Below are 55,140 nucleotides of genomic sequence, written 5' to 3'. Positions count from 1 at the left end.
TGCGGCCTGCCGATTTCGGCGGCGCGCCTGCAGGCGGTGCCCCATGCACCGCTTTGTCAGGAATGCGCGGCTGAGGTTTCCCGCGGCGCACGCTGATACCAGGCGGTCAGGCCGCTCCCAAATCCACCTTCAGTCGGGGCAGGAACCGCCCGGGGATCACGCTCGACGCGACGACCCCGTCGTCGACCGCGCCCATGCGGCGGTAAAACGCGGCGGCGCCGGGGTCCGCGTCGATCGTCATGACCGTTGCACCGCGCTTGCGCGCCGCCCCGACGCACCAGCCGAAGAGTTGCCGGCCAATGCCTGCCGCCCGCGCTTCCGGATCGATAAACAGCTTGTCGAGCTCGGCCACCAGGCCGCCCCCGCGGACCTGCGCCACGCCAAGGATGCGCGCGCCATCCATCGCGACCTGCAGATCCGAATCGTTCCAGTCATCGGCCGTGATCGTCAAGGACGGCCGGCACGCCTCGAGGAAAGCGGCGTCATAGCCCCAAACGGCCTTCGAGCGCAGACAGAGGTCGGTGAGCACTGCCGCCTGCTCCGGCTGTGGGGTATGCAGGACTGACATGATGCTCCCTCCCGATCTTGGTCATCCGGTCGTTCATGTGGTCATCGCCGCACCGGCCGACAAGTCTCCGGTCAATCTTCGCAGACACCTCATGCAACTGTTGTAATGCGTTGCAAAAGTTGATGCTTTTACCGCGCCCTTGCTGCTTTTCCACAGTGTTGGCTTGTGGCAGGATGATGGAAACTGGGGCGTGCACCGGGCATGCGCGCCGTAAGAAGTGGAAGTGCGGGGAGAGGGAAGACGTGGAGTTTGCTGGGGTCAAATGGAACTATGACCGTTCGGAACTGATTGCCGACGGCATCGTTCATGGCATCGGCCTGGCTGCCGCCCTGGTTGGCGTGACCGCGCTGATCTTCTACGCTACGCTGTGGAGCACGACGGGTCAGCTTGCTGCCGCCGCCGTCTATGGCGCGGGGCTGCTTGCGACGCTGTCGATCTCCTTTCTCTACAATCTCTACCCGATCTCGCGCACCAAGTGGTTCCTGCGCCGCTTCGACCACTCCTCGATCTTCGTGCTGATCGCAGCCACCTATACGCCCTTCCTGCAGCGTGGCCTGGATGATCCGTTCCTGTTCGTCATGCTGATCGGCATCTGGGCGATCGCCGGCCTTGGCGTCGCGATCAAGTGCTTCTTTCCGGGCCGCTTCGACCGGCTGGCGATCCTGCTTTATCTCGCCATGGGATGGAGCGGCGTGCTCGCGCTCGGCCCGCTCTTGTCGACGCTGACGGCAACGACGCTCGTGCTGATCCTGATCGGCGGCATCATCTATTCTGCCGGCGTGATCTTCCACGTGTGGGAAAAGCTGCGCTTCCAGAACGCCATCTGGCATGGCTTCGTCGTAACGGGAGCGGCGGTGCACTATTCGGCCGTGCTGACCTGCTTCAGCGCCGCGTCCTGAGCCGCGATCAGTTCGGCGCCTCGCCGGCCGCCGCGGCGACCGGTGCCTGCTGACAACCTTCCGATGGCCGCAATGCCTCCGCCATGCGCGAAATCACGCCATCGAAACTGGTGAGCCGGCTCTTGCGGTATTGCAGGCGGAAATAGGCGGCGCTGCCGTCGCAGAGTGCAATTGCGCGCGTGTAGAACACTTCATCGCCGCGCGCGCCTGAGAAGCTCGCCCAGGCGGCCGTCACGCGGGAATAGGAAATCCGCCAGTCGCCCTCCCGCTCGTAACCCATGCGGTCGTTGACGTCGGTTTCGAAGTCGCCGTCCATGAGCGTGCTGCCGAAAACTGAAAGGGTGGCGCCATTGTCGTCGGCATGAAAGCTCGCGCCATCGCCATTGTCGCCCTGGCTTTGCAGCTCGAAACCGGGAGGAATGTCGAGCACATAGCCGAAACGCTGATTGGCGTAGGGAACCCAATCCTCGGCCGCTACCGCGGTCAATGCGGACGGAAGCAGCAAAGCGAGTGCAGTCAGGATGCGTAGCATGCGGACCTCTTCTCGCTTGCTTCATCTGGTATATGTAGCGCCGCCTGCGCCATGGGGCGGTTCCCGGCGGAACAGCATCCCATGCCACTCCTTCCGCGCCTCGCTGTCAATCCTCGGTGAACGTCATCGCATGGCCGTTGAGGCAATAGCGCAGACCCGTCGGCGGCGGACCGTCTGGGAAGACGTGACCGAGATGAGCGTCGCAATCGGCGCAACGGATTTCCGTGCGGACCATGAAGTGGGAGCGGTCCTCGATCTCGCGGATCGCCTGATCGTCGATCGCGGCGAAGTGGCTCGGCCAGCCGCATCCGGAATCGAACTTGGTGTCGGAGCGGAACAACGCCCGGCCGCAGCCGACGCATTCGTAGGTGCCGGTCTGCTTGTTGTTGAGGAATGGACCGGTGAACGGACGCTCGGTGCCCTGCTGTCGCGTGATGCGGTACTGCTCCGGCGAGAGCTGCGCCCGCCACTCGGCATCGGTTTTCACCACTTTCGGCGTCTTTGCGGTCGTCATGAACGTCTCCTGTCGTTGCGGCGACTATATAGGAATGCGCGACCGCACACGCAAACATCGCCAGCGGCTTCGTCGGCGTCCGGTTTCAAGCGATCTCGCGGCGGATCACGGCCGGTCCGGCCCCGAGCCTGCGCTTGCTGTCGTTGTAGAAGGCGATGAATTCGGCCGCCGGCAGCGCCTTGGAAAACAGCCACCCCTGGCCGTACTGCACGCCCCGCTCGAGGAGATAGTCAGCCTGTTCCTGCCGTTCGATCCCCTCGGCGACGATGTAGAGATCAAGCGATTTGGCGATGTCGATGATATGCGGGGTGATCGAACTGGTGGCCGAGTCCGTGCCGATCGTATCGATGAACGATTTGTCGATCTTCAGCGCATCGAGTGGAAGTTCCTGCAGATATTGCAGGCTGGAATAGCCGGTGCCGAAGTCGTCGATTGCCACGGAGTGGCCGCGCCGGCGCGCCTCCTCGATCGTCGCCCGGGCGGATTTCACGTCCATGAAGCCGCGTTCGGTCGCTTCCAGCCAGACCTGCTCCGCAAGCACGCCGGTGTTTTGAAGCGCCGTCTCGATCACCGGAAGGATGCGCCCGGACTTGAGGTCGTCGGCGGCGAGGTTGATCGCTATGTGCAGCGAGCGGTCGGCGACGAGCACGCTCTTCAGCTCGGCGATCGTCGCATAGAGCACCTGATCGGTGATTTCCTCGATCAGCCCGTTCTCCTCGGCAAGCGGGATGAAGAGATCCGGCCGGACCATCTGCCCATCCGGCCGCCGCCAGCGCACCAGGGCCTCCGCACCGACACAGATGCCGGTCGTGAGCTCGATCAGCGGCTGGTAATGCACGATGAACTCGCGCCGCTGCACCGCGATCGAAAGCTCGCCGAGCGGCGACAGGCGACGTCGGGACAGCCAGACGACGAGCCCGACCATCAGCGCCGCGACCAGCGCGCCGCCTGGCAAAAGCAGCAGGCGCTCCCGATCCATGTCGCTGAGAATGGCGATGCTGGGGGCGGTTGCAACGGCGATCCAGTTTGCGTCCCGGGCGGTCGCGAACAGGTCGTCGGCGTTGCTGCCGGTCTTCGGAAGATCGGCGAGCCGTTCCGTCAGCGACGGATCCGGATCGTTCAAGGTGCTGACCAGCACGCCGTTCTTGGTGGCCACGGCAATCCGGGTGCCAGGCTCGGCAATCACGTCGACGAAGCGGACCGGGTTGGTCAGAACGGTGTAGGAGCGATACCGGAATGCCGTCATGGGCGTGCCGGTACTGATTGTCGGATACATCCGCGGGATGACTTCGACGCCGTTGCTCGCGAAGAAATCGGCAGCCGGCGAGCGGGTGAGGCGGCGTGGCGGGTAGCCCCAAGAGGTGCATCTGAGCAGCCCGTTCTCGAAGTAGCCGATATCTTCGATGGCGGTGGTGTTGACGACGAGGGAGCGCAGCGCCGCGATATGTGTCGCCATGCATGGCGGCATATCGAACCGGTCGGCGGCCTTCAGCGCCTTGGACGCTTCCACGAGCGCGGCGTCTGCGCGCATGATGGCATAGTCGGCAAGGCGAGAAAGCCGTGTCTGCTCGCCGCGCACTGCGATCGACCACGAAAGATAATAGGCCGCCAGCATCGGCAGGATCGCGCCGAGTGCAGCCAGGATACTGGCGATGACGACTATGCGAGATCGTTCCAAGCAGGCCTCGCCTGTGATCGTTGGTTGTTCAGTTCATGCTGCTTGCGGCAGAAAGACGGTCGGTGAACCGGAGCCTTGCGGTTCAAAGGTTTCGTCGAAGACAGAGGTTCAGAGCAGCCGTTGGTTTCCGCCGCTTGGCGATCCGGGCTTCGTATTATTTTGAATTGAAGAAGCCTTTACGTACAACTACCACGTCTTATTGTCCCGATTCTAGGACGTTCGGTCCTGCTGCGACAGCAACTGAATATTATGCTAACAGCATTTTAATTGCCGACGACCTCCGCCGCATGAAACGAATGATTCTGATCGTGCCTGGACTGCCGGGCCCGATCCCGGAAGCGACGTAACGGCACATAACGCCGATTTTATCCGGATAAGGCTTGAGACCCCAACATCCTTCTTTTATGTCGGGAGTTCGATCGATTACACGATGAAATAAAAGGAGCAGGCCAGGACGATGGATGTTGCGGCCCTGACATTTCTGGCTCTCGCACTGCCTTTCGTCGCGGCATTGCTCGCGCCGCTTCTCACGCGTCTTCTCGGGCACAATGCGGCCTGGGTCCTTGCCCTGTTTCCCTTGGCGATCGTCTTGCACTTCGCCCGCTTCTGGCCTGAAGTGGCCAAGGGCGAGGTCGTTACGGGCGGTTATGCCTGGATACCGTCGTTCAACGTCAGCTTCTCCTGGTTGATCGACGGGCTGTCTCTGACCTTCGTCCTCTTGATTGCCGGCATCGGCATGCTGATCGTGCTCTATTCCGGTGGCTACCTGAAGGGGCACCCGCAGCAGGGGCGTTTCTTTTCGTTCATCCTGATGTTCATGGGCTCGATGCTCGGGCTCGTCGTCTCCGACAGCTTCCTGATGCTCTTCGTCTTCTGGGAGCTGACCTCGATCACCTCGTTCCTGCTGATCGGCTTCGATCATGCGCGTGAGGCCGCAAGGCGCGCAGCCCTTCAGGCGCTGGTCGTGACCGGGGGCGGCGGCTTGTTCCTGCTCGCCGGGCTCCTGATCATCTGGAACGTCAGCGGCGTCACCCAGCTCTCGCTGCTCGAGGCCTTCGGGCCGGAGATGCGCGAAAGCCCGTTCTATCTGGCCGCACTCATTCTCGTTCTCGGCGGCGCCTTTACCAAATCGGCGCAGTTCCCCTTCCACTTCTGGCTGCCGAACGCGATGGAGGCCCCGACGCCCGTCTCGGCCTATCTGCATTCGGCGACCATGGTGAAGGCCGGCGTCTATCTCCTGATGCGGCTGAACCCGGTGCTCGGCGGCACACCCGAATGGCAGATCCTCTTGCCGCTCTTCGGCGGCGCCACACTCGTCATCGGCGCGGCACTTGCCTGCCGCCAGACCGACCTCAAGCTGATGCTCGCCTATACGACGATGGCGTCCCTCGGCCTGCTGGTCATGCTGACGGGGATTGGGGTACCCCACGCGATCGAAGCGGCCGCGCTCTATCTTGTCGCCCATTCGCTGTTCAAGGGCGCCCTGTTCATGGTCGCAGGCATCATCGACCACGAGACCGGGACGCGTGACGTAACCAGGCTCGGGGGCTTGCGCAGCGCCATGCCGCTCACCTTCGTCATCGCACTTGCGGCGGCGTTCTCGATGGGCGGGCTGTTCCCCTTCTTCGGCTTCATCGCCAAGGAGGAGATCTACTACGCGCTCTCGGGTTTCGACCGCCGCTCCCTGGTCTTTGCCGCGATTGCGATCCTCGGCAATGCGCTGATGTTCGCGGTGGCCTTTGCCGTCGCGCTGAAGCCGTTCGTCGGTGCAAGGGTCCAGACGCCGAAGGCGGCGCACGAGGCCCCGCTGCTGCTCTGGCTCGGACCGGCGCTGCTCGCCGCCAAGGGGCTTTCGGCCGCCTTGCTTTCGGGCTTCACGCACGAGCTGGTGTCGACGCCGATGGCTTCGGCGATTGCGGGCGAACCCCGTGCGGTCACGATTTCGGTCGTACCTCACGTCGGCTTGCCCTTGATGATGTCGATCGCGACCGCAGTCATCGGCATCGGCATTTATCTGAAGCTCGACCGCGTGCGTGCCTTCGTCGCGACGATCCTCGCCGATATCGGCTGGGGTCCCGATCGTGGCTTCGACCAGTTCATCCGCGGGCTCGTTCGCGTCTCCGTCGCGCTGACGCGCCGGCTGCAATCCGGACGCCTCGAAGTCTACATGACGGCCACCTTCATCCTGGTTGCCTTCGTGCTTTTGGTCGTGCCGATCGCCTATGGCGAATTCCCGCGCGCACCGTTCTTCGCGGCCGACGTGCCGCTGCACGAACTTGCGATCATGGCGATCGCCGTCATCGGCCTTGTCGCCGTGGTGCTTGCCGCGGACCGGCTGACGGCCATCGTCTCGCTCGGCATCCAGGGCTTTGCCGTCGCTGTCATCTTCCTGCTCTTTGGCGCGCCGGATCTCGCCTTCACGCAGTTCATGATCGAGACGCTTTCGGTCGTCGTTCTTGCGCTGGTCATGACGCGGCTCCGGCTCTCACCGTCCGATCATCGCCCGCTCGCGCAGAAGCTCCCGGATTTCGCCATCGCGCTCGCCTGCGGGCTCGGCTTCGGCCTGATGCTTTTGAAGGTAACGGGCGTGCCTTTCGACGCGACGCTCACCGACTTCTTCAATCTCTACTCGAAGTCGATCGCCCACGGCGCCAATGTGGTGAACGTCATCATCGTCGATTTCCGCGGTACGGACACGCTGGGCGAGATCGCAGTGGTAATGGTCACGGGTCTTGCGATCCTGTCCCTGGTTCGCTTGAGGGCGGGTTCGCTGCGGCGCGTTGCCGATAACGATCCGGATGCGGAGGAGCGCGCATGAAGTCGGTGATTTTCCGCGCCGTCGCGCCGTTCCTGACGAGCCTGATGGTGCTGTTTTCGATCTTCGTCCTGCTGCGCGGCCACAATGAGCCGGGCGGAGGCTTCATCGGCGGCTTGATCGCGGTGTCGGCGCTGGCGATCTACGGCATCGCCTGCGGCGTCGAGATGGTGCGCCGCGCGATCTACTTCCACCCGATGGCGATTGCCGGCGCCGGCCTCTTCGCGGCGACGGTCGCCGGCCTGATCTCGATCGCCGCCCGCGTACCCTTCATGACCGGTCTCTGGATCTATCCTTCGGTTCTCGGCCTCGAGGTCCCGCTGTCGACGGTGACGCTGTTCGATTGCGGTGTCTATCTCGTGGTCGTCGGCGCGATCAGCTCGATCGCCCTTTCGCTCGAAGAGCGGGGAGGCGAATGATGGAAGCCTGGTTCGCGCTGCTTGTCGGCATCTTCTTCACCGTTGCCGTCTATCTGCTCCTGTCGAAGTACATCATTCGTGTGCTGCTTGGCGTTGCCATCCTCGGCAATGCCGTCAACCTGTTGATCTTTGCCGGCGGCCGGCTGACGCGCGGCGTGCCGCCGGTCATTGCCGGCGACCAGGATGCGATCGTCGGCCCGGCCGCCAACGCCCTGCCGCAGGCGCTGATCCTGACGGCGATCGTCATTTCCTTCTCCTTCTTCGCGTTCCTGCTGGTTCTTGCCTGGCGCGCTTACGAGGCGCTGCAAACCGACAATACCGACGAGATGCGCGTTGCCGAGCCGAAGGACGAGCCGGCCCCGCCGCTTGGATACTGACCGACCCATGGCCGCTACAACCTCCCCCCCCGCAGACCTTTCCGCAGCACTCGTGCTCGAGCCCGTCGCCTCTGCCGACTGGCTGGTAATCCTGCCGGTTGCCTGGTGCCTCGCGATCGGGGCGCTGCTCGTGATGCTGCGCCGCAAGATCGACTGGCATCCGCCGATCGCCGTGCTTGGCCTTGCCGGCCTTGTTGTCATCGACATTCTCCTGCTGCGGCACGTGCTCGCAAGCGGACCGGTGACGATGGTCATGGGGCGCTGGCTGCCGCCCTTCGGCATCGCCTTCACCGTCGATCTCACGGGCGCGCTGTTTGCGCTCACCGCTTCCGTCGTTGCGCTTGCCGGCGGCACCTACTCGCTCGCCGATATCAACGACAGCGGTCGGCGCTACGGCTTCTATCCGTTCCTGATGCTGTTGATGGCCGGCGTTTCCGGTGCGTTCCTGACCGGCGACATCTTCAATCTCTATGTCTGGTTCGAGGTGCTGCTGATCTCGTCCTTCGGCCTGATCGTGCTCGGCTCGGAGCGCGAGCAGATCGACGGCGCGGTGAAGTACGGCTTCCTCAACCTCGTCGCGACCACGCTGTTCCTGATCACGACCGGCTATCTCTATGCGAGCTTCGGTACGCTCAACATGGCAGACATTGCCCGCAAGGCCGAGGGCCTCTCGGGCACGGCACCGCTGATGACGCTGACGGCGCTCTTCGTGCTCGCCTTCGGCATGAAGGCCGCCGCATTTCCGGTGAATTTCTGGCTGCCGGCGTCCTACCATACGCCCCGCGTGGTCGTGTCGGCGCTCTTTGCCGGCCTGCTCACCAAGGTCGGGATCTATGCGCTCATCCGCGTGACCGTCATGCTGCTGCCGGTCGAGCGCGAGGAATTGAGCTTCGTCATCGCTCTTGCCGGTGCGCTGACCATGCTCGTCGGTGTCCTGGGCGCACTGGCGCAATCGGATTTCCGCCGCATGCTCGGTTATCTCGTGGTCTCCGGCATCGGCTCGATCCTTGCCGGCGTTGCTGTCGGCGGTCCCGGCGGCATCGGCGGCGCGATCTTCTATGCGCTGCATTCGATGCTCGTCATGACCGCGCTTTACCTCGCCTCGGGCGTCGCAGCCAGACTCGGCGACAGCTTCTCGCTTTCGTCGCTGGCGGGTCTCTATCGCCGCCACGCCGGTTTTGCGGCGCTGTCGCTCATGCTCGCCTTCGCCGTGTCGGGCCTGCCGCCGTTCTCCGGTTTCTGGCCGAAGGTGATGCTGGTCAAGGCGGCGCTCGATATCGGCGCCTGGTGGCTGGCGGCGGTTCTGCTCCTGACCGGCTTCCTGACGACCATCGTTACCGGGCGCTTCTTCCTGCTCGCCTACTGGCGCGATGTGGCGTCCGGGGAGGGAGGGCCTGCGTCCGCGACGGTCTCGGTGGCGGCGCTTCTGCCTGTTGCCGCATTGACCGTGCTCGCACTGGCGATCGGTCTTTATCCCGAGCCGCTGCTTTCCGTGGTTCAGAACGCCGCTGCAGGCCTTGCCGAACCGTCGGCCTACCTGAACTCGGTCTTCCCGGGAGGAGCGCCGTGACCAAGTTCCTGACCATCAACCTGGTTTTCACGGCGATCTGGGGCGCCATCAGCGCCAGCTTCTCGCCCGCCAACCTGATCCTCGGTTTCGTCGTCGGAGCGTTGTCGCTGTTCTTGATCCGGCGCGAGCTTCAGCCGGTGGCCTACCCGGTTCGCCCGCTCAAGCTTTTCCTGCTGACGGCGCTGTTCTTCAAGGAACTGGCGATCTCGGCGACCAAGGTCGCCCTGCTGGTCATTCAGCCGAAGATGGTGTTGAAGCCCGGCATCTTCGCCTATCCGCTGACGGTCAAGAGCGATTTCGAAATCGCGCTGCTTGCCAATCTCATTACGCTGACGCCCGGAACCCTGTCGGTCGATGTCTCCGACGACCGCCGGACGCTCTATGTCCATGCGCTCGATTGCGCCGATCCGGGTGGCCTCAGGCGCGACATCGCCAATGGATTCGAGCGCCGGATCAAGGAGGCCTTCGAATGAACCTCTCGGCGCAAATCCTCGCCCTTGCCACCGGCTTCGCGATGGTCGTGCTGTCCGCAGCGCTTCTGATGACTGTCTGGCGCATCATTCGCGGCCCGACATTGCCCGACAGGGTGCTTGGTCTCGACATGCTGGTGGCGATCGCCATCGGCCTCATTGCCGTCGTTGCGATCCGCACCGGCTTCAACCTCTATATCGACATCGCCATCGCGCTCGGCCTTGTCGGCTTCCTGGCGACGGTCGCCTTTGCCCGCTTCGTGCTGGCGCGCGGCCTTTCACCGGAGAGGGCGGCTGTCGAAAGGGGCGTGGTCGAGGCCAGGCGCGCGCCGCTGCCGAGGGGCAAATCCGCGCAGCGCAAACGCAAGGGAGGGCGCCGATGAGCCCGGTCCTCGAGATTTCCGTCACCTTGCTGGTCGCCGTCCTGCTGGTCGTCGGTGCGACATTTTCGCTGCTGGCGGCGATCGGTATTATCCGCTTTCCAGATCTTTACACGCGCATGCACGCCGCCTCCAAGGCCGGTACGATCGGATCGGGCCTGTTGCTTTTGGCCGCGGGGGTGCATTCTCTCGACGCCGCCATTTTGATTCGCGCGCTCGCAGGCTTCTTTTTCTTCGTTCTGACTGCGCCGATCTCGGCTCATCTCTTGGCAAAAGCCGCACATCAGGCAGGTTACAGGCTGGCTAAGCTGTCAGTCATAGATCAGCTTCCGCAAAAGGAAGAGCCGCGTCGCGACTGATAGACGACAGTTCTGAAACTGTATTTCAGGACTTTACGATCGAGTGTGGCCATTTTAGCAATTTGGAGATAAAGTTGCTAAGTGTCGTCAAATTTATGTTTGGACTTTTCGCGCATCGATGTTAATCGAGTAAATGTAAAGTGTCGTCGTGGAAAATACTTTGAACTGAAATTCCAGCTTGAGTTGTGAATGTTGGTTGTTGCTTTGAGAGTTCGGTCGTCACCGGTTAATCGGCAACAGGTTTCGTAATCAAAATTCCAGCTCTTGATATCGCCGCAAGCGTTTCTCCTTGCCGCGTTGATGGTCTATCCCAAGGCAGCCAAGGCTTCCTGACGGCGCTTGCAAGCGTTCCTCCCCCGAAACGCCGTTTCGGGTTGTGCTGAAGTCCGATAGGAGAAAGAAATGACTGAAACAGCGCTTGGCGCGAGCCATGAACTTCTGGTTGAGCTGACGGCGGAAATTGTTGCCGCCTACGTCAGCAATCACGTGGTTCCTGTCGCCGAGCTTCCCACGCTGATCGCAGACGTGCATTCGGCGCTGAACAACACGGCGGCTCCCGCGCCGGTCGTTGTCCCCGTTGAAAAGCCGAAGCCGGCCGTCTCGGTCCGCAAGTCCGTTCAGGACGACCAGATCACCTGCCTCGAATGCGGCGGTACCTTCAAGTCGCTGAAGCGCCACCTGATGACCCACCACAATCTGTCGCCGGAAGAATACCGCGAGAAGTGGGACCTGCCGACCGATTACCCGATGGTCGCTCCGGCCTATGCGGAAGCGCGCTCGCGTCTCGCCAAGGAAATGGGCCTCGGCCAGCGCCGCAAGCGTCGCGGCAAATGAGCCCACGCTCCTGCTGAGGTGCGGGCAGCCCCGGTGGTTGCTTGACCGTTGGTGGGGAAATTCAGTCACAATGGCCGGGCCTATGCGCCCGGCCATTGTGTTTCAGCCACCTGATCCACCGGCGCACAAAAGATAGTACGTCGAAGTATCGTGGCCGCCTTCGGCGTCTGAGCAAGATGCGTGGGCACATCGAACGCGGCTCAAAAATATGCATTGATCTCCGAATATGGCGTCGCGTGCTCAAAAAGCGCCTCGGACCGTCCATCGGCGAGGAAGTTCGCCACCAACGTCGACGTCTGCATCCACAACGTCTGGGGTATCCATGATCCGACACTGATGCGAGATACACCGAGGGCGGATAGTTCGCTGGCGGCAGGCAGGCCGGGCCAGGCAATGACGTTCAGCCGCAGTTCGGTGCCTCTTGCGATCTCACGGATCTCGGTCCGATCGGTCACCCCGAGCACGAACAGTCCGTCGGCTCCGGCGTCCCGGTACTGCCGGGCGCGGGCAAGCACCTCCTCCACACGCTCGCTGGCGGGCACAAGCGCTCGCGCGTAAACGTCGGTGCGCGCGTTGACGTAGACCCTGATGCCAAGCCGCTCCGCCGTCTCTCGGGCCTGCTCGATCTTGCGGCAGAGTAGATCCGGCGTGCCCGCGCCATCCTGGACGTTGAACCCGACCGCGCCCGCCTCGATGAAGCGGGCGGTCGTCCGGGCCATCTCCGCCGCATCGTCGGTGTAGCCTGCTTCAATATCGACGCTGAGCGGCACACGGATGACGCGGCCGATTGCTGCAACGCTTGCCAGGTGCTGATCCAGTGGAAGGGCGTCGCCGTCGCGGTAGCCGAGTGACCATGAGACGCCAGCGCTGGTCGTCGCTATGGCACGGGCACCGAGCCGCTCGATCAGGAGCGCGCTGCCGGCGTCCCAGGCATTGGGCAACCGTAGCGGCTCGGATTGGCGATGAAGCGCGTGGAATATTGCGGCGTTGTCGTTGTTGTTCAAGGTGACCTCCATTCGAAGAAGGCCAGTCGTCGCAATTGCGAGACATAAAGATAATAGCTAGAACTTTCAGGAATTCATTCCGGAGGAGAAGTAATGGACGGGCCGTCGCTGCATCTGGTGCAGGCCTTCGTCGCCGTGGTCAAGCACCAGAGCTTCGCAAAGGCGGCGCTCGATCTCGACATGACGCCGTCCTCCGTCAGCCGGCTCATCAAGGCGCTGGAACAACAGATCGGTGTCTTGTTGATCAATCGCACGACGCGAGCAATGTCCCTGACGGATGCTGGGCAGCGCTACTTCAGCGACTGCGCCGCGGCATTGGAACAATTGCATCACGCGCAGCTAAGGGCTCGCAACGAACAGGATCTGCCAACCGGTACGCTCAAGCTCAGCGTATCCGTCTCCTTCGGCCGCAATCACGTCGTGCCATATCTGTCGGCGTTCCTGGCCGCTTACCCGCAACTGCGGCTCGACCTCCTGATGACCGACCGATACGTCGACCTTGTCGCCGAGGGGGTTACGGTGGCAATCCGTATTGGCAACCTCCAGGACTCGAGCTTGATCGCGCGCAAACTTCTCAGCAACCGCCGAATCCTTGTGGCCTCGCCAGCCTATCTCGAAATCCATGGTGAACCCGCGGATATCGACGAACTCAAGCGGCACGAATGCGTCGTGTCGACGGCGAACCATGACGGTGAGGTCTGGCGGTTGTTCGGCCCGACCGGAGAACGGTCCTTTCGGCCGCGCGGCAGGATGCGCGCCGACAACGGAGACGCGGTCCATCAACTCGCTATCGACGGCCAAGGCATCGCTTTTCATTCGGAAGTGACGATGGCCGCATCGATCCGCAGCGGCAAGTTGGTTCAGATACTCCCCCGTTGGGCGGGAAAGGAGACGGGCGTCTATTGCGTTTGTCCATCCCGGCCCATGGGACCGGCGGCGCGCGCGTTGATTGATTTTCTGACCAGCCGCTGGAAGGACGCCGTGATATCGGGCATGGTCGACCATCCAGCGGCGGAAGAGGTTTAGTCGGCGCGCAGGACGCAGACATGGGCAAACGCGTTTGTTTGCACTCTGTCTTTATCCCACACCGATGCCGGGGTTTGGCTCGAGCAGGCGCCGTCGACGACTGCTCCTAGGGGGCGTCTTGACTGCGCGATGCTCTGCAGTGCCTGCGTGTCAGGCCGCGAGGCGCAGCTCCGCCTCGTTCTTGATGCGGCGGATCATCGAGCGCAGGCCGTTGGCGCGCTGGGTCGACAGATGCTCGATCAGGCCGATCTTGCCGAAGGTGTCGATCGCATCGATCCGGGCGATATCGGAAGCGTGCTTGCCGGAGTAGATGGCCAGCACGATGGCGACCAGCCCGCGCACGATATGGGCGTCGGACTCGCCTTCGAAGTTAAGGACCGGGTCCTCGGGATTGCCGCTCGCATTGGTGACGAGCCAGACCTGGCTGGCGCAGCCCTGAACCTTGTTTTCCTGGGTACGCTTGGCTTCGGGCATCTCCGGCAGCGCCTTGCCGAGCTCGATCACATAGCGATAGCGATCCTCCCACTCTTCGAGGAAGGCGAAATCATCGATGATCTGGTCAAGCGTCGTCATGGTCCGGTCCAATCGTCGGAAGATTATAAGCCCGCCCGTTCTTGCGGCGAACAAATTCCTCCCTGTTCCTACCCTTTGCCTTCAGGCGTTTGGGCTTTCAGCCCTCATATAGGCGATGGCAGGGCCGTTGAGAACCGGCAAATGCGCGGGAGAGGCGGCAGCCCCCATCCGGTGGTCAGACCGAAATGCTTGTCGGCACGCTCAGAGAGGCGAATGCGCTTCCACCGGCCCCCTCGATGTTGCCGGTGACGGCCGATAGCGCCTGGCCGGCGGCCCGCGCCTGATCGGCATCGTGCCCGGATCCCTTGGTACGCAATTCCTGCTCCGCCTTGCGCAGGAGTTGCTTCAGTTGTTCGGCGACGGATTTGAGCTCGGCCGCCACTTTCGCCGCCGCATCGGACCCGTCGTCGTCGCCGCCGAACTCGCGATAGGCGCGCTCGGCAAAGCTTGTCGGTCCCGAAGGTGGCTCAGGCTCTCCGTCAGCGGCGGGGGCATCCGTTTGCGCGCCCGCATCCGCTTGCGCGCTGCCCGCATCGGCAAGCACCGTGGCGGCAGCGGCCGACGCGGATGCAACGCCGCTTGCGGCGCCGCCGTCACCACCGGCGCCCGCCAGTTGCTGGGCGGCGGTGCCGAGCTGTTGTGCAAGCTGCTTGGCAAGCCTTGCAAGTGTTTCCGGATCCGATGCGAAGAACCGGAGCATGCGGAGCTGCTCCTTGATTTCGTCGAGCTTTTTCTTGGCAGCGGCAGCCCGGTTCGCAGCACTTTCGTCACCAGCGCCAAGAAGCAGGGCGGTCGAGGCCGGGCGCTTGCTGTCGCTTCCCACGCCGCCGCCGAGGGTAGCACCGGATGCCGCCGGCCGCGCCACGCCAGCGTTCGAGAAAAGCCCATAAATCTGCATCGTCCGCCTCCGCCTGTCCGCGCGGCGGACCTAAGCAGCCGGGGCTTGCGTGTGGCTGTGGCGCCTGAAAATCAGCGGTTGCGGGCAAAAAAGAAAACGCCGCGAGGGGATGGGATCCTCGCGGCGGCCGTAACGGGACGGCAAGTCAGGCAGTGAGTAAGTCAGGAATATGCGGGAGCGGACGCGGCTACTGGATCACGGCGGCCTTGGGGTCGAGGCGCTTTTCCGGAACCGGCGTGCGCTTGAAGACGGGTTCGGCGTCGATGGTGCTGACCTCGTTCGCCGGAGCCGCCACATCCGCCGCCGGCGTGACCGTACCGGTCGTCACCTTGGCATCCGGCGTCGTGGCATCGGTTTCGGCAAACTGTGTGTCGAGGAATTCGTAGGCGATGCGGGCGCCTTCGCGGGCCCGGTGGCCAAGGGCGACGAAGGTTTCGGCACCCTTCTCGCAGACGTCCGGCTTCTGGATGCAGATGGCGCTGATGTACTGGAACGCCTCATTGGCGGCGGAGAAGGTGTCGCCGAGTTCTACTTTCGGGGCGTGTTCGAGTTTCTGCGCGCTCGAAGGGTCGAGGAACGGCAGCAACACCAGCACCAGCGAAAACCAGAATGTCGCCTTGATGAGAAACCACATGTTCTGCCCATCCTTCGTTCGGCTGCCGCGGCCCGCCAGTCTTGTAGCCGGCTTTTGCACCTTCGGCATCCCGCAGCGCCGTGGTATCCCCTGATACCCGTTCACGCCACCTTCTAATCCTTGGAGCCTGCCGGCGTTCTCTTGGTGCCCGGCCCCTTGTTGAGATCGACATTAGGGCGGGAATCACAAGACGCCTTTTCCAAAACGAGCGGCATTTGCTTCAAATTTTAATGAAATGCCGGTGCCCGGCGATTTGCAGCGCATTTGTGTCGCATTTTAGCGTTTGCCGTTAAGGTTCGTGGCAGAGCCGGGCGCGGCAACCCCGAACGCAGCGGGAATCGCGCGCCAAAAGCCGCGCCACAATCGTTAACACGGTGCAGAAAATGCACAGAAATCCGTTGCTTACGCCCCATTAACCACAAGAAATGAAGGTCGCCCGATTTGCCTCAAAACGGGATTTTTCGACCGTTTCGCGCCGTTCCGGGGCGGCCGCGTTTATTCTTTCATTAAGCCGGGGATGCGAGATTCCGACATGTCACGAGGCGGCTTTGAGTCCCGGTCCGAAAGGTCGCGAAAACGATAGCGTCGGCTTCGCAAGAACAACAAATGTAGCAGGGTAAAGCGTGAGCGTATTGCGTAACATGGCTGGCAGATGGGCGTCCCGTGTGGACGAAGTCGCGGCCCTGTGGCTTCCCCGTCGTGAAGCATTGTCGCCGGCCGACCACCGCCATGCGAAGCGGCTGCGTACGCTTGCGGCAGTTTCCTTGACGGCGCTGCCGGTGGTGCCGCTTGCCTTGTCGCTCGCCATGCCCGTGTCCGCCGCTCTTCCGCTCGGCACGGCCCTTTGGGCCTCGGCCTCGCTGCTTGCGGCGGCAGGCGCGATTGTACGTGGCCGGGCGCCGGAAGAGGTGGCCGCGGTAACGGATCCCGTGGTTCCGGATCTGTCGGCCGCCTACGACCTCTTTGCAGGCCTGGTGACCGTGCATGACCTGCGCGGCAATGTGCTTTCCGTCCACGGTCGTGACGCGGCCGAACATCTGACCTTGATGCGCGATCCCGCAGGCCGCGGCTTCATCGAGCAGATCCATGTCTCCGATCGCATCACCTTCCTGAGCGCGATCGACATTCTTCGCCAGGGCGGCGACCGGGCGACGGTCGACATCCGCATCGAGCGCCGCACACTGCCGATCGAAGGCGAGCAGTTCGTCTACATGTCCTGCGAACTGGCGCCGCTGCGCGATGAGGACGGCCGCCTGGTCGCGATCCTCGCCCAGTCGCGCGATGTCTCGCAAGAAACGGGCCTGCGGGCCGAAGCCGCAGCCAGGACGGCCGAGGCCGTATCGGCGAACGATGCCAAGACGCGGTTCCTTGCCGCCGTCAGCCACGAACTGCGCACGCCGCTCAATGCCATCCTCGGCTTCTCGGACGTGCTTGCCGGCGAATACTTCGGCAAGCTCGAAAACGACCGCCAGCGCGAATATGTGGGCCTGATCCACAAGTCCGGCGAGCACCTGCTTTCCGTCGTCAACACCATGCTCGACATGAGCAAGATCGAAGCGGGTCGCTACGAGCTGATGCCCGAACCCTTCGGTGTCGGCGAAGCGGTTGCCGCCTGCGAGGCGATGCTGTCGCATCAGGCTGCGGAAAAGGGCGTCAAGCTCGCAAGCCGCATCACCCGCGGCATCGGCGAAATCAACGCAGACCAGCGCGCCTTCCAGCAGATCCTCATCAACCTGGTCGGCAACGCCGTCAAGTTCACTGATCGGGGCGGCGTCGTCACGATCGATGCGGAGACGGACGGCGCAATGCTGAAGCTCTCCGTCAGCGATACCGGCATCGGCATCGCAGCCGACAAGCTGGCGCTGCTTGGTCAACCTTTTGTCCAGATCCAGAACGACTATACCCGCCGCTACGAAGGCACCGGCCTCGGCCTTTCGCTGGTCAAGGGCCTGGTGGCGCTGCACGGCGGCGAGCTATCCATCCGCAGCCGCGAGGGCGAGGGCACCGTTATCGTCGTCACGCTGCCGCGTGATGGCTCCGGCATCGCCTGTGCGGAGCGTGAGGAAGCGCGCGCGCCGGTGACGGTGGAATTTCCGCCGCGCCTGAAGGATTGTGATGTCGCCCCGGTCGCCGAAGGGGGGCGGCTCGAGGGGAAAGGTTTGAACGAGGAACGGGGATATGGCACCGCGCAAGCGAAAACAGCCTGACCGGAAGAAGGCCGCGCGGCAGACGCCCGGCCTCGCCGTGCGCGGGCTGGTCCTTGCTGGACGGGGGGCTGGGCTTGCCGGCCGTCTGATGGCGCGCCATCCGCTGGTGTCCGGCGGCTCGGCCGCCTTCCTCGTCGTGTTCTCCTTCGTTGCCGCCAATGCCATGTGGTATCAGCACGGCACGCACCCGTCGCCGCTGTTGCGCACCCGCGTCCCGCTCGTCAGCGCCGAAACGGCGCAGCGGATTGCCATCGCCAAGGGCGAGGAGATCGAGCCGCGAAAGGTGACCACCTTCGTCATCGAGCGCGAGGGTGAGGCAAAGGCTGAAAACGTCGAGGACGTGATCGCGTCCGCGGACCTGTCGTCGGAAAAGCCTTCGCCCGAACGGGTCGCAAGCGTGCCGGAACCGGCGCAGTCGAAGCTTGTCTCCGAGATCCAGAAGGAGTTGGGCCGGATCGGCCTTTATGACGGCGCGCCGGACGGACGGAGCGGTCCGCGCACGGCCACGGCGATCCTGAGGTTCGAGGAGCGGGCGGGTCGTACGGGAACCGGCGCGGCGAGCGTCGAGCTGCTGCAGGCCTTGAGGGCCGCACCGGCTGCAAAGGCCGCCGCGGTTCCGGCGGGACGGCCGCTTTCGGAAACGAAGGGCGGGGGCGTGGAGATCGATCCGGTCGCTGCGGCCATCCGCTCGGCAGAAAAGGAAAGCACCTTCGTTCCGCGCGCGGAAATTCCTGTGTCGAGCGAACTGGTGCTGAACATCCAGAAGGGCCTCAGCAACCTCGCCTATGCGGACGTGGCGGTCGACGGTGTCGCCGGAGAGCAGACACGCGCGGCGATCCGCCACTTCGAAAAACACTATCGCTTGCCGCAAACAGGCGAACCCAATGCCCAGGTGCTGAAAAAGCTCAAGGAAATCGGCGCGCTCTGAGACATCCGATGGGCGTCGTCACATATCGTGGCTCAAGCGCCGATTTGCCTCTGTCGGCCCGCCCGTGTATCAGCCTGTCATGCGCCTGAAGTCCCATATCTTCGTCTCATCCCTGCTGCGCCGTGCGTTTTCGCTCGGCGGCTATGCGGCGGTGCTGCGCAAGGGAGCCGAGGAAGCCGGCGCGATCTTCATCCGCCAGCGGACGCGTTTGGGCACCGAGACGCTCTTTGCCCCGGCGCCGCAGAATTTCTTCGCAGACGAGATCGATCTCGGCCGCAAGTTCGAGGTGCGGCTGCATGACAGCGATGCCGATGAGGTCGATGCGGCGCTTGCAAGTGAGATCCGCTTCGATCCGGACTGCTGGGTCGTGGAGATCGAACTGGACGATCGTGGCGATCTGTTCGAAGTCGTTTCGCAGGATGGCGCAAGCCGACCCTGAGCCGTCTTGCGGATCGCGCCGACCTGCTTGACTCTCCACTTGGTGGAGGCCGTAGGACGCGGTTATGGACGATCAAATCTTTTCGATAGGCGAACTTTCGAAGCTGAGCGGCATACCGGTCAGGCGGCTTCGGTTTTACTCGGACAAGGGGCTGCTGCCTCCCTCCACGCGGACGGAAAGCGGCTACCGCATGTATTCCGGGGCCGACCTGGCACGCCTGGATCTCGTTCTCGCCCTGCGTGAAGCCGGCGTGAGCCTCACGGAAATCCGCAAGATCCTGGCCAACCGAACCTCGTTTGCCGACGTTCTGGCCTTGCGGCTTCGAACGCTCGAAACGGAAATCCGGTCAAAGCGCCGGATCGCCACAGCCTTGCGAATGGCTTTGAAACTCCATGAACCCTCCCCAGCGGATCTCAGGAGACTATGGACCGTGACCAAGCTTTCAAAGACGGAATTTCGTGCCGCGCTCGAGCGCTTCTATGATGATGTCGCCGGCGGCGCGCCGATGGATGCGGCGTGGAAGAAGAAGATGATGGATGCCGGTACGCCGGACCTGCCGGAAGACCCGACGGCCGAACAGATCGACGCATGGGCGGAGCTGATGGATATGTTGTCCGACAAGGCCTATGCCGCCGAGATGCGCGCCCACATGTCCGACCTGTGGACCGAGGAGTTCGATCCGGCAGCCTACGCTCAAGCCGCCGAAGCCACCTTCGCGCGGGTGAGGGCGGCTATCGAAAGTGGACATGGTCCACAATCCGCTGTCGGCAGAGAGATTGCCGCCGACTGGCTGGCCCAGTCGGCAATGGCGATGAAGCGTGCTCCGGACCAGGCTTTCCTGGATTGGCAGCTCGAGCAGTACCGCAAGCACCACGCCCGCTCGGCGCGATACCAGGAGTTGATGGCCGTTCTGCAGGGGCAGGCGCCTCAGGCCCCGACTGCTCGCGAATGGAGCTGGATCATCGAGGCGATGAAGCAACTTTTCTAGGGCAGGGCCTTGGCTGCATCAGGCTGAACGTGCGTGACATGCCCGCATAGACGGGCGCATGTGTCAGCCGCGGCGACGACCGAAAAGTCGCTGCGGCTGTGCGTTCACGGATGCCGTTGCCATCTTGCGCGCGCCGACGTGGCGCGCGTCGTTGGCAGTATTGTCGGCAAAATAGGCTTCGTGTCTTGCCGCAGGCGCTGCTTCCTCGGCCTCCGCCTCAAGCCATGCATCGAGCTGCTCGCGGCAGGCTGCGTGGTTCATCGCGCCGATCAAGGCTGCGGCATGGCTCGTTTCGCCGAAGGGTTCGCGAAGATGCGGATAGAGGGCCTGAAGCACGAAACCGGCATCGGCCGCCTCGACATCGAGCGCGACCAGGCTGGTTGCCAGCAGCTGCCCGGAAATGTCGAGCAGGATGCGCTCGACCTGCGCATCCCTGGTGCCGAGCGCTTGGCCAAGGACACGCGAGAACAGGATGATCTCGCCGCTGCGGGCAAAACGCACAAGCAGCGCGGCATGGACGTCGGTCATCGTCGTGGACGATGGCGTCTGTGGAATATTGTGCGGACGGGCGCCGGCGAGCGCCTTGATCTCGCGGCGAAGCGCTTCTTCGCGCGCCGTGCGCAGCGAGGCGGCTTCAGTCTCCGGGTTTGCCTGTTCTGCTGCTGCCGGTTTCACAGCACTGCTGCGGGCGGCCAGCCCTGGCGGGTTGTGATGCTCGACGAGCGCGTCGACGACGAGAGGGGAGAGGTTCGGGCGGCGCGCGATGGCTGCGGCGTGTTCCGGCCCGCGTTCGCGGATGATCGTGATCAGCGTCCGGTCGGCGATCGCCTTCGAGCGGGTGAGAAAGATCGCGGCGATCGCGATCGGCATGCCGCCGATCAGCGCTGCGACGGTTTCCGGAACCTGCTGGCATTGCGAAAGGGCGGCCGCCGCCTGCCGGCGGGCTTCGTTGCTGGAACCGAGGAACAGCGGTTCGAACAGCTCCGCAAACTGCTTCATGTCGGATTTGCGGGGAAAACGCAGGCTTTCGAAACCAGTGACGGTCGCCATCAGGACGACGTCCTTCAAGCGGCCGGTCTGTGGCCTTTCCAACTCACGAAAGCGATCCGTCACGATAATTCCCTGCACGCAAAACATGATCGCCATTGCCGGCGATCCGGAACGGCACACGTCGCAAAAATTAGAAGAAAAGCGTTAGCGCACTGTTAACTATGGATGTTGGAGCTTTATTCAGGCTTGCGGCACACCGAGGGCGCGGTGTGCCGGCAGAGCGCCCCGCCGGGCGCGGCAAATCTCGGGGACATCCGCAGCATTAGCCATAAAAAATCCACATGCGGTCATGAGTTATCGCGGCGACGGTGAAGGGCCCGGACGCCCGCCGACGTTTGGGGCCGAGTGAAGAGGGGCCTCTCCACGGGAGATATGGAACTGTGAAGAAATTTATCGTGCGCGCGGCGGCGGTCTGCGCGCTCCTTTTGGCCCCGGCGATTGCCCAGGCTGCCGAAGGCTTTGCCACCGCGAACGTCAACATGCGCTCCGGTCCGAGCACGCGCTATCCGGCGGTGTCGATGATCCCGGTGGGCGAATCAGTTGAAATCCACGGCTGCCTTGCGGACCTGCCGTGGTGCGACGTGTCGTTCTATGGCGGGCGTGGCTGGGTTGCCGGACGTTATGTCCAGGCCGACTATCGCCGCAATCGGGTCTATGTCGAGCCGCGTTACTATCGCCCGCTCGGAATTCCGACCGTTGTCTTCCAGTTCGACAACTATTGGGACCGCAACTACCGCGGCCGTGATTTCTATCGCGAACGCGATCGCTGGCGCCACGGACCGGATTGGGTCGATGACCGGCGGGATCGCCGGGATTGGGAGCGGCAGCGCGAACGTGAGCGCCGCGACTGGGAACGCGAGCGGCGTAGCGATCAGCGCGACTGGGAACGCCGCCAGCGCGAAGAAGAAAAGTGGCGCGACGACGAATGGCGCCGTCAACGCACGGAGCGCGAGGACCGGCGTGATTGGGAGCGTCGCAGCGACGGCGTGCGCGTTCGACAGGACGACGGCACCGTCTATGAGCGTGCCCGTCCGGCTCCGATGGTTCGTTGCCAGGTCGACGATCCCTACTGCGAGAACTGATCCGGGCACCGTGTTTCGACGCGGCCCTGTCTGACGGAAAGAACGGGCGGCCCTGGTCGCCCGTTTTGCGTTTCGCAGACCGCTTTCAGCGGTCCTTGGCGGAACCAAACGCCAGCCGGCGCGTTGAGCCGGCGCAGACAAGGGAGCGTTGTAATGGTCGAAAAGAAACTGCAGGCGGTGGAAAAAGTTGCCGTGAGTGACGCGGAAGCAGGTGCCCGCGCCGAGGTCGACGCACAGATCGCCGAGTTGCGCGCGGAAATCGCGCGGCTGACGGAGGCGGTCACGGCGATCGGAACGAGCACGAAGGCGGTCGTGCAGGGAGAGGCGGATCTCCTGGCTGAGCGCGTGCGCGAGCGTGTCCGCGAAGAACCGCTCTCGACCCTGGTCGCCGTCGCGGGGGTATCCTTCCTGTTCGGTCTGATGTCCCGGCGCTAGCGGGGAGGCGAAGCTTCGCCGGAATTGCCCCTGTTACCTCGGATACATCGCCGGGACTGGCCGGGAGACATACTGAACGCAGGTTGGGGTTGCAGGGCGTGTATTAGCAATCTGTTAACCAACCTATGGCTCAATCGGAGTGGACCCGTTATGATCGGGCCGCGTCGTGAACCAGAACAGCAACATCCGGGCGACCGGAAGAAGGAGCAAACGAGAAAGGCGCGCCTGTCCAGGAAGATCTGGGAAAATGCGCTGGCCCGAGAACGGGCAGGGTGAAATCTGTACGGTAGTTCATCCGTCTCAAGACTTTGTGGAGACGAGCATGGCAGACGTGATCAGAATCCAGGACCGCAAGGTCCGTATACCACCACACCGGCCTCCGGCCATATCGGGTGGAGCGAAAGTGCTGCTGTTCACCGGCATCCGCTACGAACGCCTCGATCGCGACCCGCAGCCGACCGCGCCGGACGGACGCCGCATCAAGAAGCAGTGAAGCTGCGCTTTTGCGGAAAAGGCGACCGGAACGGTCGTCTCGAGTCTAAGTCCTTGCCCGGCACTTCGGGCTTTCCACCCTTATGCACTGCCGCGTTCGACGCGGCATCCGATGATCGCCGCGCGATGCTTACGCTGCCTTCCTCTCGCTCAAACGGCTGTTCGAAGACCGCGGGGCTGACCTAGCGACGGAACGGCTCGCAGCTTGACTCCGCAAGGAAGTTCCGGACCTGCTCCTCGAAGCTGTCGACCGGCGCCATCGCTCTCAGCACGGCAAAACCATCCTGTTCCTTCATCTCGATCATGATCGATTGCGCCAGCGCCTGCGGCGGAGACTTGCGCAGCTCGACCAGCTGGATCGGCGTTGCGACGACGAGATCGAGCTTGCCGTTGACCGCCGTGTGGTCGTTCATGCTGAAGACCTCGTTCGAATTGCCGTCGAAAACGGCGAGCGACCAGAACGGCACGCTGCCGCTGGCAAGAAAGCGCGCCGGCCCATCTGCGATCGAGAAGCTGCAGACCGCGGTCCTGAGATAGGGATCCTCGTTGGCAAGGCCGGTGGAACCCGGCGTGCTTGTCAGCGCAAAGAAGCTGTCCATCTCCAGGAGCCCGAGGACTCGGGTATAGGCATCACGGCCGGTAAACTGCGGCAGCGCCAGCACGATGATGATGTGCAGCAGGGCGGCGCCGACGAGCCCGAGAACCGTGGCGAAGAGAACGCTACGCATCGCCGCAACCCGTCTTGGTGATAACTGGCATGGCGAGGTCGATCAGGCCGGAGGAGCCCGCCGTCGGCGTATCGAGCAGCGTCAGCACCAGCCGGAACGTGCCCGAGTGGCGCACAGCCAGCCAGTTGTCGGGCTGCGCGTTCGGCGACACATGGATCGTGAAGTTGCTGTTTTCGCCGCGCAGGACCGTCCAGGAATTGAGCGCGGAGGGCAGGTCGGAGCCGGGCCGCAGCGGCAGGCCCTCGGCATTGGCGGCATAGAGCGTCCAGAAGCGCGCCTGCGGCGTCAGCCCCGCGACATCATAGGAGCAGGCCGCCTGGAGCTTTTCGCCCTTGCTGTCGGCCTGGGCGCTGAACATCAGCCCCTCCGCGCCGCCATAGAGCAACTCTCCGGCCCGCGCCCGGTGTGCCTTGGCATAGGGGTCGGCATTGGCCGTCTGCGCTTCGGGAAAGGCGACCCAGGGGCCGATTGCGATCGAGCCGAAGCCGACGGTCGCTTTCAGCGCCCACACTGCCGAGGCGATGCCGCCGCCGAAGGCGATGGCAAGGGTGAGGGCGACGAGGAAGGGGATTCGGAACAAGGGCGACTCTACCGGATATGGTCCTGCGGCGCGGTGCCGTCGGGTTGATCCACTATGTCGCCGAAATCCGCGTCCGGTGCAACGGCGACTGCGCCGCCGGCCTTGAACAGGACAGCGCGACCGCGATACGCCAGGAGAGCGAACACGCCGGAAACGTCAGTTGCTGGCGGCATCGACATTCGCCTGTCCGGAACGCGGTTCTTCAGCCGCGCCGAGAGCCGCGAGCCTGCCGCCGACCTTCTCGGGAGCCTTCAGCGCCGGCGCCTTTTCGAAGGTCTCGCCGATGCTGCGCAGCAGTCGGGTGACGTCGGTCGAAAGCGAGCGCGGCCGCACGAGCGGCGGCAATGCGTTCTCGTCGGGCTTCGCTGTCGCGACCTGAGGTGGCTGTCTTGCCGGCGCCGTCGGCGCGGTGATCCCCGGGATCGGCCGGTGCTCGATGCCCTGTTCGGCATAGTCCATCAGCCGCTTGAAGGTCATCGCCGGCAGCGAGCCGCCGGTCATGTTGTTGGTCGAGGTGTAGTCGTCGTTGCCGAACCAGACGGCGGTCGTATAGTCGCCGGTGAAGCCGACAAACCAGGCGTCGCGATAGGCCTGCGTCGTGCCGGTCTTGCCGCCGACGGCGATGCCGTTGTCGAGCGCGGCCTTGCGCGCCGTGCCGATGATCGGGATCTGCGTCAGCATCGAGTTCATCGACGCATTGGCGGTTTCGGAGAGAATACGCCGGGCCGGCGGTTCGTCGCGCCCGAAGTCGTAGAGGATATCGCCGTCATAGTTGAGGACCTGGCTGATCCCGTGGCGGCGTGACTGCACGCCGCCGGCAGGGAAGACGGCGTAAGCCGTTGCCTGGTCGAGCACGGTCACCTCCGAAGTGCCGAGCGGCATGGTCTTGTCCGTGCGGATCGGCGTCTCGATGCCCATGTCCTTGGCTGTCTGGGCGATCAGGTCCGTTCCGAGCTTGTCCTTGGCGAGGCGCACGGGGATGGTGTTGATCGACTTGGCGATGGCCGTCAGGATGGTGACGCGGCCGGCATAGCTGCGGCCATAGTTCTGCGGCGACCATCCGCGCCAGGTGATCGGGGCGTCGACGACGACCGTTTCCGGCGTCATGCCTTTCTCCATCGCCGCCGCGTAGGTATAGACCTTAAAGGAGGAGCCCGGCTGCCGCAGCGCGCGCGTCGCGCGGTTGAACTGGCTCTCGCCATAATCCCGGCCGCCGACCATGGCGCGCAGGGCGCCGCCATTCTCGATCATCACCAGCGCGCCCTGCTTGACGCGGAAGCTTTCGCCATATTGGCGCAGGCTCGATTCCACCGAGTCCTCGGCGGCGTTCTGCAGGCCCATGTCGATCGTGGTACGCACGATCAGCGAATGCTGCGCGAAGGGGCGGGCAATGCGCTGGACCTCGTCGAAGGCCCAGTCGAGGAAGAAGTCGGGCGCCTTTACCTGGGCGCGGTCGATCACGGTCGCCGGATTGAGGCGAGCGGCGATCACCTGGCCCTCGGTCATCAACCCGCCCTGAACCAGATTGGTCAGCACCTCGTTGGCGCGGCCGCGCGCGGCCGGCAGGTTGACGTGCGGCGCGTAGCGGGCAGGGGCCTTGAAGAGGCCCGCGAGCATGGCCGATTCCGCGAGGCTCACATCGGTGATCGACTTGCCGAAGTAGAATTGCGCGGCTGCTGCCGCGCCGAAAGTGCCGCCGCCCATATAGGCACGGTCGAGATAGAGCCGGAGAATTTCCTTCTTCGACAGATTGCATTCGAGCCAGACGGCAAGGAAGGCTTCCTTGATCTTGCGCTCGATCGTGCGCTCGTTCGACAGGAAGAGGTTCTTGGCGAGCTGCTGCGTCAGGGTGGAGCCGCCCTGCACGACGCCGCCGGCGCGAGCGTTTTCCGTCATCGCGCGGGCAAGGCCGAGAAAGTCGATGCCCCAGTGGTCGAAGAAGCGCCGGTCTTCGGTCGCCAGCACCGCCTTGATCAGGTGGTCCGGCAGTTCGTCGATCGGCACGGAATCTTCGTGGATGATGCCGCGATGGCCGATTTCATTGCCGTAGCGATCGAGGAAGGTGACGGCGAAATCGCTCTGGGCGCGCCAGTTGCCCTTGGTTTCCTCAAAGGCGGGAAGCGCCAGCGCCAACATCAGCACCGCGCCGACGGTGCCCCAATTCATGCCTTCGCCGAGCACCTCGAAGACGGCCTTCTTCCAACCGGTGACGCGGAAACGGCGGAAGAAGATGGTGGTGTCTTCCCACCATTGCGACAGTTTGAAGCCGGCATTCCAGACCGTGGAATCGATAAAGGAGTCGATTCGCAGAAAGATGTGCCGTTTCTTCGGCCGATTATCGTCTTTCCTCGGTTCCCGCACGGTCTCAACGTCCTGAAGGCTCTACGGCATCATGCCGGCGCCGTGTAATATTTGCACGGCGTCAAATTCCAATCTACTTGCATATCGCGCCGCCGGCCTTAAAAAACCGGCAATTTTCTGCGAAATTTCTGTATCGCGAGCGATTTGACGAAAGTGTGATGACGATGGGCGAAATGCCTTTCTGGAAGGCGAAGAGCCTTGAAGACATGACCGATGCCGAGTGGGAAAGCCTCTGCGACGGCTGCGGCCTCTGTTGTCTCAACAAGCTGGAGGATTGGGACACCGGCGAGATCGCCTGGACCTCGATCCGCTGCACGCTTCTCGACGGTGAGAGCTGTCGCTGCAAGGACTATCCCAACCGCCAGGCGACGGTGCCTGATTGCATCCAGCTGACCCCGAAGGCCGTACGCGAAATCACCTGGCTGCCGCCGACCTGCGGTTACCGGCTGGTCGCCGAGGGGCGGGATCTCTACTGGTGGCATCCGCTGATTTCGGGCGATCCGGAGACAGTTCATGCCGCCGGCATTTCGGTCCGTGGCCGCACCGTTGCGGAGGATGGCATCGACGTCGACGACTATGAGGACTATCTGGTCACCTGGCCACTCGAAGTGGGGCAGGAAAACGTGGAGTGACAAGGGGTTAGTCGAGGCGGCGGAATCGTTTTGGCAGTGCGGGAGCCTGCGAGGCCATTCTGCCGCAACGAGCCTTTAATGGCTGCCGCCGTTCTTCTTGACGAGGCTCTTCGGGGCGACGTTGCGCCATGCGGTCTCCATCGACTGCCGCACGAGATCCTCGTCGGCCTGGACGAAATAGAGTGAGGTCCAGCCGCGATCGCCCCAGCCTCCGGGCACCGCGGCACAGACGCCGGGCTCCATTTCCAGAAGCATGCGCTGCTGATCCGGGGTGAACTTGAAAACGGCGCGACCGGCCTCCGGCAGGCTCATGAAAATACGCTTCCCAACGCGGAAATCTCGCGTTCCGAAATGCGCATTTTCCTCCGTTCCAGGCAGGCTCAGCGCGAGTCTTTCGATCTCTTCCGTCAGCATGCAGAAAGAGTAACATGCTTTTGCCGAATGGCAAAAAGGCTGAAAATCACTACAAAAATTGCTAGGGGCGCGCTTTATGCACCGCTCGAAAAGGGCGCTGGCGAGCGCCTGACAGGGCTGCGGTCGTCGTACGCGGTGTGGAACCCAGAAACGCCGCGACCGACGGTGATGATTTCACCGTCGGTTCGCAAAAGAAGGTCGGAAACGCCAGGAACAAGCGATACCCGGCGATGATCTATGAAGCGGCAAGCGTGGAAAGGCAGGGCCGGTGACGCGCGGGCGCGCCACTCAGAAGGGCCTCATTCTGCCGGTGCGACCGGCTTCGGCGTCGCCTGGCTCGCGGCGCGCATCTCACGCCATTCGCTCTCGAAACGGTCGAGCAACGATTGCGGTACTTTGGACTGCTGAGATGCGGGCTGGTTGTTTGCGAGCGTCTGCATGCGATCCTCCCGGGTTCTGTGACGGTTTCGTGATGTATGATTGTCGCGGACAATTTCACATCACAAAGGCTTTGTAAATCAGTGGCTTAAATCATTTAAACGATTGAAAAATCTTTAAATCGATTAATATTTCGTTTATACACAGCACGCCTCGGCCTCTGCCGTCAACAGGTTTAAGTTGTAGGTAATTTTGAAGTAATTTGCTCGCATAGATTGTGGCGACGGGGCCGCTCGTTTCGCAGCGCTCACTTAAGAAGAAGTCGGTGTGCGGGCGTAATCGATGCCGTGCTGACGGATTGCGTCTGCGGGTTCGAAGGGGCGCGCCGGGCGAGCCTTGTTCGGGAAGGGCGATCGGCCTGAATCAGTTTCTGAGGTCTTTGATTTCTGCTGCGAACGACAGCCGTCAAATGATTCAAAAGAATCGGGAAACAGGCTCGCGGCATCGCCGCAGTCGATCGGCAGCGTGCTCTCCGGAGATCAGTGCATCCGGCTCATGGGATCCTAGTGAAACATGCTTAACGAAAGCTGATCGTTCGCCTGCACCGTCTGGCGCTTCTGGGGTTCAGGTCATGCTCCTCGCGTGACCGCGTCGCTAAAACTGTCGCAGGAAGTGGCTATGGCTTGGCAACGGAATGACCCATGCGGGTTTCCTCCAGGGAAGAATCGCCGCAATCTAAGGTCGGATTTCGGGGGAGGTGATGCGTTTCCCGATAGTGGTTGCCGGTCCGAAAGGCCGACATTCATTTGCCATTCAGCCTCGTTCGGTTATTGCTTCTGCCATGATGCTTCCCAAGTCGAAAGTGCGTTCATGTCTTCACCAGTGATCATAGCCGCGCTTGCTGCAGGCCTCGCCGGCTTCAGCCCGCCGGCGATCAGCGTGCCGTCGGATATTGTCGTTCGTGTGTCCGGCGATTGCAGCGCGGCTGCAGCGCAAGTCGTTGCCGACACCGGTGGCGAGTTGCTGTCGGCGCAGCCGACATCCGATGGTCAGTGCGTGATCACCGTGCTCGTTCCCGGCAATGGCGGCAGGCCGAAGAAGGTGACCGTCAAGGTGCCGATGTAGGCTATCCCGGCAGCGCCGCGCGCCGTATCAGGCGTACGAAGGTCGCTGTAGCACTTTGAATGGCTGCGTGTTCTTATCCTTAAATCGGCCAGATTTGGCGAAGCATGCAGCAGGATGGCCGCAAGAGGAAGTAAAGACGGATGCGCATTCTGATTGTCGAGGACGACGCCAACCTGAACCGGCAGCTCGCCGAGGTGCTGAAGGAGGCCGGCTACGTCGTTGACCAGGCCTATGATGGCGAGGAGGGGCACTATCTCGGCGATGCCGAGCCCTATGATGCCGTGATCCTCGACATCGGCCTGCCGGAGATGGACGGCATCACGGTGCTTGAGAAATGGCGCGGCGACGGCAAGACCATGCCGGTACTGATCCTGACGGCGCGTGACCGCTGGAGCGACAAGGTGGCCGGCATCGATGCCGGTGCCGACGACTACGTCGCCAAGCCCTTCCACGTCGAAGAGGTCCTTGCCCGCATTCGCGCCCTGATCCGGCGCGCCGCCGGCCATGCGAGCTCGGAGATTGTCTGCGGCCCCGTTCGCCTCGACACCAAGGGTTCCAAGGCAACGGTCGATGGCGTGGCATTGAAGCTGACGTCGCACGAGTTCCGGCTGCTCTCCTATCTGATGCACCACATGGGGCAGGTCGTTTCGCGCACGGAACTGGTCGAGCATATGTACGATCAGGATTTCGATCGCGATTCCAATACGATCGAAGTCTTCATCGGCCGGCTGCGCAAGAAGATCGGCAACGATCTGATCGAAACGGTGCGCGGTCTCGGATACCGAATGCAAGCGCCGGGCAATGGCAATTAGATCGCTCACAGCCCGCGTTCTGGTAGTTTCGACCGTCTGGGCGGTCGTCTCTCTGGTCGTGATCGGCGTGGTCATTTCCGAACTCTATCGCCAGGGCTCCGAGCGCGGCTTCAAGGATTTGCTGCGGGCGCAGCTTTTCAACGTCGTCAATTCGATCTCCGTCAACGAGAGGACGGTGCTCTCGGGCAGTCCGCAGCTCGGTGATCTCAGGTTTTCCCAACCGCAGACCGGCTGGTACTGGGTCGTCGATCCGATCGGCGAGTTCGACACGCCGCCTTTGATCTCGACCTCGCTCGGCAACGGCAAGCTGCCGATCGCCAGCGTCGACGAGGTGCCGTTCGATACCGGCTATGTCCGCTTCTACACCACCAAGGATCCCTTCGGGAACGAGGTCGAGGTCTCCGAGACCGAGGTCGTTCTCGACATCCAGGGCCATACGGCGCGCTTTCGCGTGGCAGGCAACCGTGACGTGCTCGAGGCCGACATCAACCGCTTCACCCGCAACCTGACCATCGCGCTCTCCATCTTCGGTCTGGGCGGGCTCGGGGTAAACGCGCTCACCATCCTCTTCGGCTTGCGGCCGCTCGATGAGGTCCGGCGCTCGATGGAAAAGATCCGCGCCGGCGAAAGCGAACGGCTGGACGGCGATTTTCCGCGCGAGATCCAGCCGCTCGCCAACGAGGTCAACGCGCTGATCGACAGCAACCGCCGTATCGTCGAGCGTGCCCGCATGCAGGTCGGCAATCTCGCCCATTCGCTGAAGACGCCGATCGCTGTGTTGCTCAACGAGGCCCGGGTGCTCGAGGCATCGCATGGCGAGCTGGTGCGCAGCCAGGTCGATGCGATGCAGACGCAGGTCCAGTCCTATCTGAGCCGCGCCCGGATCGCGGCGCAGCGCGAGTCCGTGCTGGCACGCACGGAAGCGCAGCCGGCGCTCGAACGCCTCGTGCGCGTCATGCGCAAGCTCAATCCGGAAAAGCAGGTCCACCTGTCGATCAACCCGCCGGGACTGGTGCTCGCCATGGAATTGCAGGACGTCGAGGAGACCGTCGGAAACCTGCTCGAAAATGCCGCGCGCCACGCCCGTGGCGAAGTGTGGTTGAACGTCAGGCCCGCGCCGAGCGAGGTTCATGCCAAGGAGCCCGGTCGCCAATGGATCGTTCTCGACGTCGACGACGACGGCCCGGGGCTCAACCCGGATCAGATCGCCGTGGCGATGAAGCGCGGCAAGCGGCTCGACGAAAGCAAGCCCGGTACAGGGCTCGGCCTCTCGATCGTCAGCGAGATCGTCCGGGAGTATCAAGGTAGCATTACCCTGTCGCGGCGTGACGAGGGAGGCTTGCGCGCGGAACTGGTTTTGCCGGCGGCCGTTTAGAGGTGACGAGGAAATGCGTCGTTCTGGCGTCGCCCGCTGCAAATCCATCGTGATTTAGGGGTCACACCCGTGCTTGAAAATGTCACACCTGCAGGGCTCGCCGTTGCCTCGGCAAGCGGGGAATGCCAAAAGAAAATCAAGGACTAGTCGTCATCGAGCTCGAATGGAACGAGCTGAAGAATGCGGCTTCGGATAGGATGATTGAGTGTCGCGGATCATGAGGAACCAGGCAGAAATGACACGGGCTATTGTCGTCAGCGGCAGGATCGTTGTGATCGCTTCGGCCGTAGCGCTTGCCGGATGCGGCACGACGGGCAGCAAGGGCGCGGCCGCCAGCCTCGGCTCGACGGCGACGCGTGGTGCCTCCTCGACCAATTACATCGCGGCGCTCCAGGGGGGCGTGATCGCCCGCCTTACCGATCTGGACATCGGGACGTCCGACCGCCAGCGGGCGCTCGAAGCGGAGTACCGTGCGCTTGAAGCCGCACCCGGCGGCCAGCCGGTGACCTGGGACGGGCGCGGCGTCAACGGCTCGGTCGTTGCCGCGGCCCCCTATCAGGTCGGGTCGCAGAATTGCCGCCAGTACAGCCACACGGTCACCGTCAAGGGCCAGCCGAAGACGGCGCGGGGCGCTGCCTGTCGCAACCCGGACGGCAGCTGGACCCCGCTGACCTGAGGCCTGGCCCCAGGGCGGACGCTCGAACGGCCCGATCCGCCGTTGCGGCGAAACGCCTCAAATCTCCGTCATGAGGGGTTTTCGAGTTGGAATGGCATGGGGCCCATAGTATTGAGCTTCCATGTTGTTCTGGATCCTTGTCGCCACCCTGACGGCGGCTGTCGCTGCCGTGCTCATCCTCCCGCTGCTGCGGGCAGGGGAAGCCCCGTCGTCTCCCCACAGCCATGATATCGAGGTCTATCGCGACCAGCTCGAAGAGCTCAAGCGCGACCAGGACAGCGGCCTGATCGGTGGCGACGACGCCGAGCTTGCGCGCGCCGAAGTGGCGCGCCGACTGCTGGCTGCCGGCGAGAGCGACGGTGAGGCAGCCACATCCGCCGCGCCGCGCCGCGGCGCCGGCCGTCTCGCCCAGGCCTTCGTGCTGCTCTGTCTTCCCGCCGTCGGGCTCTGTCTTTACTTGCTGACCGGCAGCCCGGGCTTGCCGGCGCAGCCGCTTGCCGCACGGCTTGCCGATCCCAACGGCGACATCAACATCCTGATCGCCAAGGCCGAGAACCACCTGGCAGTAAACCCGAACGACGGCGCGGGCTGGGATCTGCTGGCTCCGATCTACATGCGCAACGGCCGCGTCGAGGACGCGGTCGATGCCTATGACCGGGCGATCCGCCTGCTTGGGCCGACGCCGGCCCGCCTTGGCGGCTACGCCGAGGCGCTGGTCGTGCAGTCCGGTGGCCTGGTGACCAGCAAGGCGCAGGATGCGCTCAAGCAGGCGCTCTCCCTCGACCCCAATGATCCGCGCTCGGAGTTCTACCTGGCCCTCGGCCTCAAGCAGGAAGGCAAGAAGGAGGAAGCGCTGACCGCCTTCAACCGGTTGGTCGCGACGTCGCCCGCGGATGCCCCCTGGCTGCCGCTCGTAAGGCAGCATGTGGCCGAACTGGCGGGCCCCGGCGCCGCGAGCGCCGCAGCTCCCGGCAATCCGAGCGCCGATGATGTCGTCGCCGCCCAAAGCATGACCGCCGGTGATCGCCAGGAGATGATCCGGGGCATGGTCGACAGCCTCGAAAGTCGGCTGAAGGAAAATCCGGATAATCTCGAAGGCTGGGCGCGGCTGATCCGCTCCCATGTTGTCCTTGATCAACGAGACAAGGCGCTGGCCGCGCTAAGGGAAGGCCTGAAGACCTTCCCGGCCGATGGCGACGGCGGCAAGCAGCTGCTGGCGCTCGCGCGTGAACTCGGGATCGCCACCGACGGAGCAACGCAATGACGCGCAAACAAAAAAGACTGGCGATCATCGGCGGCGGTGTCGGCTTCCTGGTGCTTGCGGCCTTTCTCGTGATGTTCGCCTTCAGCCAGGCGATCGCCTATTTCTACGTGCCGAGCGACCTCGAAAAGGCAGACGTTCCGCCGGGAACCCGCATCCGCCTCGGCGGTGTCGTCGAAGCCGGCTCCGTCAAGCGCGGCGACGGCAAGACGGTGACCTTCACCGTCACCGATACCCTGAGCGGCGTGCCGGTGACCTATACGGGCATCCTGCCCGACCTGTTTCGCGAAGGGCAGGGCGTGGTGACGGAGGGAACCTTTGTTGCCGGCAGTTCGGTTTTTGTCGCGGATTCGGTCCTCGCCAAGCATGACGAGACCTACATGCCCAAGGATGTCGCCGACCGTTTGAAGGCCCAGGGCGTCGAGCTCAGCGGGAAGGAAACCATCAAGTGATCATCGAGCTCGGACACTACGCCCTGGTTCTGGCGCTGGCGACGGCGGTCATTCAGGCCGCCCTGCCGATCCTCGGCGCGCGGCTCAACGATCGCGGCCTGATGGAGCTGGCCTCGAGCGCAGCCGTTGCCTGCTTTCTGCTGGTCGCATTCGCCTTCGCGGTGCTGACCTTCGCCTATGTCACCTCGGATTTCTCGGTGCGCAACGTCTGGGAAAACTCCCATTCGCTGAAACCGATGATCTACAAGATCTCCGGCGTCTGGGGGAACCATGAAGGCTCGATGCTGCTCTGGCTCTTGATCCTGACGTTCTTCTCGGCACTCGTCGCGTCCTTCGGACGCAACCTGCCCGAAACGCTGAAGGCGAACGTGCTGGCCGTCCAGGCCTGGATCGCGGTGGCCTTCGCCCTGTTCATCCTCCTGACCTCCAATCCCTTCGCGCGCCTTGTCCCGGCGCCGGGTGAGGGCAAGGACCTGAACCCGATCCTGCAGGATGTCGGCCTCGCGATCCACCCGCCGCTGCTCTATCTCGGCTATGTCGGCTTCTCCGTCTGCTTCTCCTTTGCGATCGCCTCGTTGATCGAGGGCCGCATCGATGCCGCCTGGGCGCGCTGGGTTCGCCCCTGGACGCTCGCGGCCTGGACCTTCCTCACAGCCGGCATCTCGATGGGCTCCTACTGGGCCTATTACGAGCTCGGCTGGGGCGGCTGGTGGTTCTGGGATCCGGTCGAAAACGCCTCCTTCATGCCCTGGCTTGCGGGGACTGCACTTTTGCACTCGGCGCTGGTCATGGAAAAGCGCGAGGCGCTGAAGATCTGGACCGTGCTGCTGGCGATCATGACGTTCTCGCTGTCGCTGCTTGGCACCTTCCTCGTGCGTTCGGGCGTCCTGACCTCGGTTCACGCCTTCGCCACCGACCCGACCCGCGGCATCTTCATCCTCGCCATTCTCGTCTTCTTCATCGGCGGCGCCTTCACGCTCTTTGCCCTGCGCGTATCGTACCTGAAAGCCGGCGGCATCTTTGCGCCGATCTCGCGCGAGGGTGCTCTGGTCTTCAACAACCTCATCCTGACGACGGCGACCGCGACGGTGCTGACCGGCACGCTCTATCCGTTGGTGCTCGAAGCGCTGACCGGCGACAAGATTTCCGTCGGTCCGCCCTTCTTCAACATGACCTTCGGCCTGTTGATGCTGCCTCTGCTCTTTGCTGTGCCCTTCGGCCCGCTGCTTGCCTGGAAGCGCGGTGACCTCGCCGGCGTTTCGCAGCGGCTCTTTGCATCCGTTGCCATCGGTCTCGTCTTCGGTGTCGCCTATTATTACTTCATGAACGGCGGGCCGGTTCTGGCGCTCTTCGGCATTGCGCTTGGTGTCTACCTGATCGCCGGCTCGCTGACGGACCTGGCGCTCCGCTCCGGCCTCGGCAAGGTCGCCGGCAACGTCGCCTGGCGGCGTTTTTCCGGCCTGCCGCGTTCGGCCTTCGGGACGGCACTTGCGCATATCGGCCTCGGCATCACCCTGATCGGCATCGTCGCCGTGACGGCCTTCGAGACCGAAACCGTGGTCGAGATGAAGCCCGGCATGACGGTCGAGGCCGGTGGCTACACCTTGCGCTTCGACGGCATGCGCAATGGCAGCGGCCCGAACTACTCCGAGGAATCGGGCCACTTCACCATCAGCCGAGGCGGCGTTGCCCTCACCGAGGTCTGGTCGTCCAAGCGCCTTTATCAGGCGCGCCGCATGCCGACGACCGAAGCCGGCATCCGCACCTTCGGCTTGAGCCAGCTCTATGTCTCGCTCGGCGATCAGATCAGCGAAGGCGGCATCGTCGTGCGCATCTGGTGGAAGCCGATGATCCTCTGCATCTGGGGCGGCACCCTGTTCATGATGGCGGGCGGTTTCGTCTCCTTGAGCGACCGTCGCCTGCGGGTCGGCGCACCCGCCAAGGCCAAGCGGCCGAAGACGGTGCCGGTGGGGGCCGCGGAATGAACCGTCTCCTCCTGGTCCTCCTGCTGTTGCTTGCGCCTGTCGGCGCGGCCCTTGCCGTCAATCCGGACGAGGTACTCTCGGATCCGGCGCTCGAAGCGCGGGCGCGGGCACTGTCGGCGGAGCTGCGCTGCATGGTCTGCCAGAACCAGTCGATCGACGATTCCAACGCCGAGCTTGCCAAGGACCTGCGCGTGCTCGTGCGCGAGCGGCTGGCGAACGGCGACAGCGACGAAGCCGTCATCGATTACGTCGTGTCCCGTTATGGCGAATTTGTGCTGCTGAAGCCGCGCTTCGAGACGAAGACCCTGATCCTGTGGGGCATGCCAGCGACCCTGCTGCTCGTCGGGGCGATCACCCTCATCGTCGCCTCTCGCCGCCGCGCAGCCCAAGCAAAGGGGACGCCGCTCTCCGAGGACGAGAAGGAAAAGCTGAAGAAGCTGCTTCAGCCTTAGCGGAGCGTTTGCCGAACGCCCGTTCGTTCGACCGGTCCCAACAACATCTTGATATCGCTGGAAATCGTTGCCGGCGATAGGCTATGCCGTTCGCGCCGACGCGCGGCCCCCGGCACGCCTTTGGCCAAGCCCCGGCCACCTCTTCACAACATTACCAAAAATTCATTTTCCGGACAGAACTCAGTAAGGTCCCATCCGTTACATCTTTCGTCATCGGCTGTACCTCCAGTCAGCCAAAACGGAGCCAACCTTCCCTGAGGCGGGCTTCGCAACAAGGTTTCTGTGCCGTCTTCGACGGCATCAAGGAAGAGAAAAGGCAAAACGGATGTTTACGACCAAATCCCTGCGTCCCTCCCTCAATACCGTTCTGAAGACCTCGACCGTCGCCGGTCTTGCCGCCGTCATGCTGACCTCGGGTCTGCCGGCAAGCATCTCGCAGTCCCTCGCCGAGCCGGTGAAGGTGGAAGCGCCGTCGGTGCCGAGCTTCGCCAATGTCGTCGACGCGGTTTCGCCCGCGGTCGTTTCGGTGCGCGTCCAGTCGCGCGTCAATCCGGTGTCCGAAGATGGCAACGGCTTCACCTTCGATTTCAACGGTCGTGGTTTCGATGATCTGCCCGACGACCATCCGCTGAAGCGCTTCTTCAAGGAATTCGGCCCGCGGGAAGGCGATCGCGCCGAGCGCGGCGCGCCGGGTCGCCGCGGTCCGCATGGTGAAGGTCGCCTGCGTCCGACCTCCCAGGGGTCCGGCTTCTTCATTTCCGAGGACGGCTACCTCGTCACCAACAACCACGTCGTTTCCGACGGCTCCGCCTTCACGGTGATCCTCAACGACGGTACCGAACTCGACGCCAAGCTGGTCGGCAAGGACAGCCGCACCGATCTTGCCGTGCTCAAGGTCGATGACAAGCGCAAGTTCACCTATGTCGGCTGGGCGGATGACAGCAAGGTCCGGGTCGGTGACTGGGTGGTTGCCGTCGGTAACCCCTTCGGTCTCGGCGGCACCGTGACCTCGGGCATCATCTCCGCCCGCGGCCGTGACATCGGCTCCGGCCCCTATGACGATTACCTGCAGGTCGACGCGGCGGTGAACCGCGGCAACTCGGGTGGCCCCACCTTCAACCTCTCCGGTGAAGTGGTCGGCATCAACACCGCGATCTTCTCGCCGTCGGGCGGCAATGTCGGCATCGCCTTCGCCATTCCTGCAGCGACTGCCAAGGACGTCGTGGCCGACCTGATCAAGGACGGTTCGGTCTCCCGTGGCTGGCTCGGCGTGCAGATCCAGCCGGTGACCAAGGACATCGCCGAGTCGCTCGGCCTGGCTGAAGCGAGCGGTGCGCTGGTTGTCGAGCCGCAGGCCGGTTCGCCCGGCGAAAAGGCCGGCATCAAGAAGGGCGACGTGGTGACCGCGCTCAACGGCGACACGGTCAAGGATCCGCGTGACCTTGCCCGCAAGGTTGCGGCGATCCGCCCGGGCACCACGGTCGATCTGGCGCTGTGGCGCAACGGCAAGGCCGAGACCGTCAAGCTCGAAATCGGCACGCTGCCGAAGGACGACAAGGAGGCCGCCAAGAGCAACGACAGCCAGACGGATGAGGCTCAGCCGTCGAGCGAGCAGGCGCTGGCCGACCTTGGCGTCACGGTCGTCCCGTCCGATGACGGCAAGGGCGTCACCATCGCCTCTGTCGATGAGGACTCCGATGCCGGCGACCGCGGCCTGAAGCAGGGTGAGAAGATCGTCTCGGTGAACAACCAGGAAGTGAAGTCCGCCGACGACATTCTCAAGGTCATCAACACTGCCAAGAAGGACGGCCGTAGCAAGGCGCTCTTCCAGATCGAGGCCGATAACGGCAGCCGCTTCGTGGCCCTTCCGATCGACAAGGGCTGATCGCGGCAGTCAACTGATTGACCGGAGCGCCGCGATTTCTGAGTGATTTCGCGGCGCTCAGCATTTGAAGGGGAGAGTGCGTGGTTTCGTGCCCGCTTTCCGCTCCCACCTGCCGGGTATCGATCGCGATGCGTTTGGGTCGATCCGACCGACGCCACCGCGACGAGGGCACTCGCCAACCCGGTTGTCGAAAAGTCGAAACCGGTTGAGACAGACAGGGGTCCGGGACTATGGTCGCGCATATGAAGATTCTCATCATTGAAGACGATCTGGAGGCAGCGGCCTATCTGGCCAAAGCCTTCCGTGAGGCGGGCATCGTGTCCGATCACGCCAGCGACGGCGAGAGCGGCCTGTTCATGGCCAGCGAGAACAATTACGACGTTCTCGTGGTGGACCGCATGCTGCCGCGTCGCGACGGTCTTTCCGTCATCACCGAACTCAGGCGCAAGGAGATCCACACGCCGGTGCTGATCCTGTCGGCGCTCGGCCAGGTCGACGACAGGGTGACGGGCCTGCGCGCCGGTGGCGACGACTATCTGCCGAAGCCCTATGCCTTCAACGAATTGCTCGCCCGTGTCGAGGTGCTCGGCCGCCGCAAGGGCACGCCCGAGCAGGACATGGTCTACCGTGTCGGCGATCTGGAACTCGACCGCCTGTCGCATTCCGTGCGCCGCCAGGGCAAGGAAATCCCGCTGCAGCCGCGCGAATTCCGCCTGCTCGAATATCTCATGAAGAATGCCGGCCAGGTCGTCACCCGCACGATGCTGCTGGAAAACGTCTGGGACTACCACTTCGACCCGCAGACCAACGTCATCGACGTGCATGTTTCGCGACTGCGCTCGAAGATCGAGAAGGATTTCGACGTGCCGCTGCTGCGCACCGTGCGCGGTGCCGGCTACATGATCAAGGATGACCGGGCGCCCGCATGAGCAAGCTTCGCGTTCTCTTCAGAACGACCGCGGTCCGGCTTTCCGCCCTCTACCTCATCCTCTTTTCGCTCTGCGCTGCCTTTCTCGTCTTCTACGTCACAGGTATGTCGGAGCGGCTGCTGCAGCAGCAGACCCGTGACGCCGTCACCGCCGAGGTGGCGCAGATCGAGCAGGTCTATAGCCGCGCCGGTATGAACGGCCTGTTGCGCTCGCTCGAGCGACGGGCACGCCAGCCGGGCGCCAATCTCTATGTTATCGCGGGGCCGAGTGGCGAGATCCTCGCCGGCAACGTCGCGAGCCTGGAGCCGGGCCTGCTCGACAGCGAAGGCTGGACCGAGCGGCCATTCGCCTATCAGCGCTACACGGACGAGACGAAGAAGGACAGCCATGTGGCGCTCGCCCATGTGCTGGTGCTCGATAACGGTCTGCGCATTCTCGTTGGCCGCGACCTGCAGGAGCCGCAGAAGTTTCGCGCCCTGGTGCGCCAGGCGCTGATGGTGGCGCTCGGCGTCATGGGACTTGGGGCGCTCGTCATCTGGTTCGGGATCGGCCGCAACGCCCTGAAGCGCATCGACCGCATGTCGGAGGCGAGCACCAAGATCATGGCCGGCGATCTCTCGCAGCGCCTGCCGACGAGCGGTTCCGGCGACGAGTTCGACCGGCTGTCGGAATCGCTGAACGCGATGCTCAGCCGCATCGAGAAGCTGAACGAAGGGTTGCGGCAGGTCTCCGACAACATCGCCCACGACCTGAAGACGCCGCTGACGCGGCTGCGCAACAAGGCCGAAGCCGCACTCGCCCGCAAGGGGACGAGCCAGCGCGGCGCCCTTGAGGAGATCATCGGCGAATCCGACCAGTTGATCCGCACCTTCAATGCACTGTTGATGATCTCGCGTGTCGAGGCCGGCTCGTCCGCCGCCGAGATGAGCGAGATCGACCTTTCGCAGATCGTTGCCGATTGCGTCGAACTCTACGAGCCCGTGGCGGACGATGTCGGATTGAAGCTCGAGGCCGACGTTGCCCAGCATCTGGTGATTTCCGGCAACCGGGAACTGATCGGCCAGGCCCTCGGCAACCTCATCGACAACGCCATCAAATATGCCGAAGGCGCGGACAATCCGCAGATCCGGGTGTCTCTCGAAAAACAGGACGGGCAGGTGCTGTTGTCCGTCGCCGATCACGGCCCCGGCATACCTGAGGCGATGCACGACGAGGTGGTGAAACGCTTCGTCCGCCTGGATGAGAGCCGGTCCAAGCCTGGCACCGGCCTTGGCCTGTCGCTGGTCGAGGCGGTGATGGAAATGCATCACGGCGCGCTGCGACTTGCCGACACCGTTCCTTCAGTGGAAGACGGCGGCAAGGGGCTGACGGTCCAGATGGTTTTCCCGATGGCCGCAACCTGATAGACCGGTTTTGGGAGAACGAGGTGGAGAAAGGGGCGTGCGGTCGTTCTGCGGCGCTCGCTCCGGCTGAAGGGAGACGGCATGCAGGAACAGGTGCAGAAGTGCTGGGCGATCGAGACGGCGCCGATCCGCCCGGCAAGCCAGGCCGATGCCAAGGCCGCGCTCTCGGTACTGAAGGACATGGCCAAGGGGCATGAAAAAGTCGCAAGCCTGCTCGCTTCCGAAACGCCATTCAAAACCTTCGTCGTCTCGGCCTTCGCCCTTTCCCCCTTCCTGCGCGACACCGGCGACAGCCGCCCGGCCATTCTCGAAGAGCTTCTGTCGACCGATCTTGCGACCTTCCTGGCCGAGCGCGTGCGCCGCGCCCGCGACGCCTGGAAGCCGAACGAAGGTGGCGCGGCGCTGCCGGATACCGAGATCATGGCGCGGCTGCGAAGGGCCAAGCGCGAGCTCGCCTTCGCCGTCGCTCTTGCCGATCTCTCCCGCCATTTCGACGGGCGCGAAACCACCCGCTGGCTCAGCGAATTCGCAGGTGCTGCCGTTTCCGCGACGATCGACCACCTGCTGCTGAGCGCCCACGAAGGCGGCAAGCTGATCGTCAAGGATGTCGCAAGCCCCAGCGCCGGTTCCGGCGTCGTCGTGCTCGGCATGGGCAAGCTCGGTGCCTTCGAGCTCAACTACTCCTCCGACATCGACCTCGTCGTCTTCTACGATCCGCAATCGGGCATCATCGTCGACCGCGACGATGCCTCGGAAACCTTCGGCCGGCTGCTGCGGCGCCTGATCCGCATCCTGCAGGAGCGCAGCGGCGACGGCTATGTCTTCCGCACCGACCTGCGCCTTCGTCCGGATCCGGGCTCGACGCCACTGGCGATCCCGGTGGAAGCGGCGATGCTGTACTACGAGGGCAGAGGACAGAACTGGGAGCGCGCCGCCTTCATCAAGGCGCGGCCCGTTGCCGGTGATATCGAGGCCGGCGAGCGCTTCCTCAGAGAATTGGTTCCCTTCGTCTTCCGCAAGTATCTGGACTATGCGGCAATTGCCGACATTCATTCGATCAAGCGCCAGATCCACGCCCACAAGGGGCATGGCGAGATCGCCGTCAAGGGCCACAATATCAAGCTCGGCCGCGGCGGCATCCGCGAGATCGAGTTCTTCGTCCAGACGCAGCAACTGATCGCCGGCGGCCGCATGCCGGAACTCCGCCAGCGCGCGACCGAGCCGATGCTGCGCGCGCTCGTCAAGGCCGGCTGGATCGACGAAGAAACGGCCGACGAACTCGTGGAGGCCTATTGGTTTCTGCGCGACGTCGAACACCGGATCCAGATGGTGCGCGACGAGCAGACCCATGTGCTGCCCGAGACCGAAGCGGAGCTGAAGCGTATCGCCTATATGCTCGGCTTCGAGGACACGGCCGCCTTTTCCAAGGCCCTGTCGCGCGTGCTGAAGACGGTCGAGCGACGCTACGCCCAGCTGTTCGAACAGGAAGCCAAGCTCTCGACCGAGACCGGCAACCTCGTCTTCACCGGCCAGCGCGACGACCCCGACACGCTGGAGACGCTGAAGAAACTCGGCTTCCAGCGACCGTCGGACATCTCCCACACCATCCGCACCTGGCACTACGGCCGCTACCGCGCAACGCAATCGGTCGAAGCGCGCGAGCGACTGACGGAGCTGACGCCGGAACTGCTGCGGGTCTTCGGCGAAAGCCGTCGCGCCGACGAAGCGCTGCTGCGCTTCGACAATTTCATCTCCGGCCTGCCGGCGGGCATTCAGCTCTTCTCGCTGCTCGGCAACAATCCGGGGCTGCTGTCGCTGATCGTCAACGTCATGTCGTCAGCCCCGAGGCTTGCCGAAATCATCGCGGCGCGCCCGCATGTCTTCGACGGGATGCTCGATCCCGGCCTGCTCGCCGAGCTGCCGACGCGGGACTATCTTGCGCCGCGCATCGCCAATTTTGTCGGCGGCGCACGGCACTATGAGGAAGTGCTCGATCGGCTACGCATCATCGCCGCCGAACAGCGCTTCCTGATCGGCATCCGGCTTTTGACCGGCGCCATCTCCGGCGCTCAGGCCGGCCGCGCCTTCACCGATCTCGCAGACCTGATCATCGCCGCGGCGGTAAAGGCGGTCGAGGACGAAGTTCGCTCCGCGCATGGCGATTTCCCCGGCGGCCGCATTGCCGTCGTCGGCATGGGCAAGCTCGGCAGCCACGAACTGACGGCCGGCTCCGACGTCGACCTCATCCTGCTCTATGACTACGACGAAGCGGCAACCGAATCCGACGGTGCTAGGCCGCTCGATCCGACCCGCTATTTCACGCGGGTGACGCAGCGCTTGATCGCGGCCCTTTCGGCGCCGACCGCCGAAGGCATCCTCTATGAGGTCGACATGCGCTTGCGTCCCTCGGGCAACAAGGGACCGGTCGCGACCCGGATCAACGCCTTTGCCAAGTACCAGCGCGAAGAGGCCTGGACCTGGGAGCATCTGGCTCTGACGCGGGCGCGCTGCATCTGCGGCGATGACCGGCTGATTGCCGAGGCCAACGGGATCTTCGCCGAGATCCTTGGCCGCAAGCGCGATGTCGCCAAGATCAGCGCCGACGTGATTTCCATGCGCGAGATGATCGACAGCGAAAAGCCGCCGAGCGACATCTGGGACTTCAAGCTGATCCCGGGCGGTCTCGTCGACATCGAATTCATTACGCAATATCTGGCGCTCGTTGCGCCGGCGAAGGGCGTCCAGCCGCTGACGTCAGGCACCAATACCGCCGATGCCCTGAAGCTGCTCGGCGACGCGCTGATGAACCCCAACGATCTCGATGTCGCGCTGGAAGCGCTGCATCTCTTCACCGAGCTTTCCCAGATCGTCCGGCTTTGCATCGAGGGCGAGTTCGAGCCGAAGGAGGCGCCGGCGGGCCTGATCGACCTCGTCTGCCGGGCGGGGGACTATCCCGACCTGAAAACGTTGGAAGGTGACGTGCGCCGGCTCTCCAAGGCCGTGCGCCGTGTCTTCCAATCGGTTGTTTCAGGGTGAACGCAGGCAACGGCTTGAGCGGGAGGCGCGCGGAAATTCGCGCTCTTCCGCAATCCGCTTTAGACGCGGTCCGGAATCCTGACCGATATGATCGTGCCGACGTTTTCGGTCGAGTGGATTTTCATGCTGCCGCCGTGCAGGCGGGTGAGCGAGCGTGAGATTGCAAGACCAAGGCCGGATCCGCCCTTGCTCTTGGCATACTGGCTCTGCACCTGTTCGAAGGGCTGGCCGATCTTCTGCAATGCGTCGCGCGGAATGCCGATGCCGGAATCGGCGATCGTCAGCGTTACTGCGCCCGTCACCTTGCGCGCCCGCAGCGAGATCCGCCCGCCTTCATTGGTGAACTTGACGGCGTTGGAAAGCAGATTGAGCAGCACCTGCTTCATGGCGCGGCGATCGGCGACCATGGTGAGGCCCGACGAGATCTGCTGCACGACGTGAATGTTCTTCTGCTCGGCCGGTATGGTGGTGAAGCGCAGCGTCTCTTCGATCAATGGCGCGAGGTCGATCGTCTCGCGGCTGATGCGCATGTGCCCGGCTTCGATCTTCGACATGTCGAGGATGTCGTTGATGACGTTCAAGAGGTGCTTGCCGCTCTCGTGGATGTCACGGGAATACTCATTGTACTTTTCCGAGCCGAGCGGTCCGAACATCTGGTTCTGCAGGATTTCCGAGAAGCCGAGAATGGCGTTCAGCGGGGTTCGCAGCTCATGCGACATGTTGGCGAGGAACTCCGACTTGGCGCGGTTCGCGGCCTCGGCGCGGTCCTTCTCCGCCTGGTAGTTGGAGTTGGCGACCGAAAGCTCGGTCTTCTGCCGCTCCAGCGTCATGCGCGATGCCGAGAGGTCACCGATGGTCGCCATCAGTCGCCGCTCGGATTCGCGCAAGCGCACCTGGTGCCGCTTTAGAAGCGTGATGTCGGTGCCGACGGAGACTAGGCCACCGTCGCGCGTGCGCCGTTCGTTGATCTGCAGCCAGCGTTCGTCGGCGAGCTGGACCTCGCTCGTCTGCGACTGGTTGCTGTGGTCAGGGTCGGCGATCCGCCGCTCGACGACAGGTCGCGCGGCAGCGCCGTGCACGGCGATACGCTCGGTGCCCGGAACAAGCACGTGATCGGGAAGCTTGTAGGCCTCCTGGAAGTGGGTGTTGCACATGACCAGGCGGTCGTGCTTGTCCCAGAGTACGAAGGCTTCCGAGGTACATTCGATCGCGTCGGCGAGCCGCTGGTCCGCCTCGGCGTAGCGCTGGGCGAGACGGTGCTGCTCGGTCACGTCCATGGCAATGCCGATCAGGTGTGCCCGGCCCGACGCGGTGCGGATGATTTCGGCGCGGGCGCGCAGCCATACATAGTGGCCGTCGGCATGGCGCATGCGAAACACCTGGTCGATCTGGCGCGCGTCGCCGCGCGCGATCGTGCGGGCCACGCTGTAGATGCCGTGGTCGTCGGGGTGCATCAGCCGCGCGGCGTCGCCGAAGGAAAGCACGCTGCTTTCGCCGGGCATGCCGAGCATCTCGTACATCGAGCGCGACCAGAACAGCCGGCGGTTGGCGAGGTCGAAGTCCCAGAGGCCGCAGCGGCCGCGCGACAGCGCCGTCTCCACCCGCAGGTTGGATTCGGCAAAGACCGAATCGGCGTCGCGGGCACGCTTGGCCTGGATGTAATAGGCGTAGAGCACCATCAGCAGGATCGCCGAGATGCCGGCAAACAGCGTGACGTTGAGCGAAACCTCGTCCCGCCAGGTCGTCTCGAGCTGGGTAACGGGCGTTGCAGCCAGCACGACGCCGGCCGCCTCGGGCAGCTGCGCCAGCGCCACGATGTGGTCGGTGCCGCCGATCGTCGTCTTCATGATGCTCGAATGCTCGCCGAAATATTGCAGCGTCGCGATGTCAGGCGCGGCCGCGGCGAGCGTGCGGCCGATGAGCGCCCCACCGCCTTGCGTGCTTGCGAAGATCCGCCCGTCCTTGCGCACCGCGAGAATGAATGTGCCGGGGTCGAGCATGCCGGTCGGCAGAAACTGGTTGAAACGTTGCTCCGCCTCGGCGCGGCGGCCCTCGTCGAACAGCGCGGCGCCGTCCGTCTGCAAGGCGGCGACGGCGATCGCGGCCGCAAGGCCGACCGTCTGGCGCGAGCTTTCCTCCATGCGGGCGTGCTCGTCCATGATGCTGGACATGCGTGAAACCGCCACGATGATCAGGAACGCGATGATCAGGATCGGGATGGAGCGCTTGAGAACGGGCTCCGCGTTTGCCAGGCGACGCGAAGCCGGCCCGGCGAAGATCTTCGCCTGCGAGATAAACTCCTGCTCGAGGCCGGAAATGCCTGGTAGCTTGAGTCGCAACCGCCCGTCGGCTGCGCTCGCTGGTCGCGCGTCCGCCATCTTTCCCAATTGTCTAACCCTCTGATGATTCGGCGCGCCGCTCGCCCGAATCTGACTCAATGAATCACAGGGCGATTCGCCTTGTCCAGAGGCACTGGTAAAGATTTGTTAACCATTTCTTATCGTTGGAAAATAATAGGCCGGGTCGCGTTAGCGGCCCGGCCCTAAGCAAAATCAGGCTTTGGCGATGCTCAGGCCTTCAGCATACGCTCGACGATGTCGCCGACATCGGCCGAAAGTTTCGACGCGCCGGCGATCTCTTTCAGCGCCTTGCGGGCATGCCCGGCGCGCTTGTCCTCCAGCGAACGCCAGGAGCGCATGGAGGTCAGGATGCGGGCCGCAAGCTGCGGATTGCGCGGGTCGATATCGAGGATCTGGCGCGCGAGGAAACGGTAGCCTTCGCCGTCGGCACGGTTGAAGCCGGTCGGGTTGGCAAAGGCATAGGTGCCCACCAGAGAGCGAACGCGGTTCGGATTGTTGCCGTTGAACAGCGGCTCGGCCATCAGCGCCTTGACCCGATCGAGCGTCCCCGCGCCAGGGATCGTCGCCTGGACGGCGAACCACTTGTCGATAACGAGCGCGTTGTCGGCGAAGCGCTTGCGGAACGTCGAAAGTGCGTCCGCCGTCTCGGCCGATTCCGGGAAGCGATGCGCCAGCAGCGCCAGCGCATGGCTGAGATCGGTCATGTTGTTGGCGGCGGCGAAAGCCTTGGCGGCACGCTCTGGCCCGTCGTCGCCCTGCACGAGATAGGTGAGCGCGCTGTTGCGCAGAGCCCTGCGTCCGGCACTTGCCGCATCCGGGTTGAAATCGCCGCTGGAGACCAGTTCGTCGGAGAGCTTGAGGAAGGTGTCGCGTCCGGCCGCGGCAACCGCTGTCAGGATCTGCTGGCGCGCGGCGTGGATCGCGTCCGGATCATTGTTGGTGCCGATCTCGCGGGCGATATCGGATTCGCTTGGCAGCGCCAGCGCCTGCGAGCGGAAGGCCGGCTCCAGGCTGTTGTCGGCGGCGGCGCGGATCAGGCCGTCGATGAGCGCCTTGTCTGAGGTGACCGGCTTGCCGGCCCGGACATTGGCGGTCGCCTCGACGAGATTGCCAAGTGCGATGGCGTTGAGCGCCTGCCAGCGGGCAAAGAGGTCGCTTTCGTGATGCGCGATCAGCGCGAGATCGTCGGCACTCTGCTCGATGTGCAGGTTGATCGGCGCGGAGAAGCTGCGGTTGAACGACGGAACCGGGCGCGCGGAGATGCCTGAGAAGACGATCGTCTGCTTGCGTTCGGTGAAATGCAGGACGTCGTCGGTCATGTCGGCGCCGGAAACGACGCTAAGGTTGGCTTCGCTGCCGCCTTCGAGCAACAGGCCCATCTTCAGCGGAATGTGCATCGCCTCCTTGGCGCCCTGTCCGGGCGTCGGCGGCACGGTCTGCTCGAGCGACAGCGTGAAGGTCTGCTTGGCCGCGTCATAGGCGCCGGAGGCGGTCACCAGCGGGGTGCCCGCCTGGTGATACCAGAGCGCGAACTGGCGCAGGTCGCGGCCGCTCGCCGCCTCGAAACAGGCGACGAAATCCTCGATCGTCACCGCCTGGCCGTCGTGCCGGTCGAAGTAGAGATCCATGCCCTTCTTGAACAGATCGCGGCCGAGGATGGTGGCGATCATCCGGGTGACTTCCGAGCCCTTCTCGTAGACGGTCGTCGTGTAGAAGTTGTTGATTTCGCGATACTTCGTCGGCCGCACCGGATGGGCGAGGGGGCCCGCGTCCTCGGGAAACTGCTCCGACTTCAGGTGCCGCACCTCGGCAATTCTCTTGACCGGGCGCGAGCGCATGTCGGCGGAGAACTCGTGGTCGCGATAGACGGTCAGACCTTCCTTCAGGCAGAGCTGGAACCAGTCGCGGCAGGTGATGCGGTTGCCGGTCCAGTTGTGGAAGTATTCGTGCGCGATGATCGCCTCGATGTTGGCATAGTCGGTATCGGTCGCCGTTTCCGGATCGGCGAGCACGTATTTGTCGTTGAAGATGTTGAGACCCTTGTTCTCCATGGCCCCCATGTTGAAGTCGGAGACGGCGACGATCATGAAGATGTCGAGGTCGTATTCGCGACCGAAAGCCTCTTCGTCCCACTTCATCGAGCGCTTGAGCGCATCCATGGCATAGGAGGCGCGTTCCTCCTTGCCATGTTCGACGTAGATCTTCAGCGCAACGTCGCGGCCGGACATGGTCGTGAACCTGTCTTCGACGACGCCGAGATCGCCGGCGACCAGCGCAAAGAGATAGCTCGGCTTCGGATGCGGATCGAACCAGGCGGCGAAGTGACGCCCGTCGCCCATGTCGGCGCCGCCGAGATAGTTACCGTTCGACAGGAGCAGCGGAGCGGACTTCTTGTCGGCGATGATGTTGACCGTGTAGACGGCAAGGACATCAGGACGATCGGGGAAATAGGTGATGCGACGGAAGCCCTCGGCCTCGCACTGCGTGCAATAGACGTCGTTGGTGCGGTAGAGCCCCATCAGCTGCGTATTGGTCTCGGGAGAGAGCAGCGTGGTGACGGTGATTTCGAACGGAGCGGTTTCGGGCAGGCCACGGATCGTCAGCGTATCGTCGGCGACATCGTAGAGCGACGTCGCAAGCTCTTCCTGGTCGAGCAGCAGCCCGGTCATCGTCAACTCGTCGCCGTCGAGCACGAGGGGCGCTGCGCCATCGACGCCTTCGCGGCGGTGGAAGATCAGCCGGGCTTCGACCTTGGTCTCCTTCGGGTCGAGCTCGAAGGTCAGATCCACTCTCTCCAGAACGAAGTCGGTCGGCCGGTAGTCTTCCAGATGAATGATCTGGCCAGTATTTGTCCGCATGGTCAGTCCCGCTTGCACCGTTCTACTGGAGAATTTGTAGAGGGCGCCTGTGATGGTGAAAAGGCCAAGGGGCGAAAAGCTGGATTGTGCCACACGATTGTGATGCCGGCGACCGCACTTCCGGCAGAAAAGACATGGCGTCCGTTATTCTTCCCGCTCCCCTATCGGACCGATGTGTATCGAAGTGGGACTAACAAGACATGAATTGGAAAGGTTTTTTTCGGGGTAACTAAAGAAAAGCCCGCCGCCTTACTGTCGGCGGCCGATCGATCAAGAAAAAACGTCATTCATCACGAAGTTTGATCCGACTTTCCCGCCGAGCGCCGCTAAGGTGTCCGGGTCCTGCTGCGGTTCTCTCCGCTAAAAAATCTCCAAACCAGCCCTTGTGTCTGCGGATCGCCGGCGGAGGCTGTTCGAAAAGTGCCCTCAATGGATGCGGAAGTCGAAAGCCCGATGAAGGGGATCCTGTTCAAGGTCCTTTCCGTCGTCATTTTCGTTTGTATGTCGACGCTGATCAAGGCGGCCGGAAGCGAGATCGCCACCGGCCAGATCACCTTCTACCGCTCGGCCTTCGCCATGGTGCCGATCCTCGGCTATCTCGGCTTCCGCGGACAGTTGCGCGATGCCTTCAAGACAAAGGACTTCACCGGCCACATCGCCCGCGGCTTCGTCGGCATTCTGGCGATGAGCTTCGGTTTCTACGGTCTCGTTCATCTGCCGCTGCCGGAAGCCATAGCCATCGGCTATGCCATGCCGTTGATCGCCGTCGCCTTCGCAGCGCTTTTCCTCGGCGAGACGGTGCGGCTCTATCGCTGGTCGGCGGTGGTCATCGGACTGGTCGGCGTGATGATCATTACCTGGCCGCGGTTGACGCTCTTCCGTGAAGGCGGCTTCGGCTCGCTGGAGGCGCTGGGCGCGGCGGCGGTGCTGATTTCGGCGGCGCTTGGCGCGGTGGCCATGGTGCTGGTGCGAAAACTCGTCAAGAACGAGCGCACCCATACGATCGTGCTCTATTTCTCGCTGTCGGCCTCGGTCTTTTCGCTGGCGACGCTGCCTTTCGGCTGGCCGTCGATCTCGCGCGAGGCCTTTCTGCTGCTGATGGTTGCCGGCTTCTGTGGCGGCGTCGCGCAGATCCTGCTCACCGAGAGCTATCGCCATGCCGACATGTCGACGATCGCGCCGTTCGAATACACCTCGATCGTACTCGGCCTCGTCATCGGCTACTTCCTGTTCGACGATATCCCGACGGCGACCATGCTGATCGGCACCGCCATCGTCGTCGGCGCCGGTATCTTCATCATCTTCCGGGAGCATCGTCTCGGGCTTGAACGCAAGGGTGCCCGCAAACACGTGACGCCGCAGGGCTGAGACCGCTCAGCTTACGGCTTGGCCTTCTCCCAGGCCGGCACCGTGTCGTCGTCGATCAGCGGTTCCTGCGCCATCTGCTGGGCGACGGGGCTCGTCACATCGGGTCCCGGCGTCGGCATCACGCTCGTTGCCTGGAAGTCGGTCTTCGTGACCAGACCCTTGTGCTGCTCGCGCTGGAGAATGCGCCATGCGGCGTAGCCGCCATAGAGAGCGAAATAGACGGCGAGAACGAGGAACAGCGCCGAGGGGCCGAAGCGGTCCATGACCGGGCCGACCATCAGCGGACCGGAAATCGTGCCAAGCCCGTAGGTGATCATCAGGCCGGAGGATGTCTCGACATATTCGTTCGGTTTGGCGAGGTCGTTCGCATGTGCGACGTTCAGCGCGTAAATGGGAAACAGCACAGACCCGACGAAGGCGGCGATGACGTAGAGCACCGCCGGCTGGCTGCCGATCGATGCCGACATCACCAGGCATGAGACGACGCCGACGACGCCGCAGCCGACCATGACGATGCGCCGGTCGATCTTGTCGGAGAGGCGGCCGATCGGGATCTGCGAGATGGCGCTGCCGGTCAGGAGCGAGGCGAGCAGGGTGGCGCCCTCAGCGGTCGAAAGGCCGATCTTCTGCGTGAAGACGCCGCCGAGGTTCAGCCATGCGCCCGAGAGCGCGCCGGCAAGAAACCCCCCGACGACGGCGACCGGAGAGCGGCGGAACAGCGCCGGGATGTCGAACTTCGCCTGCGCTGGCGGGGCGGGCATCGGCGAGGACGAAAGCGCCGTCGGCAGCAGCGCCAGCGAGAACAACACGCTGCAGAGCATGAACAGCGAGGTATTGGTCGGGTCGCCGAGCGGCACCATGTATTGTCCGCCGATAGTGCCGACCATCGTCGTGATCAGGTAGAGCGAAAACAACAAGCCGCGGTTTTCGTTGGTGACGCGCTCGTTGAGCCAGCTCTCGATCACGAGATAGCTGCCGGAGATGGCAAAGCCGGCGATGGCGCGAAACGCGATCCAGGCGCGCCAGTCGACGATGAGGCCGCAGAGCAGGATCGCGATCGACAGCAGCGTGATCAGGGCGGTGAAGACGCGCACATGGCCGACCCGAAGCACGAATTTCGGGGTGACGACGCAGGAGAGCGTGAAGCCGACCGTGTAGCCGGTGGCGATGACCGAGACCGTCAGCGTCGACCAGTTCTCGGCGACGGAACGCACCGGGATCACGTAGCTCTGAAGGCCGAAGGCGACCATCATGAGCAGGGTCGAGACCATCAGGCTGAAGACGGAAGCGAGGCTGGCCAGCATTGGCGCTCCTGGAAACGTGGCGCTTTGTCATCTATCAGATGACCAGCAAACACAGGTGGAGCGAGGAACGGTCTGGCAGGGGGCCGGATGAGCCTGACACTCCTTGGTCGGGACGAGTGTGGCTCTATCCAGTTTTTGACGCCCTGTCGATTGCGACAGGCGATGGCAAAAAGGCGGTGCGCTTGCCCGTGGGCAGCGGTCAGTTCGGCAGCAGCGGGCTTACGGCCACGCGATGGGCGCGGCGTGCATCCTTCTTGGTGCTGAGAACGGTATACTCGCGTGAGGCGCGCACGGCCGTGCCGATGTCGGAGATCGAATCGAGCAGGACCTTGAGGCTTGCAATCGGCTTGGTCATGGTTTCGTTCCTTTCTTCGTTGTCGGTTATGCACGCGACACGCAAAGCCGCGTATCGCGTGGGGATCAGCGCTGGATGAAGTCGGCGAAAATCTGCGCCGGACGGGTGGTCCGGGCGAGGCCGATCGCGGTCATCTGCTCGTTGGCTGCCGTGCCGAAGCGGTTGAACGGCGTCCGGTAAGCAGCGCCGGTATGGCGGAGCGTCTCAAAGCTGCTGTGGATCGGACGAAAGCGGGCAGTCATGGTTCAATTCCTTAATTCCATTCCTCCCGTGCCAGTATATTGCGCTGCAACATGGCGTTTTGCAATGCGTCAAAATGCGCCGCTGATATGCGCAAACCGCATGGCTTTCTTCATTCTTCGTTCATGAAACGGGCAGGCGGATAGGAGAACTGCCCAGGCCAGGCTCGATTCGCGGATCAGCCGTTGATCCGGGCCTTGAAGGCAAGCAGATCCTGCCAGGCAAAGCGCTTGTTGATCGGCGCCGTCACCAGGTCCTGCGGGTGCAGAGTCGCTAAAGTCGCCACCGTGATGCCTCCGACCGGAAGCTCTCGCCATTCGCCGCGAAGCTGGTGGATCGTATCGTTGCCGCCGAAGAAGAAGCGCGCGGTGAAATTGCCGAGCAGCAACAAATGCTTGGGTTCGGCAAGCGCGATCTGGCGTTCGATGAACGGCCGGCAGATATCGGCTTCGCGCGCCGTCGGCACGCGGTTGCCCGGCGGACGCCAGGGCACGACGTTGCTCAGCAGCACATTTTCGCGGGTCAGGCCGATTCCGGCGATCATTCGGGTGAGCATGTCGCCGAGCCGGCCGGCAAAAGGCTGGCCGTCGCGATCGTCGTCGGCATAGGGCATCGGGCCGACGATCATGATGCCGCTTGCCGGATCACCCTCGGCAAAGACCAGATTGCGGGCGCTGTTCCTGAGATTGCAGCCGGCAAAGCCTTCCATCGCAGCTCGTAGCTCGGCGAGCGACCGCGCCGATTCGGCCGCAAAGCGTGCCTCTTCGATCGCCTGCGCATCGGGGATGGCGACTGCAGGCGCATTGGCGGGGGGAGCCGAAGCGCGGCTTTCGCGCGGGGCGGCAGCCGATGCCTGGCGCGGCGAGGGCTGCGCGGGGACTTCTGTGCGGCTGTCGGCTGCGGCTGTGCGCGCATTTCCGCGCGCCGCCTTCATCGCCTCGAACTCGGCGAAACGGTCGACCGGCTCTTCCTCCAGCAGCCATTCGACGCCCGCATCGCCGTGGAAGGCGAGGAGGGCGGCAAGCTGCGCCGGAGAAAGGTCGTGGGCGGAAATCATGGCCGCCAACCTAGCCCATATGCCGCCGGACCGGAACCGCTTTTCCGGTCCGCGACATTCCTATCCAAGGTCATGGACGACCGTGAGGCTCAGGCTGCATTCGCCGTCCAGTGGGCGATGTCCTCGTGCTCGCCGATCAGCGCCAGGCCATGGGCGATCGACAGCAGTTCGCCGCCGCTTTCGATGCGGTCGGCATCGAATCGGCGTTCGAAAATGCCGCGCACGGCCGGAACGAAGGACGTGCCGCCGGTCAAGAACACCTTGTCGATCGTTTCGGGCGCCGTTGCGGTTGATTGCAGCACGTCGTCGAGCGCGCCTTCGATGCGCGCGATCTCCGGTGCGATCCAGCCTTCGAAATCGCTGCGGCGAACGGTGCGGCGCGACATCTCGCCGAGCGGGGCGAAATAGAACTCGGTCTCGTCCTCCTTCGACAGTTGCATCTTCGTGGCTGAGATCGCGTTGTAGAGCGGATAGCCCTCGTCATGCTCGATCAGGTCAACGAAGGCCTCGAGCTTTTCCGGCTCCAGGCTCTGGCGCACGAGCTTCTTCAGATCGGTGAAATCTTTCAGTGTCTTGAAGATCGAAAGCTGATTCCAGCGGCCGAAATTCGCGTAGTAGTTCGACGGCACTTCAAGCAGCTTGTCGAAGCTCTTGAACAGACTCCCCTTTCCGATCAGCGGCGAGACGACGTTGTCGATGATGCGGAAGTCGAAATGGTCGCCGGCGATGCCCACGCCCGAATGGCCGATCGGGGTTGCGGTGAGCCGCCCCGCCTTGGTCTCGAAGCGGATCAGCGAATAGTCGGTGGTGCCGCCGCCGAAATCGGCGACGAGTACCGTCGCGTCCTGTTTCAGGTTCTGGGCGAAGTAGAAGGCCGCGGCCACCGGCTCGTAGACATAGTGCACTTCCGGAAAGCCGAATTCGGCAAGGGCGGCGCCATAGCGTTCGAGCGCCAGCGCCGGATCGGGGCTGGAACCGGCAAAGTGCACCGGCCGGCCGACGACGATGCGGCTGTACTGCTCCGTCCAGCCGTCGCCGGCATAGTCGCGCAGCTTGGTGAGAAACACCCGCATCAGGTCTTCGAAGCTGTGGCGCTTGGCAAAGACCTGCGTACCCTGGAAGAGGGGGCTTGCGGCAAAGGTCTTGATCGACTGGAGGAAACGACAGTCGCCCGGATTGTCGATGAAGGCGCGGATTGCCGCCTGGCCCGCCTCCACCTTCAGTGCCTGGGCGCCGAGATGGGCGTCCTTCATGAAGGAGAGGGCGGTGCGCATGGCGTCGGTCGAACCGGCCAGGCTGTCGAACCGCATCGAATGGGTGGTGTCGCCGGACGCGACCGCCAGGACGGAATTGGTCGTGCCGAAATCAAAGCCCAGTGCCTTGGCCATGGGTGTCTCTCCTTGCGTCTGGCGTCGCTTCGCCGCCCGGTGTGAGGCCGGTGGCGCGCAACGCAACTTGAATTCTGTAGGGCCGCCGTCCAGTGCGAAGGCAGCCGGTACCGCGACGACAAAAGGCACGCCGTCCCGGCGCCGAAAGGTGCCTTGCCGAGTGCCGATTGCGAATGGGGTGTGCCGGCGCGTGCCGCCGGTAGGGCGGCGGCCTCGTCGCACGGCTCTTCGGCAAAAGCAAGGCCGCACGCTCAATAGCGTCGTCACGCGACAAATTGATGTATTTACGTTTACGTACACGTCATATAGACATTTGCTCTAAAGTCATGACCTCATGCGCAAAAGCGGGCATCGTCTGTCGCATCCCGGCTCGACAAGCCAAACTGCATTTGCCATGACGGGATGATATGTCCTGGGAACTGAGCCGGCAGAAGACCGGTGAGACTGGAGAGACGGTATGACCGAACAAGACCTGCCCGAACGCGAGAGCATGGAGTTCGACGTTGTGATCGTCGGCGCGGGGCCGGCCGGTCTTGCGGCGGCGATCCGGCTGAA

54 protein-coding genes (1 of these 54 only partly in view) are annotated in these 55,140 nt (G+C 63.5%); 32 read left to right on the top strand and 22 right to left on the bottom strand.

Annotation, left to right across the window (positions count from 1 at the left end):
- Positions 1–96 carry the final stretch of a TraR/DksA family transcriptional regulator gene (locus C1A35_RS28920; RefSeq protein ID WP_104667686.1) on the top strand. It extends 249 nt beyond the left edge of the window, so 96 of the gene's 345 nt are visible here — the last part of the coding sequence; the start codon falls outside the window, past its left edge; its stop codon occupies positions 94–96.
- Between the two features lie 10 nt (positions 97–106).
- On the opposite strand, the gene C1A35_RS28915 is transcribed toward C1A35_RS28920, so the two are convergent.
- Positions 107–568, bottom strand: coding sequence for a GNAT family N-acetyltransferase (locus C1A35_RS28915; protein ID WP_104667685.1), 462 nt, complete (start codon positions 566–568; stop codon positions 107–109).
- Between the two features lie 242 nt (positions 569–810).
- Between C1A35_RS28915 and trhA the strand changes: the two genes are divergently transcribed.
- On the top strand, positions 811–1,467 hold the full coding sequence (gene trhA, locus C1A35_RS28910) for a PAQR family membrane homeostasis protein TrhA (protein WP_104667684.1): 657 nt from the start codon (positions 811–813) through the stop codon (positions 1,465–1,467).
- Between the two features lie 7 nt (positions 1,468–1,474).
- On the opposite strand, the gene C1A35_RS28905 is transcribed toward trhA, so the two are convergent.
- The 3 genes from C1A35_RS28905 to C1A35_RS28895 all read right to left on the bottom strand — a co-directional run bounded on the left by C1A35_RS28905 (position 1,475) and on the right by C1A35_RS28895 (position 4,191).
- Positions 1,475–1,999, bottom strand: coding sequence for a hypothetical protein (locus C1A35_RS28905; RefSeq protein WP_104667683.1), 525 nt, complete (start codon positions 1,997–1,999; stop codon positions 1,475–1,477).
- Between the two features lie 106 nt (positions 2,000–2,105).
- Positions 2,106–2,513 (bottom strand): peptide-methionine (R)-S-oxide reductase MsrB, encoded by a 408-nt coding sequence (gene msrB / locus C1A35_RS28900; RefSeq protein WP_104667682.1) that lies wholly within the window; start codon positions 2,511–2,513, stop codon positions 2,106–2,108.
- 85 nt (positions 2,514–2,598) lie between these two features.
- Entirely contained in the window at positions 2,599–4,191 is a 1,593-nt protein-coding gene (locus C1A35_RS28895) for an EAL domain-containing protein (protein WP_104667681.1), read from the bottom strand.
- A 457-nt stretch (positions 4,192–4,648) separates the two neighbouring features.
- Between C1A35_RS28895 and C1A35_RS28890 the strand changes: the two genes are divergently transcribed.
- From C1A35_RS28890 to mucR, 8 genes are all read left to right on the top strand, one after another.
- A complete protein-coding gene (locus tag C1A35_RS28890; protein WP_104667680.1) occupies positions 4,649–7,009 on the top strand; it encodes a putative monovalent cation/H+ antiporter subunit A in 2,361 nt (786 codons plus the stop codon).
- Complete coding sequence (locus C1A35_RS28885; protein WP_104667679.1) at positions 7,006–7,425, top strand: Na(+)/H(+) antiporter subunit B; 420 nt, start codon at positions 7,006–7,008, stop codon at positions 7,423–7,425. Before C1A35_RS28890 ends, C1A35_RS28885 begins: the two co-directional genes overlap by 4 nt.
- Positions 7,425–7,802: a Na+/H+ antiporter subunit C gene (locus C1A35_RS28880; protein WP_104667678.1), complete on the top strand. Its 378-nt coding sequence runs from the start codon at positions 7,425–7,427 to the stop codon at positions 7,800–7,802. Before C1A35_RS28885 ends, C1A35_RS28880 begins: the two co-directional genes overlap by 1 nt.
- 7 nt (positions 7,803–7,809) lie before the next feature.
- On the top strand, positions 7,810–9,372 hold the full coding sequence (locus C1A35_RS28875; protein ID WP_104667677.1) for a Na+/H+ antiporter subunit D: 1,563 nt from the start codon (positions 7,810–7,812) through the stop codon (positions 9,370–9,372).
- A complete protein-coding gene (locus tag C1A35_RS28870; RefSeq protein ID WP_104667676.1) occupies positions 9,369–9,845 on the top strand; it encodes a Na+/H+ antiporter subunit E in 477 nt (158 codons plus the stop codon). The genes C1A35_RS28875 and C1A35_RS28870 overlap by 4 nt, the downstream gene beginning before the upstream one ends.
- Positions 9,842–10,225 carry a cation:proton antiporter gene (locus C1A35_RS28865; RefSeq protein WP_104667675.1) on the top strand — a complete coding sequence of 128 codons (384 nt, stop codon included), beginning with the start codon at positions 9,842–9,844 and terminating at the stop codon, positions 10,223–10,225. The genes C1A35_RS28870 and C1A35_RS28865 overlap by 4 nt, the downstream gene beginning before the upstream one ends.
- Positions 10,222–10,581: a monovalent cation/H(+) antiporter subunit G gene (gene mnhG, locus C1A35_RS28860; protein ID WP_104667674.1), complete on the top strand. Its 360-nt coding sequence runs from the start codon at positions 10,222–10,224 to the stop codon at positions 10,579–10,581. Before C1A35_RS28865 ends, mnhG begins: the two co-directional genes overlap by 4 nt.
- 402 nt (positions 10,582–10,983) lie before the next feature.
- Entirely contained in the window at positions 10,984–11,415 is a 432-nt protein-coding gene (gene mucR / locus C1A35_RS28855; protein ID WP_104667673.1) for an exopolysaccharide biosynthesis transcriptional regulator MucR, read from the top strand.
- Between the two features lie 200 nt (positions 11,416–11,615).
- On the opposite strand, the gene C1A35_RS28850 is transcribed toward mucR, so the two are convergent.
- On the bottom strand, positions 11,616–12,419 hold the full coding sequence (locus C1A35_RS28850; protein WP_104667774.1) for an isocitrate lyase/PEP mutase family protein: 804 nt from the start codon (positions 12,417–12,419) through the stop codon (positions 11,616–11,618).
- Between the two features lie 93 nt (positions 12,420–12,512).
- Here C1A35_RS28850 and C1A35_RS28845 point away from each other — a divergent pair, with 93 nt between their 5' ends.
- The gene (locus C1A35_RS28845; protein ID WP_104667672.1) at positions 12,513–13,445 is read left to right on the top strand and encodes a LysR family transcriptional regulator; all 933 of its coding nucleotides are present in this window, start codon (positions 12,513–12,515) and stop codon (positions 13,443–13,445) included.
- Between the two features lie 150 nt (positions 13,446–13,595).
- Here C1A35_RS28845 and C1A35_RS28840 read toward each other — a convergent pair whose 3' ends face one another.
- The 3 genes from C1A35_RS28840 to C1A35_RS28830 form a co-directional block, all read right to left on the bottom strand.
- The gene (locus C1A35_RS28840; RefSeq protein ID WP_104667671.1) at positions 13,596–14,018 is read right to left on the bottom strand and encodes a SufE family protein; all 423 of its coding nucleotides are present in this window, start codon (positions 14,016–14,018) and stop codon (positions 13,596–13,598) included.
- 175 nt (positions 14,019–14,193) lie between these two features.
- Complete coding sequence (locus C1A35_RS28835; protein WP_104667670.1) at positions 14,194–14,916, bottom strand: hypothetical protein; 723 nt, start codon at positions 14,914–14,916, stop codon at positions 14,194–14,196.
- 187 nt (positions 14,917–15,103) lie between these two features.
- Entirely contained in the window at positions 15,104–15,550 is a 447-nt protein-coding gene (locus C1A35_RS28830; RefSeq protein ID WP_104667773.1) for a DUF5330 domain-containing protein, read from the bottom strand.
- Between the two features lie 641 nt (positions 15,551–16,191).
- Between C1A35_RS28830 and C1A35_RS28825 the strand changes: the two genes are divergently transcribed.
- The 4 genes from C1A35_RS28825 (at position 16,192) to C1A35_RS28810 (ending at position 20,112) form a co-directional block, all read left to right on the top strand.
- Positions 16,192–17,757: a sensor histidine kinase gene (locus C1A35_RS28825; RefSeq protein ID WP_104667669.1), complete on the top strand. Its 1,566-nt coding sequence runs from the start codon at positions 16,192–16,194 to the stop codon at positions 17,755–17,757.
- Positions 17,729–18,685 carry a peptidoglycan-binding domain-containing protein gene (locus tag C1A35_RS28820; RefSeq protein ID WP_104667668.1) on the top strand — a complete coding sequence of 319 codons (957 nt, stop codon included), beginning with the start codon at positions 17,729–17,731 and terminating at the stop codon, positions 18,683–18,685. Before C1A35_RS28825 ends, C1A35_RS28820 begins: the two co-directional genes overlap by 29 nt.
- Positions 18,686–18,764: 79 nt before the next feature.
- A complete protein-coding gene (locus C1A35_RS28815) occupies positions 18,765–19,124 on the top strand; it encodes a DUF1491 family protein (protein ID WP_104667667.1) in 360 nt (119 codons plus the stop codon).
- Positions 19,125–19,188: 64 nt separating this feature from the next.
- Positions 19,189–20,112, top strand: coding sequence for a helix-turn-helix domain-containing protein (locus C1A35_RS28810; protein WP_104667666.1), 924 nt, complete (start codon positions 19,189–19,191; stop codon positions 20,110–20,112).
- A 63-nt stretch (positions 20,113–20,175) separates the two neighbouring features.
- On the opposite strand, the gene C1A35_RS28805 is transcribed toward C1A35_RS28810, so the two are convergent.
- Complete coding sequence (locus C1A35_RS28805; RefSeq protein ID WP_104667772.1) at positions 20,176–21,249, bottom strand: DUF2336 domain-containing protein; 1,074 nt, start codon at positions 21,247–21,249, stop codon at positions 20,176–20,178.
- A 293-nt stretch (positions 21,250–21,542) separates the two neighbouring features.
- On the opposite strand from C1A35_RS28805, the gene C1A35_RS28800 reads away from it, so the two are divergent.
- The 3 genes from C1A35_RS28800 (at position 21,543) to C1A35_RS36465 (ending at position 23,172) form a co-directional block, all read left to right on the top strand.
- A complete protein-coding gene (locus C1A35_RS28800) occupies positions 21,543–22,244 on the top strand; it encodes an SH3 domain-containing protein (protein WP_199773061.1) in 702 nt (233 codons plus the stop codon).
- A 153-nt stretch (positions 22,245–22,397) separates the two neighbouring features.
- Positions 22,398–22,679, top strand: coding sequence for a hypothetical protein (locus C1A35_RS28795; protein ID WP_104667665.1), 282 nt, complete (start codon positions 22,398–22,400; stop codon positions 22,677–22,679).
- A 322-nt stretch (positions 22,680–23,001) separates the two neighbouring features.
- A complete protein-coding gene (locus C1A35_RS36465; RefSeq protein ID WP_164475067.1) occupies positions 23,002–23,172 on the top strand; it encodes a hypothetical protein in 171 nt (56 codons plus the stop codon).
- 181 nt (positions 23,173–23,353) lie between these two features.
- On the opposite strand, the gene C1A35_RS28790 is transcribed toward C1A35_RS36465, so the two are convergent.
- From C1A35_RS28790 to C1A35_RS28780, 4 genes are read right to left on the bottom strand one after another with little or no spacing between them, the layout of a single operon-like run.
- Positions 23,354–23,899, bottom strand: coding sequence for a DUF1254 domain-containing protein (locus C1A35_RS28790; protein WP_104667664.1), 546 nt, complete (start codon positions 23,897–23,899; stop codon positions 23,354–23,356).
- On the bottom strand, positions 23,892–24,479 hold the full coding sequence (locus C1A35_RS28785) for a DUF1214 domain-containing protein (protein ID WP_104667663.1): 588 nt from the start codon (positions 24,477–24,479) through the stop codon (positions 23,892–23,894). Before C1A35_RS28785 ends, C1A35_RS28790 begins: the two co-directional genes overlap by 8 nt.
- An 8-nt stretch (positions 24,480–24,487) precedes the next feature.
- Positions 24,488–24,652: a hypothetical protein gene (locus C1A35_RS36110; RefSeq protein ID WP_158665190.1), complete on the bottom strand. Its 165-nt coding sequence runs from the start codon at positions 24,650–24,652 to the stop codon at positions 24,488–24,490.
- The gene (locus C1A35_RS28780; protein ID WP_104667662.1) at positions 24,636–26,840 is read right to left on the bottom strand and encodes a transglycosylase domain-containing protein; all 2,205 of its coding nucleotides are present in this window, start codon (positions 26,838–26,840) and stop codon (positions 24,636–24,638) included. Before C1A35_RS28780 ends, C1A35_RS36110 begins: the two co-directional genes overlap by 17 nt.
- Positions 26,841–27,004: 164 nt before the next feature.
- On the opposite strand from C1A35_RS28780, the gene C1A35_RS28775 reads away from it, so the two are divergent.
- On the top strand, positions 27,005–27,472 hold the full coding sequence (locus C1A35_RS28775) for a YcgN family cysteine cluster protein (protein ID WP_104667770.1): 468 nt from the start codon (positions 27,005–27,007) through the stop codon (positions 27,470–27,472).
- A 75-nt stretch (positions 27,473–27,547) separates the two neighbouring features.
- Here the strand turns inward: C1A35_RS28775 and C1A35_RS28770 are convergent, their stop codons facing one another.
- Together C1A35_RS28770 and C1A35_RS36460 are read right to left on the bottom strand one after the other, a co-directional pair.
- A complete protein-coding gene (locus tag C1A35_RS28770) occupies positions 27,548–27,886 on the bottom strand; it encodes an MmcQ/YjbR family DNA-binding protein (RefSeq protein ID WP_034789357.1) in 339 nt (112 codons plus the stop codon).
- A 299-nt stretch (positions 27,887–28,185) separates the two neighbouring features.
- Positions 28,186–28,326 carry a hypothetical protein gene (locus tag C1A35_RS36460; protein ID WP_199773060.1) on the bottom strand — a complete coding sequence of 47 codons (141 nt, stop codon included), beginning with the start codon at positions 28,324–28,326 and terminating at the stop codon, positions 28,186–28,188.
- An 808-nt stretch (positions 28,327–29,134) separates the two neighbouring features.
- On the opposite strand from C1A35_RS36460, the gene C1A35_RS28765 reads away from it, so the two are divergent.
- The 12 genes from C1A35_RS28765 to C1A35_RS28710 all read left to right on the top strand — a co-directional run bounded on the left by C1A35_RS28765 (position 29,135) and on the right by C1A35_RS28710 (position 43,655).
- On the top strand, positions 29,135–29,389 hold the full coding sequence (locus C1A35_RS28765; RefSeq protein WP_034789359.1) for a hypothetical protein: 255 nt from the start codon (positions 29,135–29,137) through the stop codon (positions 29,387–29,389).
- Between the two features lie 140 nt (positions 29,390–29,529).
- Positions 29,530–30,201 carry a two-component system response regulator FeuP gene (gene feuP, locus C1A35_RS28760; protein ID WP_034789361.1) on the top strand — a complete coding sequence of 224 codons (672 nt, stop codon included), beginning with the start codon at positions 29,530–29,532 and terminating at the stop codon, positions 30,199–30,201.
- Entirely contained in the window at positions 30,191–31,576 is a 1,386-nt protein-coding gene (locus tag C1A35_RS28755) for an ATP-binding protein (protein WP_104667661.1), read from the top strand. Before feuP ends, C1A35_RS28755 begins: the two co-directional genes overlap by 11 nt.
- 235 nt (positions 31,577–31,811) lie before the next feature.
- Positions 31,812–32,252 (top strand): hypothetical protein, encoded by a 441-nt coding sequence (locus C1A35_RS28750; RefSeq protein WP_104667660.1) that lies wholly within the window; start codon positions 31,812–31,814, stop codon positions 32,250–32,252.
- 121 nt (positions 32,253–32,373) lie between these two features.
- Positions 32,374–33,516 carry a c-type cytochrome biogenesis protein CcmI gene (gene ccmI / locus C1A35_RS28745; protein ID WP_104667659.1) on the top strand — a complete coding sequence of 381 codons (1,143 nt, stop codon included), beginning with the start codon at positions 32,374–32,376 and terminating at the stop codon, positions 33,514–33,516.
- Complete coding sequence (gene ccmE / locus C1A35_RS28740) at positions 33,513–33,965, top strand: cytochrome c maturation protein CcmE (protein WP_104667658.1); 453 nt, start codon at positions 33,513–33,515, stop codon at positions 33,963–33,965. Before ccmI ends, ccmE begins: the two co-directional genes overlap by 4 nt.
- Positions 33,962–35,950, top strand: coding sequence for a heme lyase CcmF/NrfE family subunit (locus C1A35_RS28735; protein ID WP_104667657.1), 1,989 nt, complete (start codon positions 33,962–33,964; stop codon positions 35,948–35,950). The genes ccmE and C1A35_RS28735 overlap by 4 nt, the downstream gene beginning before the upstream one ends.
- A complete protein-coding gene (locus tag C1A35_RS28730) occupies positions 35,947–36,402 on the top strand; it encodes a cytochrome c-type biogenesis protein (RefSeq protein ID WP_104667656.1) in 456 nt (151 codons plus the stop codon). The genes C1A35_RS28735 and C1A35_RS28730 overlap by 4 nt, the downstream gene beginning before the upstream one ends.
- A gap of 325 nt (positions 36,403–36,727) precedes the next feature.
- Positions 36,728–38,287 (top strand): Do family serine endopeptidase, encoded by a 1,560-nt coding sequence (locus tag C1A35_RS28725; RefSeq protein ID WP_104667655.1) that lies wholly within the window; start codon positions 36,728–36,730, stop codon positions 38,285–38,287.
- A 230-nt stretch (positions 38,288–38,517) separates the two neighbouring features.
- Positions 38,518–39,216 carry a response regulator transcription factor gene (locus tag C1A35_RS28720; RefSeq protein ID WP_104667654.1) on the top strand — a complete coding sequence of 233 codons (699 nt, stop codon included), beginning with the start codon at positions 38,518–38,520 and terminating at the stop codon, positions 39,214–39,216.
- Positions 39,213–40,619: a sensor histidine kinase gene (locus C1A35_RS28715; protein WP_104667653.1), complete on the top strand. Its 1,407-nt coding sequence runs from the start codon at positions 39,213–39,215 to the stop codon at positions 40,617–40,619. Before C1A35_RS28720 ends, C1A35_RS28715 begins: the two co-directional genes overlap by 4 nt.
- A gap of 81 nt (positions 40,620–40,700) precedes the next feature.
- Entirely contained in the window at positions 40,701–43,655 is a 2,955-nt protein-coding gene (locus tag C1A35_RS28710) for a bifunctional [glutamine synthetase] adenylyltransferase/[glutamine synthetase]-adenylyl-L-tyrosine phosphorylase (RefSeq protein WP_104667652.1), read from the top strand.
- Between the two features lie 59 nt (positions 43,656–43,714).
- Here C1A35_RS28710 and C1A35_RS28705 read toward each other — a convergent pair whose 3' ends face one another.
- Positions 43,715–46,042 carry a PAS domain-containing sensor histidine kinase gene (locus C1A35_RS28705; protein ID WP_199773058.1) on the bottom strand — a complete coding sequence of 776 codons (2,328 nt, stop codon included), beginning with the start codon at positions 46,040–46,042 and terminating at the stop codon, positions 43,715–43,717.
- 182 nt (positions 46,043–46,224) lie between these two features.
- Positions 46,225–48,873 carry an aminopeptidase N gene (gene pepN, locus C1A35_RS28700; protein WP_104667650.1) on the bottom strand — a complete coding sequence of 883 codons (2,649 nt, stop codon included), beginning with the start codon at positions 48,871–48,873 and terminating at the stop codon, positions 46,225–46,227.
- A gap of 429 nt (positions 48,874–49,302) precedes the next feature.
- Between pepN and C1A35_RS28695 the strand changes: the two genes are divergently transcribed.
- The gene (locus C1A35_RS28695) at positions 49,303–50,241 is read left to right on the top strand and encodes a DMT family transporter (protein ID WP_104667649.1); all 939 of its coding nucleotides are present in this window, start codon (positions 49,303–49,305) and stop codon (positions 50,239–50,241) included.
- 11 nt (positions 50,242–50,252) lie between these two features.
- On the opposite strand, the gene C1A35_RS28690 is transcribed toward C1A35_RS28695, so the two are convergent.
- From C1A35_RS28690 to C1A35_RS28670, 5 genes are all read right to left on the bottom strand, one after another.
- A complete protein-coding gene (locus tag C1A35_RS28690; RefSeq protein ID WP_104667648.1) occupies positions 50,253–51,545 on the bottom strand; it encodes an MFS transporter in 1,293 nt (430 codons plus the stop codon).
- 199 nt (positions 51,546–51,744) lie between these two features.
- On the bottom strand, positions 51,745–51,900 hold the full coding sequence (locus C1A35_RS28685; RefSeq protein WP_104667647.1) for a hypothetical protein: 156 nt from the start codon (positions 51,898–51,900) through the stop codon (positions 51,745–51,747).
- A gap of 65 nt (positions 51,901–51,965) precedes the next feature.
- Positions 51,966–52,142, bottom strand: a complete 177-nt coding sequence (locus tag C1A35_RS28680) for a hypothetical protein (RefSeq protein WP_089043882.1) — start codon at positions 52,140–52,142, stop codon at positions 51,966–51,968.
- A gap of 176 nt (positions 52,143–52,318) precedes the next feature.
- The gene (locus C1A35_RS28675) at positions 52,319–53,197 is read right to left on the bottom strand and encodes a uracil-DNA glycosylase (protein WP_104667769.1); all 879 of its coding nucleotides are present in this window, start codon (positions 53,195–53,197) and stop codon (positions 52,319–52,321) included.
- Positions 53,198–53,286: 89 nt separating this feature from the next.
- The gene (locus C1A35_RS28670; RefSeq protein ID WP_104667646.1) at positions 53,287–54,585 is read right to left on the bottom strand and encodes an Hsp70 family protein; all 1,299 of its coding nucleotides are present in this window, start codon (positions 54,583–54,585) and stop codon (positions 53,287–53,289) included.
- Between the last annotated feature and the right edge of the window lie 555 nt (positions 54,586–55,140).

The sequence above is a fragment of the Ensifer adhaerens genome (genome assembly GCF_002940685.1).
Classification (GTDB): domain Bacteria; phylum Pseudomonadota; class Alphaproteobacteria; order Rhizobiales; family Rhizobiaceae; genus Ensifer; species Ensifer adhaerens_E.
This window is presented reverse-complemented; position numbering and strand designations above follow the sequence as displayed.

Excerpts from the sequence above, each read along its gene's own strand:
- C1A35_RS28915 (WP_104667685.1), bottom strand. The coding sequence starts at position 568 with ATGTCAGTCCTGCATACCCCACAGCCGGAGCAGGCGGCAGTGCTCACC.
- C1A35_RS28905 (WP_104667683.1), bottom strand. The coding sequence starts at position 1,999 with ATGCTACGCATCCTGACTGCACTCGCTTTGCTGCTTCCGTCCGCATTG.
- msrB (WP_104667682.1), bottom strand. The coding sequence starts at position 2,513 with ATGACGACCGCAAAGACGCCGAAAGTGGTGAAAACCGATGCCGAGTGG.
- C1A35_RS28890 (WP_104667680.1), top strand. The coding sequence starts at position 4,649 with ATGGATGTTGCGGCCCTGACATTTCTGGCTCTCGCACTGCCTTTCGTC.
- C1A35_RS28885 (WP_104667679.1), top strand. The coding sequence starts at position 7,006 with ATGAAGTCGGTGATTTTCCGCGCCGTCGCGCCGTTCCTGACGAGCCTG.
- C1A35_RS28880 (WP_104667678.1), top strand. The coding sequence starts at position 7,425 with ATGGAAGCCTGGTTCGCGCTGCTTGTCGGCATCTTCTTCACCGTTGCC.
- C1A35_RS28875 (WP_104667677.1), top strand. The coding sequence starts at position 7,810 with ATGGCCGCTACAACCTCCCCCCCCGCAGACCTTTCCGCAGCACTCGTG.
- C1A35_RS28865 (WP_104667675.1), top strand. The coding sequence starts at position 9,842 with ATGAACCTCTCGGCGCAAATCCTCGCCCTTGCCACCGGCTTCGCGATG.
- mnhG (WP_104667674.1), top strand. The coding sequence starts at position 10,222 with ATGAGCCCGGTCCTCGAGATTTCCGTCACCTTGCTGGTCGCCGTCCTG.
- mucR (WP_104667673.1), top strand. The coding sequence starts at position 10,984 with ATGACTGAAACAGCGCTTGGCGCGAGCCATGAACTTCTGGTTGAGCTG.
- C1A35_RS28845 (WP_104667672.1), top strand. The coding sequence starts at position 12,513 with ATGGACGGGCCGTCGCTGCATCTGGTGCAGGCCTTCGTCGCCGTGGTC.
- C1A35_RS28840 (WP_104667671.1), bottom strand. The coding sequence starts at position 14,018 with ATGACGACGCTTGACCAGATCATCGATGATTTCGCCTTCCTCGAAGAG.
- C1A35_RS28835 (WP_104667670.1), bottom strand. The coding sequence starts at position 14,916 with ATGCAGATTTATGGGCTTTTCTCGAACGCTGGCGTGGCGCGGCCGGCG.
- C1A35_RS28830 (WP_104667773.1), bottom strand. The coding sequence starts at position 15,550 with ATGTGGTTTCTCATCAAGGCGACATTCTGGTTTTCGCTGGTGCTGGTG.
- C1A35_RS28825 (WP_104667669.1), top strand. The coding sequence starts at position 16,192 with ATGGCTGGCAGATGGGCGTCCCGTGTGGACGAAGTCGCGGCCCTGTGG.
- C1A35_RS28820 (WP_104667668.1), top strand. The coding sequence starts at position 17,729 with ATGGCACCGCGCAAGCGAAAACAGCCTGACCGGAAGAAGGCCGCGCGG.
- C1A35_RS28815 (WP_104667667.1), top strand. The coding sequence starts at position 18,765 with ATGCGCCTGAAGTCCCATATCTTCGTCTCATCCCTGCTGCGCCGTGCG.
- C1A35_RS28810 (WP_104667666.1), top strand. The coding sequence starts at position 19,189 with ATGGACGATCAAATCTTTTCGATAGGCGAACTTTCGAAGCTGAGCGGC.
- C1A35_RS28805 (WP_104667772.1), bottom strand. The coding sequence starts at position 21,249 with ATGTTTTGCGTGCAGGGAATTATCGTGACGGATCGCTTTCGTGAGTTG.
- C1A35_RS28795 (WP_104667665.1), top strand. The coding sequence starts at position 22,398 with ATGGTCGAAAAGAAACTGCAGGCGGTGGAAAAAGTTGCCGTGAGTGAC.
- C1A35_RS36465 (WP_164475067.1), top strand. The coding sequence starts at position 23,002 with ATGGCAGACGTGATCAGAATCCAGGACCGCAAGGTCCGTATACCACCA.
- C1A35_RS28790 (WP_104667664.1), bottom strand. The coding sequence starts at position 23,899 with ATGCGTAGCGTTCTCTTCGCCACGGTTCTCGGGCTCGTCGGCGCCGCC.
- C1A35_RS36110 (WP_158665190.1), bottom strand. The coding sequence starts at position 24,652 with ATGCCGCCAGCAACTGACGTTTCCGGCGTGTTCGCTCTCCTGGCGTAT.
- C1A35_RS28775 (WP_104667770.1), top strand. The coding sequence starts at position 27,005 with ATGGGCGAAATGCCTTTCTGGAAGGCGAAGAGCCTTGAAGACATGACC.
- C1A35_RS28770 (WP_034789357.1), bottom strand. The coding sequence starts at position 27,886 with ATGCTGACGGAAGAGATCGAAAGACTCGCGCTGAGCCTGCCTGGAACG.
- C1A35_RS36460 (WP_199773060.1), bottom strand. The coding sequence starts at position 28,326 with ATGCAGACGCTCGCAAACAACCAGCCCGCATCTCAGCAGTCCAAAGTA.
- C1A35_RS28765 (WP_034789359.1), top strand. The coding sequence starts at position 29,135 with ATGTCTTCACCAGTGATCATAGCCGCGCTTGCTGCAGGCCTCGCCGGC.
- feuP (WP_034789361.1), top strand. The coding sequence starts at position 29,530 with ATGCGCATTCTGATTGTCGAGGACGACGCCAACCTGAACCGGCAGCTC.
- C1A35_RS28755 (WP_104667661.1), top strand. The coding sequence starts at position 30,191 with ATGGCAATTAGATCGCTCACAGCCCGCGTTCTGGTAGTTTCGACCGTC.
- C1A35_RS28750 (WP_104667660.1), top strand. The coding sequence starts at position 31,812 with ATGACACGGGCTATTGTCGTCAGCGGCAGGATCGTTGTGATCGCTTCG.
- ccmI (WP_104667659.1), top strand. The coding sequence starts at position 32,374 with ATGTTGTTCTGGATCCTTGTCGCCACCCTGACGGCGGCTGTCGCTGCC.
- ccmE (WP_104667658.1), top strand. The coding sequence starts at position 33,513 with ATGACGCGCAAACAAAAAAGACTGGCGATCATCGGCGGCGGTGTCGGC.
- C1A35_RS28730 (WP_104667656.1), top strand. The coding sequence starts at position 35,947 with ATGAACCGTCTCCTCCTGGTCCTCCTGCTGTTGCTTGCGCCTGTCGGC.
- C1A35_RS28725 (WP_104667655.1), top strand. The coding sequence starts at position 36,728 with ATGTTTACGACCAAATCCCTGCGTCCCTCCCTCAATACCGTTCTGAAG.
- C1A35_RS28720 (WP_104667654.1), top strand. The coding sequence starts at position 38,518 with ATGGTCGCGCATATGAAGATTCTCATCATTGAAGACGATCTGGAGGCA.
- C1A35_RS28715 (WP_104667653.1), top strand. The coding sequence starts at position 39,213 with ATGAGCAAGCTTCGCGTTCTCTTCAGAACGACCGCGGTCCGGCTTTCC.
- C1A35_RS28710 (WP_104667652.1), top strand. The coding sequence starts at position 40,701 with ATGCAGGAACAGGTGCAGAAGTGCTGGGCGATCGAGACGGCGCCGATC.
- pepN (WP_104667650.1), bottom strand. The coding sequence starts at position 48,873 with ATGCGGACAAATACTGGCCAGATCATTCATCTGGAAGACTACCGGCCG.
- C1A35_RS28695 (WP_104667649.1), top strand. The coding sequence starts at position 49,303 with ATGGATGCGGAAGTCGAAAGCCCGATGAAGGGGATCCTGTTCAAGGTC.
- C1A35_RS28690 (WP_104667648.1), bottom strand. The coding sequence starts at position 51,545 with ATGCTGGCCAGCCTCGCTTCCGTCTTCAGCCTGATGGTCTCGACCCTG.
- C1A35_RS28685 (WP_104667647.1), bottom strand. The coding sequence starts at position 51,900 with ATGACCAAGCCGATTGCAAGCCTCAAGGTCCTGCTCGATTCGATCTCC.
- C1A35_RS28680 (WP_089043882.1), bottom strand. The coding sequence starts at position 52,142 with ATGACTGCCCGCTTTCGTCCGATCCACAGCAGCTTTGAGACGCTCCGC.
- C1A35_RS28675 (WP_104667769.1), bottom strand. The coding sequence starts at position 53,197 with ATGATTTCCGCCCACGACCTTTCTCCGGCGCAGCTTGCCGCCCTCCTC.
- C1A35_RS28670 (WP_104667646.1), bottom strand. The coding sequence starts at position 54,585 with ATGGCCAAGGCACTGGGCTTTGATTTCGGCACGACCAATTCCGTCCTG.